We start from the raw sequence: 57,671 nt of genomic DNA, 5'->3' as shown, positions 1-57,671 counted from the left end.
GCTGAATTTAAGTGCCGATGCTCCTAATTTCTCTACTTTTCAGAAAGGTGAGTTGATTGCGACTCAGCAAGCAGGGAATTATGTCGCGCATGATCAGCAAGTCTGGATTTTATTCCCGAATCCTAATGTGAAAACAGGGCTTCGGGCTGGACTGATATTAAAAGAAATTAAGTAAGCGGTCGCCGATTTAACAGCTTAATTATCGGCAAGAAACGGATGAAATGGAGTTTGAATATGGATGTTCAATAGAACAAAACGTGTCAAAGAATATCGTTTAGATATTCGTTTTTATGAGTGCAATACAGCAAGGACAGGTTGTCATAAGAATACAGTTGGAGTGACCGTGTATGAGTAACAATAACGAAAAGACATTCCCACCAGGTGAAGGCTTGGGTGGGCAATATGTGCCACAGCAGGATGTTGCCAGTCTATCAGGAGTTTCTAGCTCTGAGATTGAAATCGGTAAACCATTGAAACGTGCCATGACCAAGCGTCATCTGGTGATGATTTCATTGGGTGGTGCAATTGGAACAGGGCTGTTTTTAGGTTCTGGTGATGTCATTTCTCAGGCTGGCCCAGTCGGAGCGATTCTCGCTTACCTATTGGGTGGTGTGATTGCCTACATGGTGATGTTGTGCTTGGGTGAATTGGCAGTACAGATGCCGGTTTCAGGTTCTTTTGGTGAATATGCCAGAACGTATATTGGACCAGGCACAGGTTATATGATCACTTGGTTGTATTGGCTGACATGGACTGCAACGCTAGGCACTGAATTTACTGCCGCTGCATTACTCATGCAAGAATGGTTTCCTTCTATTTCCATGTGGACCTGGACTTTATTATTTGCAGGTTTGGTCTTTAGTCTGAATGTCAGTTCGACACGGTTATTTGCCGAGTCTGAATTTTGGTTATCGTTGGTCAAAGTGTTGACCATTATCTGTTTTATTGGATTGGGCCTAGCGGCCATTTTTGGCATGATTTCTTATCATGGGCATGAGTCGGCACCGTTGTTTAGCAAGCTGACGGAACATGGTTGGTTTCCAAATGGTATTTTCCCAATTTTTGCGACCATGCTCATCGTGAATTTTGCATTTTCGGGTACAGAGTTGATTGGTGTGGCGGCAGGTGAAGCAGAAGAGCCTGCGAAAACGGTACCTAAAGCAATCAATGCTGCGATCTGGCGTTTATTGATTTTCTTTGTCGGTACCATTGTAGTGATTTGTGCATTACTGCCGTATGAGATGGCGGGTCTAAATGCTAACAGTGTCAGCAATAGCCCATTCGTGACCGTATTTAATTACATTGGTATTCCATACGCAGAAGACATTATTCGTTTTGTGATTATTACTGCACTTTTGTCTGCGGCAAACTCAGGTTTATTTGCTGCATCACGCATGATGTGGTCTTTGTCAGAGAAGAAGCAGTTACCCAAAGTGTTTTCAAAGTTGACCCGTTCAGGCACACCGATTATTGCGATTATTGTCACTATGTTTGGCGCAATTCCAGGATTATTATCTGAACATTTTGCCCCTGAAACGATTTTCAAAAACCTACTCGGTGTTGCTGCATTTACCATGGTGGTGGTGTGGATTTCGATTTGTGTTTCCCAATTCAACTTCCGCAGACAATGGATTAAATCAGGTAAAACAGTCAAAGATCTTAAATTTGCAGCACCTTTATTTCCACTGACCCCGATTTTAGGTGGGGTATTCTGTGTGATTACCTGTATTAGTATGGTGACCGATCCATCGATGCAAGTCGGTTTTATCTGCTGTGTATTATTTATTATTGCTTGTTATGTGAGTTATAACCTTTTCTATAAAGATAAGGCGATTTAAAACTTCAAAGAACAATAAACAGGGTGGATCAGTTATAGAGATGTACTGTAACTGATCCACTTTTTTTATGGGAAATGCTTAAACCTAATTTGTGTAGATAAAAGAAGCCGCTTTTCTATAGAGATAGGCCTGATTTTTGCTAAAGATTCTGACACAATTCCATGAATCAGGCTTTTAAACCCTGATTTGTTTATATATTGTGTAAGATTGGCAGTGATGCGTTGTGCTTATCAAAAATAACGGTATAACAGAAGCTAAGTCGATTATGTAAACGAAACAGAATTTTGATCATAGGCATGACTATATGGCGAATAAAAATAATCAGCCTTTAGCAATTGGTCAGCAAGTCAAGCTAAGCGAATTGGCTGGTTGTGAAGAATGTGACGCGATTTACCGTAAGGTCGAGTTGGTGTCGGGCGAACGCGCTTATTGTACCTGTTGTGGTGCTGAACTTTATCGTCGCAGCCATTCGTTTTCATCCTTATTGGCGTTGGTTATTACTGCATTGATTATCTTCGTGATTGCCAATAGTTTTCCCATTGTGATTGTCGAGCTTCAAGGTAACACCTCGCAAACCACCTTGATTGGTGCGGCATGGACCATGTTTCATATTGATCGTGCCTTGGTCGGGGTGCTGATTCTGATCACAACTTTTATCGTACCCTTGATTGAATTGTTATTACTCAGCTATGTACTTGTATGTATCAGTCTCTGGAAACGTAGACCTCCATATTTAATCCCTGCACTGCGGGCATTGTTTCTGTTTCGGACATGGGGAATGGTGGAAGTATTTTTAATTGGTGTACTGGTGACATTGGTTAAACTGGTTGGCATGGTTACCGTGATTCCAGGTGTTGCATTGTGGGCCTTTACCTTGCTTAGTGTCCTTTTGGTATATATTGCTTCACTCAAAATCAAAGATCTTTGGAATGAAGTGGATAGGAGTCTGGGATGAAGCAGGCTAAAGTTCAGAACGCCGAAACTTCTTCAATTATAGAACAGCTTTCTGATGTTGATTTACAGATTAAAAATTACGTCAGGGCAAAAGATGTCGGGTTAATTCAATGCCATTGTTGCGGATTACTCAACCAAGTTGGTGCTCAGGCTGATCAACATGGGCATGCACATTGCTCTCGATGTAAAAGCGCATTGCATTCGCGCAAGCCAGAAAGTTTAAATCGTACGCTAGCCTTGGTGGTTGCTGCTGCAATTTTATATATTCCTGCCAATGTCCTTCCGATGACCATTACCGATTCTTTATTGGGCCGTCAGCAAGACACCATTATTAGTGGCGTGATCTATTTTTGGCAAAATGGTGATTATCTGGTCTCTGTCGTGATTTTTATGGCCAGTATCTTTATCCCGATTTTAAAATTATTGATTCTGATTTTTTTATTGGTTTCAGTCTATATGCAGTCATCTTCCAAATGGCATTTTAGTCCTGAACAATGTGCGCTGATGTATCGTATTGTTGAGTTTATTGGACGGTGGTCCATGATTGACGTTTTTGTGGTTGCATTGCTCACTGCATTGATTCAGATTCAATCATTGGCAACCATATTGGCAGGGCCGGGAGCTGTGGCTTTTGGTGCCGTTGTGGTGTTGACCATGTTTGCTTCCTTGAGTTTTGATCCAAGGATTATTTGGGACAATTATTTCAAGGCACATCAAGCGGATGAGCAGCAATCAAATCATATGAAAGGAACGGCGATTCATCAATTAAAAAGTTAAGATTGAAGATTCGTCTTATTTTTGACCTATAAAAGAAAGATCACTATGTCAGAAAATACCCCGACTAACCAAGATTCTGCAGAGAACTCAACCGAGTTAACGCAGAATGATGCAATCCTCGCTGAACCTGAAAAGAAGAAAGGGCGTTGGCGACCTGCATTGATTTGGCTGGTACCATTCGTTGCGCTGCTGATTGGAATTTCACTGGCAGCCAAAGCGGTTCTTGATACAGGCCCAAGTATTGAAGTGTCTTTTCGTACTGCAGAAGGCTTAGTCGCAGGTAAGACTACAGTCCGTTATAAACAGGTGGATATCGGTTTGGTGCGTCAAATTGATCTGTCAGATGATCGTTCACACATTATTGCCAAAATCGAGCTACGTAAAGATGCCAGTAATTTTGCAGCCAAAGATTCACGATTTTGGGTGGTGAGACCGAGAGTGGGAACAGGGGGGATCTCGGGGATCGATACCTTACTCTCTGGGGCTTATATTGAAGTCGATGGTGGTAAGGCGGAGCAAAAGCAGGAAACCTTTACGGGGCTTGAAGTGCCGCCTGTGGTCTCTTCAGATATTCCCGGTAAAGTCTTTTTCCTCAAAGCACAAGATTTAGGTTCATTGGATATTGGTGTGCCGATTTACTATCGCAGAATTAATGTTGGGCAGATTACTGCCTATAAATTAGCCGCTGATGGAAAAAGTGTAGAACTTCAAACTTTTATTCAATCACCTTACGATAAATTCGTGACCACTGACGCCCGTTTCTGGCAAGCCAGTGGTGTGGATGTGACCTTAAATGCATCTGGCTTTAATTTAGATACTCAATCGCTTGCCAGTATTGTGGCAGGCGGGATTGCCTTTGGTTATCCTGAAAATTCGGCTGGTGCTATTGCGCCTGACAATAGCTATTTTATTTTGTCTGATTCCCGCAAAGAAGCAATGAAAGAGCCTGATGGTAAACCACGTCCAATTATTATGTATTTTGATCATTCGCTTCGTGGTTTAACTGCGGGTGCACCGATTGACTTTATGGGGATTGAGATTGGTAATGTTAAATCAATCAATGTCGAATTTGATCAGTCTTATACCCATTTAAGAATGCGTGTGGATGCAGTCATTTATCCATCGCGATTGGCTCACGGCAAAGAGCTTGATCCAGATGGCGAAATTTTTAAATACTTTATTGAGAAGGGCTGGCGTGCGCAGATGCGGACAGGTAATTTATTAACAGGTCAGAACTACATTGCCTTTGATAAGTTTCCAAAAGCCAAAGCTGCTTCTTTGATCACCAGACCAGATGGACGTGTTGAAGTACCGACCACTGCAACAGAGCTGAGTGGCTTACAGGCGCAAGTGTCACAAATTGCCGATAAAGTCAGTAAGTTCCCACTCGAAGAAATTGGAAAAGACGTTCGTAAAACACTGAATAATATGAATACCACCATTGAGTCGACAGATAAGTTGGTGAAACAGTTGGATGGCAAAGTGGCACCAGATTTGCAAGCGACATTGAATGATGTGCGTAAAACCATGCAATCTAGTGAGTCGATTCTATCCAGTGATGCGCCGATGCAGCAAGATGTGCGTAAAGCTTTACAACAAATGACCCGAGCAGCCGCGTCCTTGCAATTAATGGCGGACTATATTGAACAACATCCCGAATCATTGATTCGTGGTAAAAAAACAGAGGCAGACAAGAAATGATTAGCAGCACAGCCAAACCGCTATTAGCGGTTTCATTGAAACTCAGTCTCTTGTCCATGGTCTTATTGTTAGGGGCTTGTTCAAGTACGCCTACGCCAAACTATTATACCTTGGCAAGTAAAGCCACACCTTTGGCAAGCTCGAAAGTGCGTGTGATCGAGGTTCTTCCTGTGGGTTTGCCTGATCGTATCAATCGTGCGCCAATTGTGGTGCAGGATGCCGCAGGTAAATCGCGAATTTTAGAGAACGAACGCTGGACCTCAACACTGGGTGCGGAGTTAAGAGACAATTTGTCGGCAGGTTTGCAGCAAAAGCTTGGCGCGGTCGATCGTTATAATAGTGGTATGGCGGGAGGTAAGGTGTCTTACCGAGTTGCGACTGATTTTTCTCACTTCGATGTGGTTACTGCTGATGCTGCCAAGAAAAATGTAGAGGTTTCTGTGGCTTGGATTATCAAGCGGAATGATCCCACTATCACATTGGACCAAAATTCAAACCAAAATCAGCAGTTGGCATGTCGGATGAGCTTTAGCCAACCGATACAAGAGCACAATGATTCAATCCAAAATGTTGTGAGTGCCGCCAGTGGCTCATTGAGCCGAGTTGTTGATGCCATTGCACTGTCGATTGTGGCCTCAGACTCGAAAACTCAAATCAACATTAATGAGGTGGTTTGTTCTTAATCTCGATGAAATTGGGGTGTACTGATCATATTTGTTTAATTCAGGTTTTATTGTTTATGTGAACATCAAGCTTTAATGTTGTTTTAAGTTGCTCTCTTTAATTTACCAACCAATACGAATACCTCATTTCGTCTTTGGCTAAATCAAAACATTAAAGAGAGCATAAAAATGAATCAATGTGTGATGAGCGCAAAAAATATTATTCGTGGTAAGCACCACCCAGAATTTTTACAGCATGAAGTTCTTGCTGATATCTTTATTGAAACGGCACAAAAATTTCCTGAAAAAGTAGCCCTGATTGAAGCTGAACGAACGTTGAGCTACGGCGAGCTCTATCAACAAGCTTTATTGATGGCACAGCATTTGACCCTGAACGGAGTCAAAGCGGGTGACATTGTTGGTTTATGGCTGCCGCGTGGCATCGAACTATTAAAATCACAATTAGCAATTTGTTTAAGTGGTGCGGCTTGGCTACCGTTTGATATGGATACTCCAGCAGATCGAATCGCTGTTTGTCTGGAGGATGCGGCTGCAGTCGGGATGATTAGCAGTGATGAATGGTATGAACACCTGCACGAAGTTCCGCAAACAAAATGGACCAATACTGAATTACAGCGACCGCTACATGAAACGGTGGTATTGGCCAAAACCTCGCCTGAACAACCTGCCTATATTATTTATACTTCAGGTTCAACGGGTAAGCCGAAAGGGATTGTGATCACCCAGAAGAATATCTGTCATTTCCTGCGCAGTGAAAACAGTATTTTAGGTATTCAAGAACAGGATAAGGTCTATCAAGGGTTCTCGGTGGCTTTTGATATGTCCTTTGAGGAAATCTGGTTGTCTTATCTGGTGGGTGCAAGCTTGTGGATTGCACCAAAATCTTTAGTCAGTGATCCAGAGCGGCTTTGTCAAACACTGAAACAGCAACAGATTACGGTATTACATGCTGTGCCGACTTTACTGGCCTTATTTCCTGAAGATGTTCCAAATCTACGCATCATCAACTTGGGTGGCGAGATGTGTCCAGACTCTTTGGTGGAACGTTGGGCATTGCCGCACCATCAGATGTTTAATACCTATGGTCCGACTGAAACCACGGTATCTGCCAGTTTAGAGTTATTACAACAAGGTAAGCCTGTCACCATTGGTAAGCCCTTACCCAACTATGGCATGTTGGTGATCAATGCAGAAAGAGAATTATTGGCTCAAGGCGAAACAGGGGAACTGTGTATTTTTGGGCCGAGCGTAGCGCAAGGTTATTTAGGGCGGCCTGATTTAACCGCTGATAAATTTATTGAGAATCCTTGGGCAAATAATGAGGATGAAATCAGTTTGTATCGCACAGGAGACCTCGCCAAAATTGATGAATTTGGTCAGGTGCATTGTTTGGGCCGTGCTGATGATCAGGTCAAAATCCGTGGGTTTCGGGTTGAACTGGGTGAAATTGAAGCAGCACTGTGTGATCTGGATGGGATTGGAACCGCGGCGGTGATGCTACGTGCTGAAGATGGCATTGATCAGTTGGTTGCTTTTATTGCCCCTGAAATTGATGCCAAGCAAGCGATTGAAATCAAACAGCTACGGCATCATCTGAGTCAGCGTTTGCCACCTTATATGGTGCCCAATCGCTTTGAAATTATTGAGGAAGTACCACGTTTATTGTCAGGTAAAATTGACCGTAAGGCATTAAAGGCTCGTCCATTAACCAGCGTGATTGATCGGAGTGAATCAGACCAACCACAGAATACAGCCGAAGAGATTTTATTTGAGATTCTAGCTCGTTTATTTCCCAATATTCCGATTAAGTTAGACTCAGATTTCTTTGATGATTTGGGCGGTCATTCACTCTTGGCTGCTGTTTTAGTCTCAAATCTGCGTGAACACTCTGCATATAGCCATCTCACTATTCAAAGTTTATATCAGGCCAGAAAAGTAGGGGCGATTGCGGCCTTGATGCTTGAGCAACCCGAACCTTCAAGCTTTGACCGCCAAATCGGACAAGATAATCCACGTAATCAAGCTTATAAATGGCTTTGTGGGGTTGCACAGGCGGTCACCATTCCTGTTTTGATCTCGGTGAATATCTTGCAGTGGTTAGCACCATTCTTTACCTATCATTATTTTACAGGTGGAACACGAGATAGTATTCCTTATGCAATTTTGCTGTCTTTATTGGTATATATCAGTGTCATCATTGCTAGCTTTGCGGTTTCAATGAGTGTTAAACGCATCCTGATGTTGGGAATTGGTGCTGGTCGTTACCCGTTATGGGGCATGACCTATTTCCGTTGGTGGTTGGCAGATCGTATTAGTAGTATTTCACCAGTATATTTACTTTCTGGTTCAACCTTACTGAATTTATACCTTAAAGCACTTGGAGCGAAGATTGGGCATGATGTCACCATTAGCTCGGTGCATATTCGGATGCCGTCACTGTTAACGATTGAAGATGGCGTCAGTATTGGTTCAAATGTAAATCTGGAAAATGCCAAAGTCGAACATGGTCACTTGGTGTTGGGTTCAATTCAGCTCAAACAGGACAGTTATGTGGGATCTTATGCGGTATTGGAAGAAAATACGGTGTTAGAAGCAAAAGCTCATGTTAATGCTTTAAGCTCGATTGAATATGGGACTACGGTACCTGCAGGTGAAACTTGGGATGGAACACCCGCTAGAAAAATCGGCCATATTGATCAACTTGCGCCATTAGCGACACGTCCAAAATTATCTTTAGTGCGCAAATTTGCTGAATATGGTTATTACAGTGTTAGTGCTTTAATCATTGCTTGCTTGTTCTTTATTCCGATTTTCCCAAGCTTCTTGTTAGTGGATTGGTTGGATGTCAATGTCTTTAATATCGATCCGAATAACCATATTCAAACGGCGCTGTATTATTTCATCCTTGCGATTCCTGCCAGTGCCATGATGATGGTGATTACCGCATTGATTTCATCGGCTATTCGTAAAGTGGTGTTGCCACATTTAGAGACGGGCACTTATGCAGTACATGGTGGGGTCTATTATCGTAAATGGTTTGCAGCTCAAATTTTGGAAACCAGTTTGCAAACCTTACATGGCTTGTTCGCCACAATTTATGCTCCAACATGGTTCCGTATGTTGGGTGCCAAGGTGGGTAAAAATACAGAGATTTCGACCGCCACAGGTGTGATTCCTGAAATGTTGACCCTAGGTGAAGAAAGCTTTATTGCGGATGCAGTAATGTTAGGTGATGAAGAAATCAAAGGTGGTTGGATGTCGTTGAAATCCACTCAAATTGGTCATCGTAGCTTTGTTGGGAATAGTGCTTATATCGCGGATGGTACGGTATTACCTGACAATGTTTTGATTGGGGTACAGTCCAAAACACCAGATAACCGAGAAATGTATTCAGGTCAAACTTGGTTTGGTTCTCCAGCATTGTTGTTACCTGCACGTGAAGCTGCGGAACAGTATCCCGATCATCTTACCTTTAAACCAAGTATCAAGCGCCGTTTCATGCGTGGTTTGATTGAGGGTTTACGCATTGTATTACCGACAGCGCTCGCCATTGGAGTTGGCTATATGATCGTTCTCGAAGTGATTGATGTGATCAACGATTATAGTATTGCGATGGGCTTGCTGGCTTTAACCTTGGCGGGCTTATTGTACGGTATTGGTTGCTTTGTCATCGTGACATTCTTGAAATGGGCTTTAATTGGACGTTACCAACCACGTTCGGCACCGATGTGGACCATGTTCGTTTGGCTCAGTGAGGGGATTACCAGTCTGTATGAATCGGTTGCGATTCCGAACTTTTTAAACTATTTAAGAGGGACGCCGATGTTGCCATTCTTTTTACGCCTGTTAGGAGTAAACATTGGTAAAGATGTCTATCTGGATACTGCCGATATTACCGAGTTTGACTGCGTGAAGATTGGTGATCGTGCTGAGTTTAATAGTTTTTCTGGACCGCAAACCCATTTGTTTGAAGACCGGATTATGAAAATTGGTCAAGTGAATGTGGGCAGTGATGTGGTCGTGAATGCTCGCAGTATTATTTTATACAATGCCAATGTGAATAATCACGCGGTATTAGGGCCACTGACCTTGGTGATGAAAGGAGAGAATATTCCTGCAAAATCAGCATGGATTGGTTCACCTGCAGTACCTTGGAAGCATGCTTAAGTTTTGATAATTGATCAAGCAAAGAAAGGGATAAGAACATGATGTTTCTTATCCCTTTTCTATATGTGTAGTGAAGAGAATTGAAGAAAATACAACGCCTATTTATCAAGAATATATATAATTTAATTTTTATTTAAGATTGTTTTTATAATATTTTTTTATATAAAGTCATCATGGAATGATTGGCAATGTCAATTGAAAAGATAGATGTTAGTTTGTTTAATTGGATTAACTCAGTGGCAACGCAAAATCCGATTTTAGACAAAGCTGCTTTATTCGCATCACATAATTTAATTGCAGTGTTATTTATATTTTTAATTGCTTCATTGTTTTTTAAGGATAAAAAATACCGAGTGCAGTTTATCAAGATGCTTATCACGATCGTCGTTTCCTTATTGGTCACTCAGTTCATTCATGCTGTCTATTACCATCCACGTCCTTTTGACCTTGGAATCGGACACATCCTGACGGGACATGGTTCATCTTCTTCATTTCCAAGCCAACATACCTTGACAGTGGCAACCATTGCTTTTTCATATCTACTTTCGGGATATCGAAAAATAGGTAGCGCAGCTTTGTTATTGGGTTTAATTGTAGGATGGTCTAGAATTTATATTGGTGTTCATTTTCCCTTTGATGTACTTGGATCATTTGTGATTGCTTTAATACTTGTATTTGGGATGAATATCATCTTTAAAGAATTTATATTTAAAACTAAAAAAACAGTTGCTATATCCGTTATTGATTAAGGTTATTTTAATTTTAGGATGGTTTGTGTTTAATTAATATCTTTTAATCCGATGCTAAAATAAAACCTCCCTATATCGAGAGGTTTTATTTTATTTAACTAAGTTTTAGATGTATTTAAGATTCGTCTGTTCTTGCGGTTAACTGTCCTTCAGCAGTGAGTTGTTCTGCCATTTCCTTGGTTTTTCTTAGACCAGGCATACGGTATTCGGTATGGCCATAATCTTGAATAGATTTCCAACGACCACCCCAAGTTAAACCAACGGATTCAGCAACTTGTCCATAGAGTTGATAACCACGCATTGCCCAAGGGTCACGTTCTGAGATAACGACTTTACCGTTGCGTTTAAAAGCAACATCGGCAGCTAAACCAAATTGGTGATAGCTTTGATAACCTTTGGCACGGGTTGTATTTGGATTCCCTGCAAGCATATTTTGACGGCTTGGACTGCGGTAACCTTCAAGTAAGACCAGTTCATAACCATGTTGTTCTTTCATGATTTTGAATACCATTAGTAGGCGTTGCTTATAGCGAGGATTAATTTTGTCCCATTTACGATCGACCATGGATACATCAAAACTACCATGTGAATGTGTAAGTGGAATCTCAATTTGAGAGGCATTAATACTTGGATCGGTTGGATGCTGAGCTTGATAGGCTTGTTCAAGTCGAGTCGCTTCGACTATCGCATCTTCAATCAAGTTGGCATCGACTTCTGGTGGTGGACTTAGCATTTCACCATTCAGTAGCGTATAAATTTGAGGATCGGTCTCTTTTAAATATTCCGCCTCAATACGTGTGGAATTGATGGGGCGGGTGAATGCAAAAATCAGGATACTGGCAAATAAAAAGAAACCAGCGATTAAAATCCACCATTGTTGTAGGTGCCAATGCGATTGTAATTTTTCAGGCGAAGCAGCCTGATGCATATTCTCTGCAAACTGCATCGCATTGGCGATTTTCTTTTTGCTACTTGGAAGTAATGATTGCAACAACTGTTTGCATTTATAACGCAGCTCATAAGACATGAGCAGGGTTAATCCGATCGCGACAGCGACAAAGCAAAAGAAGATGATAAAAATCATTGTTTACTTGAGTTCATTCACTGCAAAGGGTTTTTGTGTCACTTTGATCTGTACCGTTGCCTCAGGTGCTTCTACTTCCGCCTCTGCAGTTTTTGCTGGTGCTGGCTTGGTCGCAGGAGGAACCGGTTTAGCCACTACTTTATTCGTTGGTGGAGCAATGGTTTCATTTTTGCTATGCGGCACTTTTACTGATGTTACTGTTGTTGGTTTCGTATTTGGCTCATTGGCAAATGGAGAAACATGCTGGCCATTCGGAGCGGGTGCAGCAGGCGGCGGTGTGCGTTGGAAAAATTTGTTTAAATCATTGCTCCCAGGTTGAGCAAAATTATTGTCTTCCACCGATTCAGTTGTTTCATGATGATTTGGAGTATTCACTTCCACTTCATTATTTTGTACGGTTGCTTTGGTGGCAGTTTGAACCGTTTCAGTTTCTTCAATCGTTTGTGGGACACTCGGCGCTGAGTTATTGACGTCACTTGCAAAGATGAAAAAAAACAATGCAGCAACGATGATTCCTGAAAGAAATCCGATCAGTAAATAAATTACAGGAGATAAGGTTTTTTTCTTATTGGTCTGTAATATGCGTAAAGAAGTTGTTCTTTCCTGAGTCATACGTTATCAACTAAGGCAAATGGATGGTGATATGTGCTTCTTCGGCAGGCGCTGAAATCACATTCTGATAAGGAGCTAATGCACTCTGATTTTGTTTGGAGAGCATGAACTTTAAACCTGCAAAAGTGAGCGCAGCAAACATCAGTAAGAAGATCAAAATCCAGAAAAAAGGTAATTCGTGATGAATAATGTGTTTAATGTGGTCTGGAATGGCAGCAAAAGGAGAAAATGCTGCTTTTTTCCCTTTGAGATAATCAATCTCATCTCCAACACGAGCCACGAGGTGATTTAAGCTTTCTACTGATTCTAGACGGTATTTACCTTGAAAACCGAGTAAGAGGCAGTAATGAAAAACCTCAAGCGATGCTAGGCGTTCTTTGCCACGACTCCGCAGTTGTTCTAAGATTTCAAAAAAACGATAACCAGCCAGTTGAGAGCCAAACAGGCTTAATTGCAATGGGCTGATCAGCCATGAATTCTGTAAATTAAAATAGGCTGCATCCTGTTGCGTTGCAATCGTTTCATCAATCAAGGCACAAAAGGCGTATTTGGCATCGTGAATATCATCAGCAGAAAACTGCAAACGTTTAGCTTGCTGTTCGAAGCGGTTCAATAAATCGACGATTTTTTCACGAAAATCAGTGGGATTTGCAGGTATATAGCGGTTGCGAAGTAAAAAAACCAAATAAAACCCATCATGTAATAGGTCAATTAAGTTGGTCGCTTGCGCTTTATTTTGTGGTTGATCAGACGCAGGTAAACCTGAACCAATTTTTCCATCATCAAATAAAGAGGGGATGCCTGTTGGTTGAGTCATTGTGATTCTCTTAACTATTCATTACAGCAATGAGTTCAATACTAATATCTTGGAAACCTGCGGGAACATAGACACAAATGGTTTCTGACTCAAGCATACGTTGATAGAGTTCATGATGTGGTTCAATTTCAAAATAGCTGACCCCAGAGCGCACTGGAATCGCTGTAGGAACTTGCATTAGATGATGGAGTGGAACAGCAGGAAGTGCTGCAATCACACGCTGTTCTACATCAATGGTACTGCCCACTTTGAAGCGCAAAGGTACGATTTGAATCAGCTCATGGGTTTGCATCATGCTGCTTGAAACAGCAATATAAAGACGTGTATCACGGGTAATTTTGTCTGACTCTAGACTACCCACCCAATAAGATGGTCGTGTTTCTTTCAAGGCAATACTGAAATAACGGCTCGAAATGATGGTATCCAGTAAATCTCTTAAAATCAGGTCTAGCTGTTGAAAACTGTCTTGTAATTGATGATGTTTATAGTGTGGTAAATGGTCAACATCATAAGCCGTAGAGAAGGTCAGTAATGAACCTGTTAAACGCAATAATTCTGAGAATAAACGTTCTGGGTGAATTAAAGGATATTGGAGTAAGTGATTTAATCCAGCATAGGCTGTATTTAAAGCATTAATTAACCAGAAGGAAACAATGTCTCCTGAGCGGAATTCGATCAACTTTTGTTCGTTTTCGCGGTTATTACTTTGAATGGTTTTAATTTTTGCCTTAATGACGTTGAGTGTACGCTTTAGATTGTTAATCAGCGATTCAGAGGCCGCAATATGTAAAATCGGTGGAATGAACTTATTGTCTAACTCAAAGTGACCCGAGCTTTGACGCTTAATTTTAGCGACAGGAATATATAAGAAACCATCTAAATTTTGGCTCGGCTGAATATGTTGCTCTAACAACTTAAATTCTGCACGGCGACGCAACAGATTCAGTTCAGCAGGACTCGCATCGGTAAACAGATCATGGGTTTCTGTCAAATAGTTATGGTAGCGACTAGAAACTGAGCGTGTTTCATCCGCGATATTCTTCTTATTGGCTTGTAAGATTGGCAGTGCCAAATAAACTGTCATTTCACCTTGTAGATTAAGATCATCCAGCAATAACGGCTCAGGCAATAAATCTTGTGCAGGAGCCTGATAAATCTCGCCATCTTGCCAAATGATTTCTACTTCTTGAAGTGCCAGAATATGAGTAGAAAGCTGAACTTCGTCAAACTTCAACTTTTGTACACCATAGGCATGTGGAATCATTGCCCGAATCGTATGATTCAAACGTTGTTCATGGTAGGTATCTTGGATCTGAAAATGCTGAGGACGTAAAAATAAGCCTTCACCCCAAAGAATCTTTTCTGCTTTAAACATATGTATTTACCAACAATTATTCATATTCATTCTTTGGCTGAACACCAAGAGTGTCCTGGAGCATTTGTAAAGGATGTTCATCCTTAATCACTTGAGTTAACCACTCATGCAGTGGCATTTGGCTCCACTTGATGGTTTTCTGCAACATATAGCTCACTGGGCTATGCGGTTCATTTTTCTGAAAATAAGTGGCAATTTCTTGCAGCACACGCATTGCCTGTTCGCGGTTTTCAACATGCGATTGAACTTGCGGCTGAAAAGACAGCTGATTTTGAGGTGCAGCAGATTGTGTCGTCACGTGTTGTACCATCGGTGTTGTCGATGTTTCAGTTTCTGTTATGACTGTTTGAGTCGTTTGCTCAAATAGATCAGTCTTGTATATCTTTTTCAGTGTGATATGAATGGTATCTAAGCTAGAGTCAATTGCCGCAAAACTTGGAGAGTCCAAACCAAGCAAGCCATCCAACACATTTTTCAGCGTTGTCCATTGTTGCAAGATGTCATTGAAACGTTGGTAATTTTGACGCTGAAAGTTTTTATCGGTATTGGATAGGGCTTGTTCGAACTGTTCTAATTCAGTTGAACCACTTGAATCTTCATAATCATCGCTTTGTTTACGACGGATATTTTCGTGATAAAGAAAGTTGTCGTAGTCGAGCAAATGATAATAAGGCGCATGGTTAATTAAAGAAACCTTTTTGATCAGTAAAGGGAGTTGATTAATTAAACCTTGTAATAAACCAATACGTTGGTCTAAATCATCATCTTCAACTTCTGGATGTAGGGTTAACCAATACTGTTCTAATAGGCGATGACTAAGTTCCAGACTTTTGCTAATGCCATCAAAGCCATACAGATTTGCCCAAGCTTCAGACAGCCATGTGAGCAAACGAATATCTTTACTTTTTGATTGTAGTAAATCTATAGACGTACTGGCAACAAAGTCCCAATCTGCCTGTTTGGGCTCAGTCACCCAATCCCCTTGATCAAGTAATACATCATCTTGGGTTTTTGCTTTTTTAATGGCGTGGAACTCATTTGAAAATGAATAATCCTCACCGCACGGTGACTGCTCATTAATTGGCGTTAGTAAAGATAAAATATCCATATGCATCACAAATTTAGCTCAATCTTTAAATTTTAAACTTCAGCTTTGACTTTTTTAGTTGAACGTTTCTTGGTTGCTTTTTCGACCGGATCTAATTGATAGGTAATTTCATCATCTTTGGTATCGATGACGATCAACTTCGGCAATTTATGATCAGCTAAAGCGACTAAAATTTCAGTTGCTAAAGCAGGCAAGACGGTAGAGTTAAGGATATTGTCCACATTTCGCGCGCCACTATCGACTTCAGTACAACGGTTTAAGAGTAATTCGATTAAGTCATCAGAGTACTGAACCTTGGTGGCATATTGTTTTTCAATACGGTCAACAATTTTCCCAAGTTTGTGCTTAATAATGCGAATAAGTAGCTCATCATGCAGTGGGAAGTAAGGCACGATCCGCATACGCCCAATAAATGCAGGCTTAAATTGTTTATATAAACTTGGTTTCAAATGCTCGATCAAATCCTCGGCATGTGGCCAGTCTTCGACAGGCTGATTTAAACAGGCCTGCATGATGGCACTTGACCCGGTATTCGATGTCAGCAAAATGGTGGTGTTTTTAAAGTCGATGACACGACCTTCACCATCTTCAAGCATCCCTTTATCGAAGACTTGATAGAATAATTCTTGTACATCACTATGGGCTTTTTCAACCTCGTCTAACAATACAACACTATACGGGTTGCGACGAACGGCTTCGGTGAGAACACCTCCTTGACCATATCCAACATAACCAGGAGGCGCACCTTTTAATGAGGAAACTGTATGTGCTTCCTGATATTCAGACATGTTGATGGTGATGAGATGTTGCTCACCGCCATATAGCTCGTTGGCAAGCGCAAGGGCAGTTTCTGTTTTACCCACCCCACTTGGACCAACCAATAGAAATACACCTTGTGGTTTATTCGGATCTTCTAATTTGGCCTTAGAGGTTTTAATGCCTTGAACCAGTTGGGTGAGGGCATAGTCTTGGCCCATTACACGTTCACCCAGTTTATCTTCAAGGCTTAGGATTTGTTTGATTTCATCGTTGACCATCTTGCCAACTGGGATACCAGTCCAATCAGAAATAATTTCATTGATGATCTGTGCATTGACACGTTCAAATACTAACGGTGTTTGGCCTTGCAATTGGGCTAAATCTGCTCTCAATGTCGCAATTTGTGCTTTATGGTCTTGCTCTGTTTGTGCATTCAGCGTTTGAATCTGTTTAACCAAAGCAAGTTCTTGTTGCCATTTGCTTTCAGTTGCTTGAATCTCATTTTCCAAGCTTGTCAGTTGTTGATTAAGCTCATCTAAACGTTGGTGATGCACAGGGAACTGCTGATGTTCGTTGTTGATAATTTGATGTTCTAACTGAAGGTTGTGCTGTTGTGCTTTGAGTTGATCCAGAACCACGGGTTGTGCATTGTGTGTCAAAGCAACACGTGCCGAAGCAGTATCGAGTACACTCACTGCTTTATCTGGAAGTTGACGACCACTGATATAGCGATGCGATGCTTGAACGGCAGTGATAATGGCCTGATCATCAATTTGTAAGTTAAAGTGACTTTGCATGACGGGGATCATGGCACGCAACATATCAATCGCCACTTCTTCGGTTGGTTCTTCAACTTTAACCACCTGAAAACGGCGGCTGAGTGCCGCATCTTTTTCAAAGTACTGTTTGTATTCAGCCCAAGTCGTTGCCGCAATGGTTCTTAATTCACCACGCGCTAATGCGGGTTTGAGTAAGTTTGCAGCATCGTTTTGTCCAGCCTGACCACCAGCACCAATCATGGTATGTGCTTCATCAATAAACAGAATAATTGGGTGAGCTGAAGCCTGAACTTCTTGAATCACTTGTTTCAAACGATTTTCAAATTCACCTTTGACGCTGGCACCTGCTTGTAACAAGCCCATGTCTAAGACATGCAGATGAACATTTTTGAGTGCTTCAGGGACTAAGCCTTGGGCAATTTTTAAGGCCAAGCCTTCAACAACAGCGGTTTTACCCACACCAGGTTCACCAGTCAAAATCGGATTGTTTTGACGACGACGCATCAAGATATCAAGCATGAGGCGAATTTCAAATTCGCGACCAATCACAGGATCAATGCCGCCTTGTTTAGCTTTTTCAGTCAGATTAATGGTGTATTGATCTAAGGCAGGCGTTTTTGCGGTTGTTACTGTCGATTCAGGATCTGTGGTTTGTTCAGTTGTTGTCGAGGTATTTTCTGCTTGCGGTTGTTCACTGCTTTTCCCACAAATATCGAGAAACTTATGTTTCATGGTATCGATCGGGAAGCGTTCGAATAAACTAGATGCTCTAAAAGCGATTTGTTGTAAATCGGGTGCCGTTAACAAAGCAATTAGTAAATGGCTACTACGGATTAAAGGGGTTTGTTCCGCAGAAGCCAGTAACCATGCTTGTTCAAATAACCGAACGATTGATTTTGCAAATATAGGGGTACGGGTATTACCTTTAGGCAAAGAGGCAATGGTTTCTTTTAAATCAATAATTAAGGCATCTGGAGAGATATTATTTTTTTTCAATAAAATATGTAAATCATTGACTATATTTTGATTTAGTAATTCAACAAAGAGGTGTTCAATCTCAATTTCATAATTCAATTGGTTAATACAGTAATTTGCAGACTTTTCTAATGCAGTACGAGTAGGAGGTGATAGTTTAGTAATTAAAACCTTTAAGTTACTCATTTATTACTCACAATAATTTTTAAATACCAAGTTCTATTGACTGAGTTCTAACTTGATATGGTTGTTTTTGCTAGAAATATTTTTTGAATAAAATCAAAAACTTAGTTAAACTCTGTACGAGTATACAGATTATTCTACAACAAAAAATGTCACTTTTAAACAAAAAATGCACCTGATTAAAGTTTTTTTTTACATGAATGTCTGTCATGAAAATTTAATAATGTTAATAAACGTAACTAGTATTGACTTTGTATGTGTTTTTTTTGTTAAATTCGCGGAAATGATGTAAATGTACAAAAATTGACGAGTAAGAGGGTTTTTTAACAATAATTGTCAGCTCTTCAATTATAAGTTAAATAATACGAGGCATATTTTGAAAAAAGGTATTGTAATATCAATTCTTTGTATAACAGCTGGTTTAATAGGTAATTCAGCTTATGCTGATGATAAAGAAATAAAACCAATTAAATTAAAAAGTAAATGTCTAAAACAGAATCCGTTGGCAGTAAACCAAACAGATCGTGCTTTATTAGATATTTATCAACAAGTTTGTGACAAAGATAATGCTTCGCGTGTAAACGATTTGTTGGCTCAGGCCGCGATGCGTATGTATGAATTAAAGCAACCGATGAATGCTTTAAAATTGGCGACGCAGCTACAAGAGCAAAATGTACGCGGTACAACTTTGACAGATGTCACTTTTTTAGCCAGTGTTCAGATTGCCAATGAAGCATTGCAGCATATGCGCTCAAATGAAATGCGCTATTTGAGTAATGAACTCACTTATCCACCAGCAAAACAGTTGAGTGACAGCATTCGTGTTGCCTTACCTGCTCCTGATACATCCACGAGCAAGGCGATTACAGATGAGTCGCTAAAAAAAGAGATACGAAATACGTCGACTAATAACACAACGCGACGGACAACGAACAGAAAAGTACGTACAACTCAACCAACACGTAGTAATGTAACTCAATCTGTTGCGCCGGTAAAACGTCAAACGGCTGTAACACCAACAGTTACCAAACAACCTACTGTTCAAAAAACAGGTTCGAATCCATTCGATTCGTTGAAATAATAATCAAGGGTGAAAAGTTATGGCAAAGAGAGAAAGCGTACAGAAGAAACTGCAACGCATACGTCCCCCTCGTGTACAGCTGACATATGATGTCGAAGTTGGTGATGGTAAAGAGTCAAAAGAACTCCCTTTTGTTGTGGGTGTGATGGGGGATTTCTCCGCTGCATCAGAGCTAGAAAAGACTAAGTTAAAAGACAAAAAATTTATCAATGTCGATTTAGATAATATTGATGAAGTGATGGAATCTTTAGCGCCACGTGCTGCTTTCCAAGTCGAAAATACTTTGACTGAAGAAGGCGGTCGCATGTCAGTGGACCTCACTTTTAACTCGATGGAAGACTTCCGTCCAGAACAAGTGGTCCAACAGGTTGATCCATTACGTAAGCTGGTTGCGGCGCGTGAACGTTTAACTGATTTACGCAATAAGATTTCAAACAGCGAACGTTTAGAAGACTTGCTAGATGAAGTACTGAAAAATACCGATCAAGTTCGTCAACTCAGTGCGGAGGCTGAAAATGAGTAATTTACAAGCAGCCACTGCAGCAAATGTAGAAACTGAATCGGTTCATTTGCTAGATTCAATTGTTGAGCAGAGCCGTATTGCACGTAATGATGATGAACATGTTCGTGCCAAGAGCTTAATTGGTGAGTTGGCCAAAGAAGTCATGGCAGGGACGATTACTGTTTCTGAGAACATGACCTTGTCGATTGACAAGCGTATTGCAGAAATTGATGCACTGATCTCAAATCAATTGAGCGAAATTATGCATCATGAGCAGTTCCAGAAAATCGAATCAACATGGCGTGGACTCTATTATTTCTGCCAAGAAACACCGTCTAACTCGATGATTAAAATTCGTATGTTAAATACGACCAAAAAAGAGTTAGTGAAAGACTTTCAAGGTGCAACAGACTTTGATCAAAGTACCTTGTTTAAAAAGATTTATGAAGAAGAATACGGTTCATTTGGTGGTGCGCCTTATGCAGCACTGATTGGTGATTTCGAGTTTGATCGTACACCATCAGATATGTATTTATTGGAACAAATTTCTCATGTTGCTGCAGCAGCACATGCGCCATTTGTTTCAGCAGCTAGCCCAAGCATTCTTGGTCTTGAGTCGTTCACCGATATTGATCGTCCTCGTGATGTTTCAAAAATCTTTGAAACAGCTGAATACGTACAATGGCGTTCTTTCCGTGACAGCGAAGATTCTCGTTATGTCGCATTGACCATGCCACACGTGTTAGGTCGTTTGCCATACCATCCGAAAGAAGGCACTGCAACTGAAGGCTTTAACTTCGTTGAAGATGTTTCTGGTGAAAACCATGATGATTATTTGTGGATGAATGCCGCTTATGCGTTCGGTACACGTTTAACCAATGCCTTTGATATGCATGGTTGGTGTGCGGCGATTCGTGGGGTTGAAGGCGGTGGCTTGGTTGAAGGCTTACCAGTTCATACTTTCAAAACTTCAGATGGTGAAGTGGTATTTAAATGTCCAACTGAAATCGCCATTACTGACCGTCGTGAAAAAGAACTTAGCGATCTTGGTTTTATTCCATTGGTTCACTGCAAGAACACTGATTATGCGGCTTTCTTTGGTGCACAGTCTGCTCAAAAACCAAAGAAATATGACAGCGATACGGCGAATGCAAACTCTGCACTTTCTAGCCAAATCCAATACATCATGGCGGTATCGCGTATTGCACATTACTTAAAAGCAATGATGCGTGACAAAGTGGGAAGTTTTGCATCTGCAGGCAACGTCGAAGCATTTTTAAATGAATGGCTCTCGCAATATGTCTTGCTAGATGATGGTGCATCTCAAGAAGCAAAAGCACAATATCCGCTTCGAGAGGCATCTGTAAAAGTTGTAGAAGATCCAGCTCAACCGGGTCACTACAAGTCTGTGGTTTTCTTAAGACCGCATTTCCAGCTGGACGAGTTATCTGTTTCTTTACGACTCGTGACTGAACTACCTCAGTCCTCAAATTAACAATGAGATCAGCTAGATAATAACTTTAAATAAAATAGAGGTAATTTTTAAATGAAAGATATATATGTTGAGTTTCGTGGTAAGTACAAGGTAGACGGAGAATCTCGCGATTCTGAACACAAAGGTTGGCTAGAAGTTAACTCTTGGTCTCATAACATTCGTCAACCTAAATCTGCGACTTCTAGTAGCGTAGGTGGCCATACAGCTGAACGTGTTGAGCACTCAGACATGATCTTCGTTAAAGATTTGGATGCAACTAGTCCTAAACTTTGGGAAGCGTGTTCTGCAGGTTATACATTTGATGAAGTACAGATCGATTACTACCGTGCAAATGGTGATAAACGCATCAAATACTTACAAATCAAATTGAAACACGTTCTTGTTTCTAGCGTAACACCGACTGTAAACGAAGAAGGTGTTCCAACAGAAACATTTGGTTTGAAATACGCTGCTGTTGAGTGGACTTATAACCAGCAAGACATTAACGGTACTGCGAAAGGTGCTGTTACTAAGAAATGGTCACTTTCTAATAACACAGCTTCATACGCTGCGTAATTAGTACCGTGATTTTCTAATAGAGGTTAATAGGTGCCTATTAGCCTCTATTTTTCCAAGATGTTGTTCTTATAAAAAATGAATTTAGATCATCTATATCCTTATGGATTCAGATCAACATTATTTGATCGTTTAGTACCAGAGCAAGAAGATTATTTAAGAGGAATGTCGATTCAGCAGTTGCGAGAGTCGGTTGCTCGTGATTTGGAAGACTTGTTGAATAGTCGGATCGCACAATTTGATCGAGATATGGATGAATTTCCACTGGCAAAAAAATCAATTTTGCAGTTTGGAATTATTGATTTCGTCGGCTTGTCGACGGCGAATCCCTTGGATCGAGATAAAATTTGTCAATCGATTGAGCAGTCTATTGCAGCACATGAGCCGAGATTGCGGCAGATCAAAGTTGAGATGCTATTAGATGGACATAATATGGGATCGCTGTGTTTAAGTATTCAGGCCTACTTAAATATTCACCCCTTATATGAACCTGTTTTTTTCGATGCTTTACTCAAACCAACAACACAACAATATGTTATTTCTGCCAGAACTTAGTGTGAGCGAACAGTGATAGAGCAACTTTTACCGTATTATGAAAAACAACTACAAGAATTCGGTCAACAATCTCGAGAGTTCGCGCAGAAATATCCGAAGATTGCGCAACGTCTATCGCTTAACCAAGAACAAATTGATGACCCGCATATTGAGCGCTTAATTCAGGCCTTTTCATTGATTGCAGCGCGTATTGATAAAAAGTTAGCTGATAGCTATGAGCTATTTACCCATTCTTTATTTGAGGTGATGTTTCCTCAATATTTACGCCATTTTCCTGCTTGTACTGTGGTTAGTTTTGAAGATAGCAATAAACTTAAACAATTAACTGCAGCACATTTGATTCCGCAAAAAACAGCCTTGAAGTCACGCAGTTTTAAAGGTGTGCAATGTGAGTTTAATACCAGCAATGAGGTTCGATTATTACCAATTGAATTGACGCATTTGGAGTTTCAAACCTCACCGAGCACGCATATGCATTTGAATCAAAATGCGACCTTAAGTTTGAAATTTGAAATCTTTAATGATGCCCAACAATGGATCTTGGACGAAAAATTACCGATCTATTTAGATGCAATTTCAAATTTTCCATTGCAAGTTCTGGATAGTATTTTTCGTAAAGATACAGGTTTTGCAATTCGGGTTGGGCAGCGCGTCATCGAGGTGAGTAATCCTTTTGATGTGATGGGTTTTAGTGAGCAAGAAAGTTTATTGCCGATTGATCAGCATACCCACCACGCTTATCGCTTATTGATGGAATATTTTTGCTTCCCTGAAAAGTTTAATTATCTGAATCTTGATTTAAGTGTGCTCAAGGGATTATTACATCAGCACAATAGCTTTGAAATTTTGATCCATCTCAAACTCAATTTGAATGATCAGGCAGTGGTTCGTAATTATTCAGAACTTAATATCGCCAATTTTAAATTATTTACCACACCTGCAATTAATTTGTTTGAAAAGCAGGCTGAACCGCAAAAAATTTCACATACGCAACTACAATATCCATTGGTCACGGATGCGCATCATCCTGAGTTGTATCAAGTCTATTCTATCCTTGAGATGAATATGGTACGTGAAAAGACCAATCAGGAACAAACCCATCTCCCTGTATTGCCATTTTTTGCAATGAGTCATTATCACAATGATAAGGTTCAATTTTTCTATTCTTTAAATTATCTGCCTTCGCAGACCAAAATCATGCAAATGGGTTATTCGATTGTTTCCAAACATTTGAAACCTTATGAAATCAAATCAGATTTTATTAGTACACGTTTACTCTGCTCCAATGGTGATTTGCCGCATGAAGCATTAAGCCAGAGCAATAATATTCTGAATTTAAATGACAGTAGTCTGGCAAGACGTGCCTTGATTTTAAAGCGTCCGACATCACCTTATCATTTTGATAAAAATAGCAACGAGCAATGGCGCATTATTTCTCATCTTTCGTTGAATACCTTGGCCTTAATGAAAGGGGATGCACTGAGTCATGTGAAGGAGCTTTTGGCTTTATATAACTTACCGCATTCTAAAGAAAATATTTTATTGATTGATGCTCTGAAACAGCTCAACTTCACAACCAGCAATAAATTGATGAATGCAAAACCTTTTCCAATGTTCATTCGTGGGGTTAAGGCTGAGCTTTCAGTGAATAAGAGTGTTTTCCGCGGACATAGTCTCTATATTTTCAGCCAGTTATTAAGCCACATTTTTAATTTAAAAGTTCAAATTAATAGTTTTGTTGATGTGGTCGTCAAAGACAGTCTTAACCAGCAGGAGATATACCAATGCGTGCAGAACGTTGGTGGCAAGACTCTTCTGTAGTCGACCAAGTTTTTAAAAAGTCAGGTTCCTTTGAGTTTATTCAATCTATACGCTTGTTACGCCATCATCCGCAGGCATCACAAGTAAAGCGTTGGTCTGAGGATTTTAAATTTGGCACCTCATTTAGTTTAAGCTTCCCTGCGACTGAGATTGAAGAACTCAGTTATCAAGATCAGCGTATTCATTTAACCAATCTGGTGGTCGGACTTACAGGGACACAAGGGGCACTGCCTTATACCTATACCAATAAATTAAAACAAAGTAGCCGACAGCAGCGACTCGAGATTAAAGAGTTTTTAGGTCTATTCAATCATAAGTTGACAGCCAAATATGTCGATGCCAGCTTGGCGTATAATTTGGCAGTGCGTTATGAGATTGAACAAGACAATCATTATCTGGATATTTTGCATGCTTTAAATGGTTATATTCGCGCCCAGCACGAACAACAAGATCTAGATGAGTATTTTGCAGAATTTTCTGGTTTGATGCAGGGGCAAAACAATACCGCACATGCTTTAAAAACAGTGCTGTCATGTGTGTTTAATCAACAGGTTCAGATTCAAGAATTTGTTAAAGAAACCTTTCATCTTGCTAATGAGCAGAAGACCAGTTTAGGTGGTAGTAACCCAAGTCTACTGGGTGTAAATACCTTTTGTGGCGATACGGTTCAGCAAATTGACGGCAAAATCGAGATTCAAATTGGGCCATTACCGCGAGAACAATATTTAGCTTTTCTGCCTGATCAGCCTTTAAATAAAAAGTTAAAACACCTGATTCAAACTTGGTGCAGTCCAACACTGTTTATTGATGTACGTTTGATTTTGGATAAATGTGACATCAATCCAATCTGTTTAAATTCTGAGCATCAGGTAGGTCTGGGCCAAGGGGCATTTTTAATGCCATCCGAACAATTACAACATAACACGGAAACACGTTATGCACTTTTAGGAGCCGCATAATGGTGAAGAAAATTTTAGCGACACTCATCAGTTGCTTTATCCTGGTCGGCTTGGTGGTGGTTTATTACTGGCGTGATATTCAATATCAGCCCGAATCTGCCGATTTAATTAATTATTTCCTGATCCTACCAGTCGTGATTACTTTGGTGTTACTGTCACCTTGGTTGATCTATAAAGCTTATCAACATTATAAAGAAAAAAAGCAACAAGCATTGCAAGCCCAACAAAATTCAGAGCAGAGTGCCACTGAGGCACAGCCAGTTGAGTTGGAGAGTAAATGGTTAAAGCTAAATCTCTATGCGGCAGGTGCATATAGTGCACTGGGTGAAAATGATGCGATTCTGGATGGAATCAAGCAGTTTACCAGTCCTCAGTTAGATCAGGATCTGGTGAATTTTCATGGTATTCCCATTCTTTCTTATCGCATTACAGACTTAGACCAACAAGTCCAAAGTGAGGATGATGAGGAGTTGCAGTTCTTGTCGGTTCGACAGCAACGTATCATGGCGCTAATCCACCATCAAATTGAACAGCACACAGAACTTTTAGCTTCGATTTCAGACCACTTAAAGCGGTCTAGTCTGTTTTATGAAAGCCAAAATTTGCATGAATACCGTATGCACCCTGCATGGATTGATCCAAGCTTTTCCGACGATGAAGCGCATGAATCCATTCAGGTCGAGCAGGTCTATCGTTTGGATAAGCTAAATCTGCACATTTTATTGTCTGAAGACGTGGTGCATATCTGGAATGATCTGAGTAGCAATGAAAGTATTCAGGCCATTTTTTATGACCTTGGCATCATTCCACAAAAGTTCCATATTGAATATCACTATCTTAGCGCGGCATCGACTGAGCAACATCTGCTTGAGTTGCTTGAGCGGATTCAAAACCAAGCCCATGAAATTTCATTGATCATTGCGGCAGATTCAGAAATTGAACAAGAAATTATTGATGAAAAGTCTTGGGGAGCAAGTGCGTATATCCCAGCAGAATTTGTGAGCAGTAGTTGTTTGGCCAATCCTGCGGTTCAGCTAGAACAGTTGCAACCTGAAAAGACCTTTAAGTTGGTCAGCAACCAAAATAATATCGATCAAATTTTCAAAGAGCTGGGGATTGATGATTTACCGCAGTATCAGGCTGAAGAACCTTTTGTATTGGTGGTTGAGGATGGTGCTGATGTCAAGGTGGCCAAGAAATTGGAACAGTTTTTTAAGCAAAGTCCAGTCGAGGCGCACCATTATTTGTACTGCAAACCTATTTTTGGACACACCCAAAACGTGGCAAAACTGTTTGGATTAATGTTGGGGGCACATTTTTCTGAGTCACAGGTTGCCTTTGTTTATGGACAAAATTTACAAGCATTTATTCAAGCTGTTCCTGAGATCTCACAAGATCAGGAAAGTGTAGCAATTGCTGATTAATTAACTTTATTAAGAATTCGAGAACTCAATGTATATCATTTTAGGTTATCTGTGGCAGTACATCACGAATCCTAAAGCTATTATTGCTTTATCCTTATTCGTGGCACTGATTTCTTCATACTCGTCTATTCCTCGGCATATCTTTTGGGCATTGGCAGCAACCTATGCATTGGGTTTAATCGTCTATGGTATCTATTGGCTGATTCAAAGAAAACGCCACGCTGAACAAGGTGAAGAACTGGCCAATGCGATTGAGAAAGACAGCCAAGCTGAATATGGTCAACACAAAGACAAAGCCGAGCTACAGTTAATTCAGCAGCAGATGAAAGAATCAATTCAATTGATTCGTAAATCTAAATTGGGTGATAAAAAGGGCAATGCCGCATTGTACGAATTGCCTTGGTATATGGTGATTGGTAATCCAGCTGCGGGTAAAAGTTCTGCGATCTATAATTCTGGTTTGAAGTTTCCCTTTGAAGAAACCCATCAGAAAATGGTTTCAGCGGGTTTGAGTGGAACACGGAACTGTGACTGGTTCTTTTCTACCGAAGGCATTTTGCTGGATACTGCAGGGCGGTATTCAGTTTATTCCGAAGATCATTCTGAATGGTTGGGCTTTTTAAATATTTTAAAGAAAAACCGTTCTAAAGCCCCTGTCAATGGTTTGGTATTGATTGTTAGTATTGCCGAATTGATCAGCCAGAGTCCTGAGAATTCAATAAAATTAGCCAAAAATCTACGCGCTCGAATTCAAGATCTAACTGAAAAACTTGAGGTCGTGGTTCCTGTTTATTTGGTCTTTTCTAAAATGGACTTGATTGCAGGTTTTACGGAGTTTTTTGATTGCTATGAGTCGCAAGAATATAATCAGGCGTGGGGTGCAACTTTACCTTATGAACAGAACTCGTCTCAGAATGCGGTAGAATTATTCGAAAAACATTACAGCATTCTTTATGACGGTTTAAAGAGTGTCAGTACCACGCATTTAAGTCGTCGCCATTCGCAAAATATTTCGCCGAGTGTCATGACTTTTCCATTGGAATTCAAAACGCTTAAACCCGCGTTAAAAAGTTTTGTCGGCACATTATTTGAAGATAATCCATACCAGTTCCAACCGATTTTCCGTGGTTTCTATTTTACCAGTGCCTTACAAGAAGGGACGATTGAAAGCCCAATGACGGAAAACATTGCGCAAGAGTTTCAACTGCAGCAAGTTCAGGGCAATGGTCAAGATGGTGTAAATGCTTCGCTTGCGCCAAATCATGGTTATTTTTTACAGGGTCTATTCTCTAATGTGATTTTACGAGATAAAGATCTGGTGAAACAGCACATTAATCCTGCAAAAAAACGCCAGCGTTATATCGGATTTATTGCGGCATTGGTTGGGGTTTCTTTAGTATTGGGTGTCTGGGTCTGGTCATATCGCAATAATCAGCAACTGATTGCGGATGTACAGGCTGACTTAGATAAAGTGGTGCACTTGGAAAAAACGTCTGGGCAGCAATTATCGACTCAACTTGAAGCCTTATTGATTCTGCAAGAACGCTTGCAACAGCTGGACGAGTTTGATGATCATCGTCCGCTTAAATTCAGTTTTGGTCTTTACCAAGGTAATCAATTACGTGAGAGCTTAAAAGCGGAGTATTTGAAAGGGATCAAGCAAATTGTTTTGACCCCAACACAGCAAAATATTGCGCAATATTTACAGCGTGTTAAAAATAACGAGGCGACTTTAAAAGCCAATCATGTCAATGTCGAAATCAAACAAGTTGCAAAAACACAGCAGTATTTAGAGCCTTCGGATAGTAATCCACAAGATGCTTATAATGCATTAAAAGCCTATTTGATGATGAGTAACCATGAATATATGGATACCAGTCATTTAAGTGACCAAGTATCTCGCTTCTGGCGCTCTTGGCTGGATGCCAATCGTGGACAAATGCCGCGTGGTGAAATGATTCAGGATGCAGAGAAGATCCTCTCTTACGCCATGACTTTGGCTAATCAAGAAGGCTTCCCAGTACTTGAAACAGATGCACAAGTGGTCGATCAAACCCGTCAAGTTTTATTGTCAGTGATTCGTGGGATGCCAGCACGTGACCGTGTCTATAACGAAATTAAGATGCGTGCAGCGGTACGCTTCCCAGCAGTCACGGTTGGGCAAATTGTGGGTGAACAAAACCGTGCCATTGTCCTGGGTAGCTATGCATTACCGGGTGTGTTTACGCAAAAGGCATGGGATGAGTATGTTGAAAAGGCAATTGATGAAGCTGCGAATAAGCCAACAGACAGCAAAGATTGGGTGTTAAATAGCCGTCAATCGGATGATTTAACCTTCTCTGGTAGTCCAGAACAAATCCGCAAACAATTGGTCGCGCTGTATAAGCAAGAATACGTAATGGAATGGAAAAAATTCCTGAACGGTATTTATTATGCCAAAGCAGATCAGTTTGCTCAGCAAGTAAAGAGTATCGATGTTTTAGGTGAGCCACAGAATTCACCAATTCGTACGTTGTTACAACGTATTGCAATTGAAACCAACTGGGATAATCCAATTGTACAGGCTGAACTTGCCGTTCCTGAAAAAGGTTTTGTTGCTTGGTTTAAGCGCAAAGTCTTGAACAATTCAGATGATAGAGCAGCGGCTCAAGCGATGGACCGTGCACAAGGTGCAATTTCGCAAGAATATCAAATGTTTTATCAGTTGGTACGTAAGCGTGATGATTTACAAGACAAGTCATTATTCGATGAGTACATGAACAATCTTGCGCAAGTACGTAGTAAGTTCAATGATCTGAAAACAGCTGGTGAAATTGGTCCAAGTGCAATGGCATTGGTGAAACAGACCATCAATGATCAAACGTCAGTCTTTAATACCACACAGAAATATGTGGATGAGAAGATGATGGTGGGGCTGAAAGACACCGATCAACAGCTATTACAAAAATTGCTGATGACGCCACTAACGCAATCATTTGCCAGCTTGATTGTGCCGACCCAAGATGAGTTGAATAAATTGTGGGGTATTCAAGCGTACCAGCCATTTAAAACCAATTTAAGTCAGAAATATCCATTTAATTCGGGCGTGACTTTACAAGCCACCAGTAATGAAATTGGTCAAATCTTTGGTGAGACGGGTAGTATTGCACGTTTTGTCAAAGAAGCATTAGATCCATTTGTGATCCGCCGTGGTTATGTCTTGACCTCGAAAACATGGAAAGACTTAGGCATTAGCCTAAATCCACAATTTGTGGTGGCGTTCCAGCAATATGTGGCACCGATCAATGGCATGGCGACAGGTAGCCTAGATCAACCTGCAGCAGCACCTGTATCGAATCAATCAAACTTCCAGTTCTATCCATTACCAAATCCGCAATACTTATCGTATACCATTGATATTGATGGTCAGCGAATGGTGTTTGAAAATGGAATTCAACAATGGGTGAACTTTGTTTGGCCAAATCAGGGAGCAGTCCCTGGTGCCCGAATCACTGCAGTTGATTTGGAAGGTAAAACCCATACGATTTTTGAAGAACCTGGTGAATATGGGATTAACCGTTTGATCGATGCGGCGCAGCGTAAAGAGCAAAATGGTAGTTTTGAAATGACATGGACCAGCAAAACTGAACCATCTTTAACGCTGAAAGTAAACTTCCGACTCATTAGCGGTAATAGCTCGGGCAGTATTGGCTCTAGCCGTGGTTATGCAGGCTTACAACTGGTGGATAAAGTAGTGACAGAGAAAGCGGTACGTGTGGTCTCTGCGCAAGCAACCCCTGCTGGGGCTGCCACAGCTGTCGCACCAAAGCCGCAAACCACAGCACCTGCCCAGTCAGGAGTAACGCCGTAATGTTAGGGATGATCAGGGAACAGCCGGAGGTGCTTGGATGCAACAAGTAAAAACAACAGCTTTGTACTACGGAAAGACACCCGCTCGTGGTGACTTTCTGAAATCCAAAGGACAATACGCATTAATCCAAGTGCTGGATCAGTGGATTACTGAAGCACTTGAACATGCCATGCGCGTCCCTGAGTTTAAGCAGCGTTACGAGTCTTTGCCTTCTTTGGATTTTTTTATTGCTAATCCTGCCGAGTCGATGTTTTTAGCTGCAAACTTGATTACTAGTCAAGACAGCTCGGGTCGTGCATTTCCGATGGTACTGAGTCAATTGCTTGAAGTTGAGCAGCCTTATCAAAATTTATTATTGGCGCCGTTTTACTACAAGTCAGTTTTGGTCGATTTATTCCAGCGCAATCGCGTATTACGCAGTATTCGTGATACCAATATTATGCTGGAGAAGCTCAACAACCTACCGAATGTGGTTCAGATTTTCACTGCTGAAGAATGCAATGGTTTTTATGAAAATCACACTATGCATTCCTTTGCCCAATTAATGAAAATCAATGTCTATGAATTGGCTCAGAGCATGATCGGATTGGGACTTTTACTGCAACCGATCTTAAAAAATGGTACCAGTCGTTTAAATAAGGTGCTGATCTTACCGATCAATAACGCGATGTACTGCTATGAAATCGCAGCGTTTTGGGTTGGGATGATTGGACGATTCTTAGGTATCAATAATACCGAAATCCTGATTGGCATCTTGCATCGTGAGGAGCCAATTTTATTCATTGGTTTCCAAGGTGCCGATATCATGGCGCTCAGCGATATTTTTACCCAAAACATGCAGAGCGAGCATTGGGTGTCCTTAATCCAAGCACAATGGATTGATGCCTATCTGGAGCAGAATGCAGGCCTTGCCACACTCGAACAATCACTTTGTCAGCGTCAGTTGAGCCTTAACCAAGGTTTGAAGCTGTTCAGACAAACTTTTTTAGATGAATGAATATGAGAAATAATCCGAAATCTATCTGGGCAAGTTTACTGTTTGGCTTATGTATTTTAGGTCAAAGCCATCTGCTCCATGCTGCACCGATTGTAGTGGAGGGTGTGGTTCCTAATGAGGAGAGTAAGCAGGCGATCTTGGTCAAGATGCAGTCTGTTTATGGTGCAGATCAAGTCGTGGACAAAATTCAGGTACGTCCAGTGTCTGCGCCGAGTGGTTGGAGTGATTCAGTGACTCGAGTCATCACTCCTGATCTAAAAAAGATTTCACAAGGTCAGTTACGAGTTAGAGGAACTCAGGTTGATTTAACTGGTAAAATGACCGACCCAAATCAAATTCAACCGACCACGAGCAGTTTTCAGGCCCTGGTTCAGCAACCGTATCGATTTAATGCACAACTTTCAGTGAATCAGGCCGAGCAAAAAATCATTGACGATGCCTTGAAGAACCGAATCATTGAATTTGAATCGGGGAGTGCAATCTTGACTGCGGCAGGACAACAGATTCTGGATGAAATGGCAGTGGCGTTAAATAAGGTTGGCGGCAAGAAAGTCAAAATTATTGGCCATACCGATAGCTCTGGTGATGCCAACAAGAATACGGTGTTAAGTCAGCAACGTGCTGCAGCGGTACAAAGTTATCTGGTGGGTAAAAGTATTGCGGCGGACCGTTTAAGCACTGAAGGTAAAGGTTCTAGTCAGCCAGTTGCTGATAATGCAACAGCAGATGGTCGTAAGAAAAATCGTCGTATTGAATTTGAAGTACTTTAATTATTCATAAATCCAAATGTGAGGGATGGGATTATGGCAACACCCTATATCGTTGTTGGTTGCCCAACCACAGGTGGTGGGCAGGTCATCAGTGGAAATAGCAGCTTTCTCATAGAAGGCATTCCGATTGCTTGTGTTGGGGATAAGGCAACTTGCCCAAAACATAAAACGGTGGCGACGATTGTCGCTGGTGATCCGAATATGCAGGTCATGGGTAAAGCGGCTGCTAGAGTGAATGACCCACTTTCTTGCGGTTGTAAATTATTGCCGAAACAGAATTTAGCCGTTAGAGGTTAAAGACTGTTAAAGCCCTTTGATTCAGCAAAGGGCTTGATTTTTTCTGATCACTGATTTCGAAAATTGGTTGAAGGAACAGATTTTTGATCAAATAATAGATAGAGCATGAATAGATCGAAGGATGTTCCGCATTTCATTTTGGGATGAGATTTTGGTGGTGTTAAAACAAATTTCTATGCTCTTAGTGCTTGTTTTTCTTTTAGGTTGTAAAGAGAAGCAGGTTGAAGATTTTAAGTATGAGGTTTCAGGTCATCAGCTTTGTGCTGTCAAAACAAATGACATTAACACCGCGAGTGAGTTTGGCTTATTTGATAGCTCATTTCACTCTCAAGGAAATTCATTTGATGAACAAATGTCTGTTGAAATCTATCACGAAAGTTTAGATAACTTATCCAATAAAGAGAGTCGGCATATTTTCTGTTTTGATACTTCAAAATTAAAAGATGGAGCTTTAGAGACACAAATTAGATTAGAAATTAAAAAAGGGAAATATCTTCGACAGTATGAATTTATCAATTATTCATGTCTATCAAGCTTTGGTTCAGAGCTAAACCTATCAAAAGATCAAGTTGTTCAAGTGTGTAGTTCAAAAGGAACAGTATTCACAAATAATAGAGGTTAATTTGCTTTAGTTATGAAGTGTTTTACAGGATTTTTAGGGTATATGCTTTATTTGCAAAGATTTTGTTTGGCTTAGATAGAGAATGAAGTCGTCATCGGCAGCGTCGCTAGTTCAGAGATGTATTTATGTAATTATTACGCACTAAAGGGATTTAAAAAATGGAAAAAAGCATTTTATTTTTTTCTCTCGTTGTTATCGTGCTAGTTACGCCAGCCTGTACAAAACATACCCTATATTTGACTCCTGAAGTTGTAGGTTATATCTATGATCGTAAGACTAAGCAGCCATTGGTCAAACAAGGTGGTGAAATGGGCTTTAATGGACAAACAAGTGACAAAGATGCACAAATAGAATTAAAAGCTGATGGCCATTTTACAATTCCTTCTGTTAGAAAAACATATTTTTTTATTAAACCGAATACGCGGAAATATAGTCTTCTCCCTGCTGAAATTTTTATAAGTTTTAAAGGTTATGATTCTAAAATTATTGATTATTCAAATGTATACGCAGAACAAGTTCCAGAATTGAAATCTAATTTTAGTTATTCCAAAAAGATTGATTTGGGTATTATCTATCTGGATCCGGAAATGATCTCAATGAAATAAGTTTGCTCAGACATTTACAACTGTCTATTAAAGATAACAAGACTAGCGAATTGTTATTTTTAGTGTATCTTTATTAAGCGATATATTTTTAAAAACATATCGAAATTTGAGGACAAAACAATGCCAACAACGATGAAAAGAACTTATCTCTGTGCTGCCGCTTTCGGGGCGAGTTTATTGATTCAGACCCATGCAGTAGCCGCAGATGCGATTACTGTTTACGCCGCTGCAAGCTTAACCAATGCAGTGAATGAACTCGATACAATCTATGAGCAGAAAAATAAAACAGAGGTTAAAACTTCCTATGCAGGGTCTTCAACCTTAGCCAAGCAAATTGAGGCAGGTGCACCCGCTGATGTGTTTATCTCGGCTGATGTACAATGGATGGACTATTTACAGAATAAACAGCTGGTTACAGCAGCAGATCGGATTAATTTATTGGGCAACCGCTTGGTTGTGATTACCCCCAAAGATCGCCCACTTAAATTAAAAATGGATAAAAGTTTTGATCCAAGTAAAGTCATCCAAGGCAAGCTATGTACAGGGGATACCAAAAGTGTGCCAGTCGGGAAATATGCTAAACAGGCGTTGACCTCACTAGGGTGGTGGGACAAAGTTCAACCACGATTGGTTGAAACAGAAGATGTTCGTGCCGCCTTAAACTTTGTAGCGCGTGGCGAATGTCAGGTCGGTATTGTCTATGCGACGGATGTTGCCATTAGCAAAGATGTAGTTGTGGCGGGTATCTTCCCAGAAAATACGCATCCACCAATTATTTATCCTGTAGGTTTAACCAAGAAGAATGCGGAATCGGTCAAATTCTATAAATTTCTACAAAGCGGACAGGCAAAAACGATATTTAAAAAATATGGGTTTAGCGTGTTGCAGTAACTAAATGATGATCTTAAGCCCTGAAGAAATTGAAGTCCTCAAGCTGTCCTGCAAAGTGGCAGCAGTGTGTCTGTTGTTTAGCTTAATTCCTGCAACTTTAGTGGCTTGGGTATTGGCCCGCAAAGAGTTTTGGGGAAAATCGCTGTTTGAGACTTTGGTATTTTTACCTTTGGTTTTACCACCTGTGGTGCCTGGTTACTTACTGCTGCAGTTGTTTGGTAATCGGGGGCTATTGGGGCAATATCTTGCACCGCTCGGTTTAGAGTTTGCTTTTAACTGGAAAGGCGCGGTATTGGCGTCTGCGGTGATGGGCTTTCCTTTATTGGTACAATCGATTCGGCTGGCGATTGAACTGGTCGATCAACGCTTGGAGCTAGCAGCGAAAACCTTGGGTGCATCTTCCTTTGGGGCGTTTATGCAGGTGACATTACCGCTTGCCAGTAGTGGTATTTTGGTCGGTGCTATTTTATGTTTTTGCCGAAGTTTAGGTGAGTTTGGAGCAACGATTACCTTTGTGGGCAATATTGCTGGCGAAACCCGCACTTTACCGTTGGCAATGTATAGTTTGATGCAGCAACCCGATACCGAAGCCGCGGTATGGCGATTGATTATCCTGTCTTTATCGGTGGCTTTCTTTGCACTATGGTTTGCGCAGTGGTTCAATCGTTATCAGAAAAATAAGCGTGGGTATTCAGCATGATTGATTGTCATATACAGCTACAACAAGGGCAATTTTATCTGGATCAACGCTTTCAATCTGATCAGTCGGTGATTGGTTTATTTGGGGCTTCAGGTTCAGGGAAAACTACGATTTTACATAGTATTGCGGGCTTAATTCGACCACAATCGGGATGGATTAAAATCCAGAACCAGACCTGGTTTGATCAAGGTCAGAAGATTTATCTTAGTACGCAACAGCGTCGTGTCGGTTTGGTGTTTCAGGACGCTCAACTGTTCCCCCATAAAAACGTCAAACAGAATTTAATGTTTGGTTTTAAGCATATTGCTCCACAACAACGTCAGTTTGAAGTGGACTATATTGTTGAATTGCTTAAATTGGGACATTTACTGGAACGTATGCCGATTAAGCTCTCTGGGGGAGAAAAACAACGGGTCGCCTTAGGACGAGCTTTGTTGTACTCGCCACAATTGTTACTTCTCGATGAGCCACTGTCTGCATTGGATATGGCGCATAAAGCTGAGATCATTCCTTTTTTTCAACGCGTTAAACAGGAAACCAAGATTCCAATGTTGTATGTGAGTCATGATCACGCTGAGATTGAACAACTCACGAATGAAATCTGGTATTTATAAATAAATCACAACCGTTTAAGCACCGATATATAAGATGAGGCCGCAAAAGGCCGATGCAAAAATCACATACAATACGTTGAGCTGAAATTTGAATAAAGCAATCAGTGCGGCAATGGTAATAAAAGCCGCTTCATAATTAAAAGCATGATCAAAGCCCTTTGGCCAGAGCACATGATAACTAAAGAACAACGCCAGATTTAAAATCACCCCGACGACGGCGGCTGTAATGGCAGTGAGGGGCGCCGTAAATTTTAGTTCATTGTGCGTAGATTCAATAATTGGTGCGCCGGCTAAAATAAATACAAAGGAAAATAAAAAGGTAAACCAAGTGACAATCACGGCACCCATTGCACCTGCTAAAAAGAGCTGATCAGCCCCCAATAACGCATGGTTATAAGCCCCCAAAAAACCCACGAAAGCCACCACCATGATTAACGGGCCAGGAGTACTTTCACCGAGTGCTAACCCATCAATCATTTGGGTTGGACTCAGCCACGCATAATGATTGACCGCACCTTGATACACATAGGGCAAAACTGCATAAGCACCGCCAAAGGTGAGTAAGGCGGCTTTGCTAAAGAACCATGCCATTTGGGTATAGCCATTTTGCCAACCGAGGCTTAGGGTTAACAGTGTGATTGGAATCAACCAGAGCAAGGCTGCAATGACCACGATTTTAATAAGAGTTGACCAATGGAAAATTGCATGGGCAGGTGTTGGCGTATCATCATCAATTAGGGCTGTGCCATAATTTTTTTGGCTATTGGGGTGAGTAGTTTGATGGGTAAATAAATCTGGTTTTTGCTTACTTAACGCATAGCCTAAAATAGCAGCTGCTAAAACAATGAAAGGAAAAGGGATGTTAAACACGAAGATGGCAATAAATGCAGTAGCAGCAATTCCCCATAGAAATGGATTTTTCAAGGAACGACTACCAATACGATAAGTGGCATGAAAGACAATCGCCGTGACCGCAGGTTTAATCCCATAAAACAGCCCAGCAATAATCGGCACATCCCCGAATTGCACGTAAATCCATGATAGCGCGATCAGGATAAATAGGGAGGGCAGAACAAACAGAATACCTGCCACAAGCCCGCCCATCGTTCGGTGCATGAGCCAACCAATATAGGTGGCGAGCTGTTGTGCCTCAGGACCGGGGAGTAGCATGCAGTAATTCAACGCATGTAAGAATCTTTTTTCAGAAATCCAACGTTTATTTTCTACCAGTTCTTGATGCATCACTGCAATTTGACCAGCAGGTCCGCCAAAGCTGATAAATCCCAATTTCAGCCAGAACAAAAAGGCTTGCCTGAACGGAATTGTTGGCGTTGGATTTGTAGGATCTGCTGATTGCATGATGTATTCCAAAGAGTTTTCTTTTTATTTCTAGATGATAAATAAAATTGAGTATTGAGTTTATAAATTTTAGTGAGTTAATAATTCAAAATGATGAAATTATTGAATTTAGATGAGTTAATCATTATTTTTTATTGGTGAGCTCTGTTGAACTAAAATCGGTTCTGCGGCTAATTTTTCTGCTAAATATTGAATGAATACACTCAATTTCGGTGGCACATGACGGGTAGGTGGATAGAGCAACCATGCGCCACCGCTATAGTGGGTTTTAAAATGCCAATCAGGTAAGACCTGAACAAGTGTGCCTTGCTCCAAAGCATGGCGTGCTACGAAGTACGGCAAACTGGCAATGCCTAAATGTTGTAAAGCGGCACTGAGGCGCACCCCAGTATGATTGGCAGCATAACGACCACGGACAAGCACCGTAATTGATTTCTGTTCTTGCTGGAATTTCCACTTCGAATCATTCGGTTGTTCACCCAAATAGATACACTGATGCTGCTTTAAGTCGTGTGGATGCTGTGGTGTGCCATTCTTGTGTAAATATTCAGGTGTGGCACAGATTAAATGATCAATATCAATCAGTTTTCGCCCCATCAATCCACCTGGAGGTTGTTCGGTAATGCGAATCGCCAAATCGACACCATCATCAATCAAGTCAATATAGCGGTCTTCCAACAGCAGTTGGATATCAATTTTTGGATATAGGGCCAAGAATTCGGGCAGATGGGGATGCAGCATAAAATGCCCAACGGCCTTGGGCACGCTGATCCGAATAATGCCCTGTGGCTCAATATGAAACTGTCCTGAACTTTCCATCACCGCTTGTGCGGCATTGACCATGTCGACACAGCGTTCGTACACTTGTTGACCACTTTCACTTAAGCGCAGTTTACGGGTAGTGCGATGTAATAAGCGTGTGCCTAAAGCCCGTTCTAAACGGGCAATCGCACGGCTTACGGCAGACGGGGTTGAACCGAGCTGACGTGCCGTTTCAGAAAAGCTTTCGGTTTCGACAACTTTGACAAAGGTTGCCATTTCATTTAACAGAACCAGACTTTGATTTGTGCTCATCAAGCAAAAGTTATTTGGAATTTGATTGGATTATCGCGCTTTAAAAAGCGCAATACAATCTTTTCCTGTAGTCATGATGGAGATAAATCAAATGTGGCAGTTGTATGGACATGAATTTCTGGCCTTGGCATTGATCCATTTTATGGCCGTTGTTTTACCGGGTCCTGATTTTATTATTACAGTACGACAGAGTGTTCGATATGGCTATCTAATTGGCTGTATCACTGCAATTGGTATTGGTGTCGGTATTTCGGTGCATGTGTTTTACACCTTGGTCGGGGTGGGCGTATTGATCCAGCAAAGCGTTTGGTTAATGTCGGTATTACGTGTAGCAGGGGCGGCTTATTTGATTTATTTGGGTTGGCAATGTTTACGTAGTCAACCGAATGCCAATCTGGATATTTTGGCTGGTGAGGTGATGGGTAAACCGAGCTTAATTCAAGCCTTTAATATGGGTTTTCTAACCAATGCTTTGAATCCGAAAGCGACGATTTTCTTTCTGGCGATTTTTACCACCATTGTCAGTCCGACCACACCGTTAAAGGTTCAAATTGGTTATGGCATTTGGATGTGTCTAGTCAATGCATTATGGTTTATTTTAGTCAGCATCATGTTTGCACAACCGATTGTGCGGAAACGCTTTTTGGAGTTCGGGGTGTATTTTGAACGGGTGATGGGGATTATCTTGAGTGCAGTTGCAATACGATTGATCTGGAGCGTTGCCTTTACTTGACATAAAAAAGACTGCACTGAGGCAGTCTTTTTTATTGGAGAGGGGTTAGGTGCTGCGCTTGTTTCTGGTCAGTTGATACAAGACCGACACCAACAAATCAATTTCTTCTGTGGTGTTATAAAAGGCCAAAGATGGACGCACGGTCTGTTCTACACCAAAACGACGTAGGATCGGTTGAGCACAATGATGCCCAGAACGCACTGCAATCCCATGTTGATTCAGTGCCTTACCCACTTGCTCTGTCGAATAACCTTCAAGAGTAAAGGACATTACACTGGCTTTATTTCTCGCCGTACCAATTGGTCTTAACCCCGTGACACTGCTTAACGCATGCTGGCCATATTCCAGCAAGTCATGTTCATAACGCGCAATATTATGAATGCCAAGGCGTTCAACATATTCCAATGCAGCGCCTAAACCTACTGCATCGGCAATATTGCCTGTGCCTGCTTCAAACTTATTGGGAGCAGGTTGGTAAACCACTTGTTCAAAGCTCACATCCTGAATCATATTGCCGCCGCCTTCCCAGACGGGCATGGTCTCTAGGATTTCAGGCTTGGTATAAACTGCACCAATCCCTGTTGGCCCAAACACTTTATGTCCTGAGAATACAAAGAAGTCGGCATCAATCGCTTGGACATCAGTTGGCATATGCGAAACAGATTGAGCACCGTCAACCAAGACCCGCACACCTTTGGCATGCGCGATTTTGATCACCTCAGAGACAGGCGTCACCGTACCTAAGGCGTTGGACACTTGGGTAATCGAGATCAGTTTGGTGCGCTCATTAATCAGTTTTGGCAGTTCTTCCAAAATGATTTGTCCCGTATCATCCACAGGAATGACACGCAGTTTGGCACCGACTTTTTTGGTCAACTGGAACCACGGTACGATATTGGCGTGATGTTCAAGATGCGAAACAATAATCTCATCACCCTCACCAATATTCTGCTCACCCCAGGTCTTGGCAATCAGGTTAATACCTTCGGTGGTGCCACGAACAAAAATGATCTCTTTGGATGATTTTGCCCCAATAAAACGGGCCACTACATTACGCGCATGTTCATAGGCATCGGTTGCACGTGCTGCCAGCTCATGTGCAGCACGATGAATATTGGAATTTTCGTGCTGATAAAAATAGGCAATACGATCAATCACGCTTTGTGGTTTCTGTGTCGTTGCAGCATTGTCAAACCAAACTAAGGGCCGTCCATTGACGCGTTCTTGCAGAATGGGGAAGTCACGACGGATCGCTTGAATATCCAAGGGCTGAGCGGCATTGGCAACAAACTGTGGCTGAGAAGCTTGATAATTGCCATAACCTGCATTGTGTTGCGGCAGATCTAAGAAATAAAAGCCTGAAGACGCATTATTTTTTGCTTGAGTAGAAGCTTGAGTATCTTGCTGCAACAGACTTTTTAATGCATCGCCATGAGGCAATTGAAATGATTGTGCCGTGGCAAAATTGGCAGCATCAAATTCAGAACTGGATGAACTCGGTGCTGTAAAATCATTCAAAAAATAAAAGGGTGACGCATCACTTGTTGAAGGACGAGAGGGTTCAACTAAAGGAACGTTTGGTGCACTATGAACCGCTTGCGGAAAATTAGGTTCAATCGGTGGACGTGGTAAATTGGCACCACCCACGACTGGCGCAGAGGCGATCGCACGACGTTCAGGATAGTCAGGATAGTTCGGAATATGCTCAGGATATTCAGGGTTTAAACTTTTTTCATAAGCAATATTGGGCGCACGACCACTGAGCGCAGCTAAAGGTTCAGCGGGCTGTGGTTGATGTGGGGGCGTACCAACATGAGGTAAGTCCAAATTCAAACCAGAGGAGTGACCACTGCCAGAATTTGGCAGGGCAGCAAAAAATTCAGAGGCAAGCCGTGAAAGTGTTGCTTCATCTGGGAAGTTGGACGGTGGGCTAACACCGACCACTTCAGAACCCGTTGGACTACCGTGTAAATTACTTGTAGTTAACTGGGTAGTCATGATACTTGTCCACCTCCACATCTTCGAGCACAGCCAATGCATCCTCAGTCAATACCGCCAATGAGCAGTACAGTGAGATCAGATAAGACGCAATCGCGTTGCGGTTGATGCCCATGAAACGTACAGAAAGGCCTGGAGATTGTTCGCCGGCCAAGCCCGGTTGGAATAATCCCACCACACCTTGGCGTTTTTCACCCACACGCAGTAACAAGATTTTGGTTTTACCATCTTCTACAGGAATCTTATTTGATGGAATCAGTGGAACACCGCGCCATGTGATGAACTGTGAACCGAATAAGCTCACAGTTGGTGGTGGAACACCACGTCGGGTACATTCACGACCGAAAGCAGCAATTGCATCTGGATGGGCAAGGAAGAAACCAGGTTCTTTCCAGACTTTACGCAGTAAATCGTCAAAGTCATCGGGTGTTGGGGGGCCATTCAAAGTAGAGATACGTTGGTCTTCTGCGACACTGGCCAATAAACCATATTCAGGGTTATTGATTAGCTCACTTTCCTGACGTTCTTTAATGGTTTCAATGGTTAAACGTAATTGTTCTTTAATCTGATCATGCGGGCTGCTGTAAAGATCAGCAACACGGGTATGGATATCTAAAACAGTCGAAACACCATTTAAGAAATATTCACGTGGTTGTGCATCATAATCCACAAAAGTTTGTGGCAAAGTGGCCTCATCACGTTGGGTGCACGCGACTTGGATATCATCAGTATTACTGACACGGTTAACGCGATAAATACCTGCTTCAACAGGAATCCATTGCAATAAATGCGTGAGCCAACGCGGGGTAATGGTCGATAGCTGTGGAACGGTCTTGGTGGCATTTGCAAGCTGTCTGGCTGCGTGATCACCAAGTGCAAGTTGGACTTTATCTGTGGTTTTTGCCATGAATCAATTTTCCTGTTGTTTTTGGCTTTGTTAATAAAATTGGTTTATTGCAATAATGTTGAATGATTTATTTAGTTAGACTAGAGACTATTTAGTATTTTTAAAAATATTATTATGAGATAAATAATCGTGAATTATTTACTTATTACTCATAAGAATATATTTATATGAAATAAATATAAGTATTGAATATACGTTTATTTATTCTAAGAACTATTTAAATAATTCATTCATTTAAACTTTACTATTGTGGAGTGACTCGCTGGGTGACTGTAAAATCTGACTGCCTGCAGTAACGCTATGGGTGAGCCAGACATTACCGCCAATAATTGAGCCTTTACCAATGGTGATACAACCCAAAATCGTTGCACCTGCATAAATCACCACATGATCTTCAACAATCGGATGACGGGCGTAATCTTTTTTCAAGGCACCATCTTCATTCAGTTCGAAGCGTTTTGCGCCAAGCGTCACGGCCTGATAAATACGTACATATTCACCAATCACTGAGGTTTCACCAATTACCACCCCTGTACCATGATCGATAAAGAAACCTTTCCCAATTTGTGCACCTGGGTGGATATCAATCCCTGTGGCTGAATGGGCCAATTCAGAAATAATTCGTGAAAGTAGCGGAACGCTGTGATAGAGCTGATGTGCCACACGATGATGGATGATTGCCAAAATACCTGGGTAGCAGAGCAGGACTTCATCGACGCTATGCGCAGCAGGATCACCTTCATATGCGGCACAGACATCTGCATCTAATACGCGACGGATATCAGGCAAGGTATTGGCAAAGTCCTGTACGATGGTCTGTGCCAAAGCGATTTGCTGTTCATAAAGCAGACGTTCATTGCTTGAAACAGGGATCGGTTTGACGCGACTTTTGGTTTCGTAATTTAAGGCCAGTTTTACCTGTGAAAATAATTCATTGAGTACGCGGTCTAGGGTATAGGCAATATAGTAATCCTCAGTTTCTTGACGCAGATCACTGGGGCCAAGTCGCATTGGAAACAGAATTCCACACAGACCATCTAAAATTGACTTCAGCGCATCCTTAGATGGGAGTTCGCGTCCACCAAATTCTTTGATGCGATGTTGACGCTCTCTCCATTCGTGTCTCGCTTGTTGCAAACCTTCAACGACAGGCTGTATTTTCCATTGGCTCACGAGAATTCCTTGCAAATCAAAGTCATGAATAAATCGTTAATTTTTTGCTTAAGAAAGCAGCATTAATCTTGTAACCAAGGTAATTGGTGGGTACGCCAGCCATTACTTTGATTGCGCTGCTGCTGTTCGTTTAAATCACCCTCAAAACCTTCCAGTACGTTATAGACTTGTGCAAAACCTGCACTAAAAGCTGCTGTTGCAGCTAAAGCAGAACGTTTACCGCTACGACACAGCAATAAAATTGTTTTGTCTTTGCCGACTTTGCTATCCAGTTCTTTTAAAAAACGAGGATTGCGGTTAAAAGATGTACCTGTTGCCCATGCGACGTGGATACTTTCAGGCACATAGCCGACAAATTTACGTTCTTCATTGGTTCTTACATCAACCAAGACAGCATGGCCTTGTTGAACCAAATACCAAGCTTCGCTAGGAGGGATGCTGCCCGTGAAATCAAGTTCATTTTCTTCAGCATATTGCTGAGCACGTTGTAGGATATCTTGTGGATCGTTGAAAGAACCGTGGGAAGTAATGTTGGATTCCACAGCTTGAGCAGAATCAAATTGAGCATTCATTTTTACAACCTTTATATACATCAGCGGGATGATGTTTTTATCTTAGGACGGTTTTTATATTCAGGAAAATAAGCAAAATTTATTTATATATCTATTTTTGATAAATAATGAGCATTTATCGGCTTATTCGGAATATGGTTTAAAACCTAGCTTTAAATTGAATGATCTTATTTAATTTAAAGATGAAATTATCGAGATTAAATATTTTACTTTTCAATTAAGTTGGATGATAAATATTTAAAAGCATGATTTGGAAAATTAAATGCAAACACATTAAAAATATCGCACTTGATGATAAAAGCAGCACAACATTGTCTAAGACTTATTCTTATCTCATAAAGGAATAAGCAAGTCACTTTTTCTTATTTTTAATCATAAAGCATGCCGCATACCATAAGCCTATATTGTTGAAAGATCATCTAATTATGGGCATCAAGAACACCAAGCCGTTAATCGTAACAGCGATCGTCCTTGTGGCGATTGTTGCTTTTATTGTCTATCAAAATCAAAAAGATGCTGCACCTGCTCAGTCTAAAAACAACAAAGCGGTGGTGATTGCCTACCAAACAGGTGTTGATCCAACCAAGGTTGCGCAAGCCAATGGTGATTATGAACGTAATAGTAATCAAGCGATTCAGTGGCGTAAGTTTGATGCAGGTTCAGATGTGGTCAATGCATTGGCTTCGGGCGATGTGGTGATTGGGAACATCGGTTCTAGTCCTTTGGCGGCAGCGGCAAGTCGAGATTTACCGATTGAAGTATTCCTTGTGACGGCTAAATTAGGTGGTTCTGAAGCCTTGGTGGTCAGCAATAAATCTGGCATTCAAACACCACAAGATTTGATTGGCAAAACCATTGCCGTACCCTTCGTTTCAACCACACATTACAGCTTATTGTCAGCTTTAAAGCATTGGAACATTGCGGATAACCAAGTCAAGATTATTAACTTACGTCCACCTGAAATCACTGCCGCTTGGGAGCGTGGTGATATTGATGCGACTTATGTTTGGGAACCTGCGTTAAGCAAAGTCAAAGCCAGCGGCCATGTCTTAACAGACTCAAAACAAGTCGGCGAGTGGGGCGCACCAACTTATGATTTATGGGTGGTTCGTAAAGATTTCGCCGAGAAAAATCCAGAGTTTTTAAAGGCCTTTGTGCAAACCAGCTTGAAACAAGTTGAGGCGTACCAGAAAGATCCAAAAGCATTTGAGCAGAATGCTGACCATATCCAGAAAATCGCGCAACTGACGGGTTCTGATGTAAAAGATATTCCATTGTTACTTTCAGGAAATATTTATTTAGATCGTCAGCAGCAACAAGCGACTTTATCAGGTGAGTTTGCCAAAAATATTTTCGACACCGCAACTTTCTTAAAGAGCCAAGGTAAGGTCGATCAAGTGAAGCCTGATTATCAAGATAATGTGACCACCAATTTCTTACAGCCATAGGAGATCGAAATGAGCGTATTAGCTGCCGAGCATCTTCATTTAACTTTTCCAAAGCAGACCGTACCTGTCTTGCAAGATATCAATCTCAAGATTGAAGAAGGTACGTTGACTGTGATTTTGGGCGAGTCGGGTTGTGGGAAAACAACATTGCTGAATATTTTGGCGGGTTTTCAAAAGCCAAGTTCAGGTCAGATTACACTGGACCATGAAGTGGTGACTGCACCTGATGCGCGCCGTGCGGTGGTGTTTCAGGATCATGCTTTACTACCTTGGTTAAATGTCTCTGAAAATATTGGTTTTGCTTTACAGCTTAAGGGTTTAAAAGCGCAAGAGATTCAGCAGCAAGTCGATGCAATCTTAAAAATCGTGGGTTTAAGCCATGTCGCTCAAGCCAATATTTGGGAATTGTCGGGTGGTATGAAGCAACGGGTGGGGATTGCACGTGCATTGGTGAGTCATGCAGCGTTTATTTTGTTGGATGAACCTTTTGCTGCGCTTGATGCCTTTACCCGTGAAACCATGCAGCAGTTGGTGCTGGATTTGTGGATTGAACAAAATAAGTCTTTCTTCTTGATCACGCATGATATTGAAGAAGCTTTGCTGCTGAGCAATCAATTGGTATTGATGACTGCTCGTCCTGGCAAAATTGTCGAAACCTTAAAATTAGATTTCGCGGAACGTTATAAGCAAGGTGAATCGATTCGTGCGATTAAATCGGACCCAAAATTTATTCAATTACGTGAGCAATTATTTGAACGCCTACGTGTGCAGAAACAAGCAAGACATGAGGTGGCTGTATGACAGGGCAAGCAAAGAATACAGCCTATGAGGTGAGTAAGGTCGAGGAACTACAATCGATAAACCAAGCACAGTCGGGTTCGTTTTTTAGTCTAATTGGTGCTTTTTTTACACGCCATCGTAGTTTAGCGCTGAGCCTTTCCAGTGTCTTGAGCGTATTGGTGATCTGGTATTTGATCACGGCATTAAAAATTGTCCCGAGTCTATTTTTGCCGAGCCCACAAGCAGTATGGCAAAAATTTCTAGAAGTCAGCCAACAAGGTTTTATGAAAGCCACTTTATGGCAGCATTTGGCCGCGAGTATTTCTCGTGTTTTGTTGGCTTTAGTGGCTGCGATTGCCATTGGTGTACCTTTGGGTTTATGGATGGGATTGAACAAATGGGTACGTGCTGTACTGGATCCTTTGGTTGAATTATTGCGCCCGATTCCACCGTTGGCTTATTTACCCTTATTGGTGATTTGGTTCGGCATTGGTGAAACCACCAAGGTACTTTTGATTTTCTTTTCGATCCTTGCACCTGTGATTATCAGCAGTACTCATGGTGTACTCAGTCACCAGCTCAATCGTGAACGTGCCGCCTTATCGTTAGGGGCAAGCCAATCACAAGTGTTTTGGCATGTGATTTTACCAACCGCTTTACCGCACATCTTGACGGGTATTCGTATTGGTCTTGGCGTGGGTTGGTCAACGTTGGTGGCTTCGGAATTGGTCGCAGCTGATCGCGGTATTGGTTTTATGGTGCAGTCAGCGGCACAATTCCTGATCACGGATACCGTAGTTCTTGGCATTATTGTGATTGCGATTGTCGCGGTTAGTTTTGAATTGTTTTTGCGTTGGTTACAGAAACAATTATCTCCTTGGTATGGCCAACAGTTATAAGTGTGAGTAGTAGAAGATGACCTTAAATATTGAAGTTATTAAACCAACAATCGGTGCAATTATTCATGATGTTGACTTAAACACGGCTGATGAACATACCGCGCAACAAATTCAACAGGCTTTGCTGGATCATCATGTGATCTTCTTCCGCAATCAGCAACTTGCACCTCAGGCGCAAGCGGAGTTGGCACGTAGTTTTGGTTCTTTGCATATTCATCCTATTTATCCATCCGTAGCAAATGTGCCTGAAATCATTGTATTGGATAGTTGGAAACAAGACTTACGTGACAATGAACTTTGGCATACCGATGTCACTTTTAGCCAGAAACCGCCATTGGGCTGTGTCTTACAAGCGATTAAGATTCCACCTGTTGGTGGTGATACACTTTGGTCGAGTGGGGCAGCGGCATTTGCTGCCTTGGATCAAGGTTTGCAGCAAAAGTTAAAAGGCTTAACTGCAACACATGACATTCGTCAGTCTTTCCCGATTGAGCGTTTTGCGCATAATGATGTTGAGCGTCAAAAGCTGGAAGACACATTTAAGCGTAATCCACCCGTTGTTCACCCTGTGGTGAGAACACATCCTGTAACGGGTCAGCCAATTTTGTTTGTGAGCGAAGGGTTTACCACGCGTATTAATGAGCTGGATGAGAATGAAAGTGCTGAATTGCTACAGTATTTATTTGCCCATGCAACTAATGAGCAGTTCCATTTGCGTTGGCAGTGGCAGGTAGGTGATGTGGCGATTTGGGATAATCGTTGTACACAGCACAAGGCTTTATTTGATTATGGGGAGGCGCATCGGATTATGCATCGTGCCACGATTAATGGTGATGTACCGTTTTATCAAGCAGCCAGTTAAAATTTAGTTTTAATTGTTTGCTTCGGTAGAGTCTTACAGAGATCTCATCTTATTTTGGATAAGCATCCGTTTTCTCTCTTACTTTTCAGGGATGAAAAGTAACAAAAATCCTTTGTTTGGCTGATGATACTTCCTTGTATCACAGCCAAACTGGCGGCATCCATGCCGCCGAGCGCGGTAGTGAATATTTGCGAGAATTTAAAATTACAAGAAAAAGCATTTACGGTTCGGTTTTATCTGCATCTGCGCTTGGAAATTTCTAGACCGTTTTATTCTTAGGCATTATGTAAAATGCTCTCTTGTTTATAAACCGAAGGCGCTTGCCCAGTCCAGCGTTTAAAGGCACGTCGGAATTCACGTAATTCGCTAAAGCCTAGTTGTAGGCTAATCTCACTCATGGATAGGTTCTGTTCCAGTAATTGTTTAGCTTTCCGCTCCAACACATTTTGCCGAATTTGTTGAAAACTTAAACCTTCTGCCAATAATTGTCGTCTTAAATGACGCTCGCTGAGGTGTAATTGTTCGGCAGCTTGTTGCATCTCAAAACGTTCAGGTAAATGCTGTTCAATCAAATGATCAAGTAAATGGACGTAGCCGACTTGATTGAGCTGGTCTATTTCTTTTAACGCCTGTTCACAAATGTGTAGTGCAGTTGCATAGTTGGCGGGGCTGTAATTTTTTAAGTTACGCTGCAATAGGCGACTATTAAAACGCATGATATTTTTATCACGGTTAAATTGGACAGGGCAGCCAAAGAGATCATTATATTGTTGTTGATATTCGCTTGGAAAATAGCTGAGTTCAAGACTCAACACATCATCATGATCGCCCAGCATTGCATTTAAACAGGTGATGATGCTGCTAAATAATTCATCATAGAAAAAAGCTTTGAGTTCATTGCAGGGAGAGGTTTCAGTGACTTCTAATTCACAGAGATCAGCGTGGATGGAAAAGTTGATATTTAAGACGCTGCCTGAAATACGATGATAACGCAACGCAATGTCTAAAGCATCTGCAACAGTCTTGCAGGATTGCATGGCGAAACCGAGAATCCCCATTGAAATCAGACCTTCACTACTGCCAAGCTTTAAACCGAGGTCGGGTTGTTGGTAGGCTGTCATGGCCTGACGTATCACATCACACAATTGAGAGAAGCGAACCACGCCTTGGGTTTGCTGTATTTGTGCAATGTCTAAACCTGAATGCTGAAACCATGCAGCATAATTCCATTGTTGCTGCTCTGCATAATGGATCAGGCTGGCCAGAATGGTGGGTGGAATATATTGCTGTGTTTCAGCGCTATTGATGAATTGTTTAGGCATAAGTCCGTTTTGCCCCCCAAAGAAAAGTGTCTTTAACCCTGTTGGGTATCGCATAATTTTGATTAACTTTCAACAGGCTTTAACACAGTTAGAAAAAGAACTGAGAAAGGGACGCGCCAATGTATCAAGTGGGCTGGGATAAACAACAAATCAAAGTTACACCGAAAGGCTATGCCATGTTTGGTTATGGGCAATGGTCACATCGGGCCTATGAACAGCGCACAGCTTTATTTGCACGTAGCGTGAGTATTGTCGATTCATCCGATCATCGACTGCTGCTTTGTTGTCTTGATTTAGGTTGTATTACCCATGCCATGCGCAGCCAAACGGTAGCGCGACTCACGCAAATTCTAGATTCACCATTTGATGAAAATCAACTGGTGTTAATGGCAACCCATACCCACTCTGGGCCTGGTGGTTGCGGTTATGAAGCTTTATATAATATGCCAACACCCGGTTTTGTGCCTGAGCATCTCAGTGCAATTGTCGATGCGATTGTACTGAGTATTCAAAATGCGATTGCGTCTGAACAAGACACCGAGATTCTCTTGGGAACACAACATTTTTCAGAACATACCGCTGTGGCGTGGAATCGTTCGATCAAAGCCTATAATCGTAATCCAGAGGTTTTGCCACGCACTGATGCCGAAACGCATTTGGCTTTGAATCGTGAAATGCAATTGCTTGGTTTTTATCGTGAACAAAAATTGCAGTCCTTTATTTCATTATTTGGGGTACATGCGACTTGTTTGGGAAATTCCTTAAAAGCCTATGATGGCGATAACAAGGGTTATGCAGCTGCATTTTCTGAGCAGGCTTTAATTGAGCAAGGAGTTGATAATCCAGTCACGATTTTTGCCCAAGCAACCGCTGGGGATGTATCACCGCATTTCCATGGTAAAGATCAGCTCAAGATTCGCAATCAAATTAAAGGTGAGCAGGAGTATCAATATGCGCAACAAAATGGGCGTTATCAGAGTGAATTGGCTTTAACTAGCTTACAGGGGAATATTGCTAAAAATTTGCAAAAAGTTGAAGGCAAGATCGATGCTGTTTTGTCCTATGTGGATCTGAGCAATATTGAGATTCCCGATGCATTTGCAGATGGTCAAAAGCATGCAAAGACCAGCCAGCCTTGTCATGGCACCGCATTTTTTGCAGGTACGCCTGTCGATGGTCGAGGTGCGCCTAAACCCTTAATGATGGGGATGCAATTTTTAGCCGATCAATTTCGCAAACAAAAAATCAAACATCCCAAAGCAGCAGACTTTGTAGCATATCAGCAGCTGGATGCATCTCAAGGGCCGAAACAGATTTTACTGGAAGCAGGCGCCAAAAAGATTCTAGGTCAACCGATTGGTTTTCCACCAAGTATTCTTGATCCGCTGATTGCAGAAATGAACCGACAAGTTAAAGCGGGTGCGATTCAGGACAGTCCTTTAGTGCCGAGTATTGTTCCCTTACAAATTGTGCGATTAGGGTCTTTGGCATTGATATGTTGTCCGGGAGAGTTTACGACTATTGCAGGGCAGCGTGTGGTTGATACGGTTAAAAAGACGCTTGCTGCACAGGCTTCGATTGAAAGAGTTTGGTTAGCATCGTACTGCAATGATTACATGGGTTATGTCACCACCTATGAAGAATACCAAGTGCAGGCATATGAAGGTGGGCATACCTTATTTGGTCAATGGACATTGGCAGCCTGTCAGAGCAAGTTCCAAGGCTTAGCAGAACAGTTATTATTAGAAAAAGATAAACGTCATTACGATGAAATGACACGACCACCGCATATTCCAATGCAGGAACTCGCAAAACGTACTAATCATGGCAATTTAAAAACTGCCGTTAGCCAAGGAGAGGCAGTATGAGTGATTTAACACAAGGCATTTGGTCAAACTGGTCTGGTTTTCAAAAATCTATGCCGCAACAGATTTTGCAACCTGCCAATATTCAAGAACTACAGTCGATTGTTCAGGCGCAGAAAAAAATACGGGTAGTCGGTGCTGGGCATTCTTTTACGCCGTTGGTGTGTACCGATGCAACCTTATTGTCTTTGGACCATATTGCGGGAATTGCATCGACGGATCTTGAGCGATGTCAGAGCAGTATTTATGCAGGCACACACTTATATGACCTAGACCAACATTTACAACAGCAATCCATCAATCAGGCTTTAATGAATCAAGGAGATATTGATCAGCAAAGTCTGGCGGGTGCAGTCTCTACAGGCACACATGGCACAGGTGCAGATTTACATTGTATTTCAGCCTATGTTGAAGCTTTTGAGCTATTGACGGCTTCGGGTGAAATCCTAAAATGTAGTCGCACAGAGCATCCTGAAATCTTTGCCGCAGGGCGAGTCTCTTTGGGGTGCTTAGGCATCTTGACCCAAATCACTATGCAAAATCGTCCGCGCTATAAACTCAAAGAACACATTCAACTTTGTCCTGTTGAAGACATGATGCAGCATATTCAGCAATGGAAGCATCAGCATCGGCATATCGAATGCTTTGTGTTTTCCCATGAAAAGCAGTTGATGCTGAAAACTTTGGATGAGACCGATGAAGCAGTTTTGCCTCGTAAGGAAAATTTTCCATCGGATGATACCTTACTGACCTTTTGTTCAGAGCTGACCAAAAACTTTCCTTCGCTGAATCCTTATTTACAGAAGCTACTCGGCATTTTTGTTAAACCCACGACTTATATCGATTGGTCGAGCAAGATATTTCCAACACCGCGTAATACAAAGTTCAATGAAATGGAGTATCAGATTCCTGTTGATCGCGGAATAGAGTGTTTGGATGAAGTGTTGCATGCCTTAAGAACGTATCAAGTGGCCACCTTTTTTCCGCTCGAATTTCGCTTTGTCAAAGGGGATGATATTTGGCTCAGTCCGTTTTATCAGCAGGATTCCATTTCGATCTCGGTGCATCAATATCATAAGCAAGACCCGCGTTTGATTTTTGATGTGGTTGAGCCAATCTTGCAAAAATATCAAGGGCGTCCGCATTGGGGTAAAATGCATCAAATGAACAAAACACAGCTTCGGACTTTATATCCCAAGTGGGATGATTTTATGGCTTTGCGTCAGCAGCTTGACCCAGAAGCTAAGTTTTTAAATCCCTATCTGGAAAAGCTGTTTTTAGGTTAAATCGAATTTTTATGAGTTGAAAGTACTTAACGGAATCATATCGAATTCCCATCCAATTAAGGGTGAAGCTTTCAGCTAGATTTACTTTGGTTTCATCCTAAGAAGCATAAGATGTATTTAAACTCTTGCGTTTTGCCAAAGCTTTAGTCGCTTTGGCTTGCTCAGGTTGTAGATGACATTCCCTCGTATCAGATGGTTTTTTTAGGATCACGATTAAATAAAAAAGGTATAGCCATGTTGGATCATTATTTTAAACAACTCAATCTCGATCTAAAAAAACAGGGGATTGCGACTCCGCAACTCATTATTGATGAAGCGGCTTTAAAACAAAATATCCAGCATGTTCAGATTCGTCTTGCTCATGCCAAACATTTACAAGCGCGCTTGGTGGTGAAGTCATTAGCGAGCCTAGACTTACTCAAATTATTATCTGAGCAGATCAATACTCAACGTTTTATGGTATTCCATCAACCACATATTATTTCAATCTTAGAAAATTTTGCTGAAGCCGATATCTTGTTGGGTAAGCCGATGCCCGCTCAAGTAGTCCATCAATTTTTTGATCAGCATGCGGAATGGTCAAATGCCAACATTCAGTGGCTGATTGATAGCAAGCAACGCTTGCAACAATATATCGAGATTGCCCAGACCTATTCGCTCTGTCTAAAGGTGAACATTGAAATTGATGTGGGTTTACACCGTGGTGGCGTGCAATCGGCAGCACAAATGGTCGAAATATTAAAGTTGATTCAACAGTATCCGCAGTATTTAAAGCTTTCTGGTTTGATGGGCTATGATGCACATGTCACTAAAATTCCAGCCATCATCAAAAAGCCTGAATTGGCTTATCAAAGCTCGCAGCAGATCTATGCCGATTACCAAAAGCTAATTAAGCAGCAGTTCCCAACGTTGTGGAGGGATGAGCTTTGTTTTAATGGTGGCGGCAGTCCAACCTTTAGCTTGCATACCACTGAAAGTGTCTGCAATGACTTGTCTTTTGGTTCAATGCTATTAAAACCAAGTGATTTTGACAGTGATTTTTTAAGGGCATTACAACCAGCATTCTGGATTGCTGCACCTGTATTAAAAATATTGCCATTTACTCAGCTTCCTTCAATGTCTTTATTGGATAAATTGCCACATAGATGTAAGGCGTTGTTTATTTATGGTGGCTATTGGCTGGCTAATTATGTCTATCCTGATCAAGCACATACCCACGCATTGTACGGGCGCAGCAGTAATCAGGAGTTGGTCAATGTACCCAAGGATTGTGATATTCAGGTCGATGATTTTGTATTTTTAAGACCCACACAGAGTGAAGCGATTATCCCTCAGTTCTCTGAGCTAAAGCTGTATCGCAACCATGCTTTTGAGACATGGCAAACCTTTAGTGAATAACAGTATTGCGATTACCAATATTCGAGCTAAAAGCTTGCCGTGTATTTTGAGCCTTAAAATAAATCGGCCAAATGGCAGCTTTTCGCTTCAGTCAGATTGTCAATGGAATCGACCAAGAGGATGTTAATATCTTTTTCGTTTTTATATGCTGCAATCACTTCTGCATAAATCGGCTGTTTGAGTGTCGTGGCTTTAGATAGAAAGCCTGATACCGCCTTTTCATTCGACCAGTCTGCATCTTTCAACACATATTCATTCTGTGCAATATCGCATCGTGTCAAAATGGCTTTGTTATCCTTTATCGTTAAGGTGCCCATAAAAATATCCATACTTTCTTTGGGATCAGTCGGATTGGCATAAGTGGTAAAAGGAAAAACGAAGCTAGATATAAATATTGAAAAGACAAGAGCGATTTTTTTCATTGGATTTTTCCGAGAGATGACATTCATTATTAAAATAATGCTTTGAGATTCTAAACTAATCCGTTGATTGAAAGCCAGAAAATAGCCAAGTAGGAGCAAGACCAGAAGCAGATCTGTTCCTATTTGGCTTGATGAGATGTCGTGATTAAAAGTGATAGCCTATTTTCAAACCATAAGCGATGGCACTGTTATCTTTAAAATCGGCCTGTTCAGCAATAGGTTTAATCCCTGGTACAGGAATATAATAGGTACCGTCTTCGGCAACCACATCGCCTAACCAGAAGTATTTAACTCCAGCCGCAATAAAATAGTTCGGGGCAGGATTAAACTGAGCGCCTAAGCCAACACCCCAAGACCCTTTGGTTGGATTCAACGTGGATGCAGGGTCACCTGTACCCGAGTCCCAACTGACTTCAGTTGATGCACTCCATTTTTCAGTAAACTGATGTCCAAGTCCGACATTGACCGTCCACTGATCCTTTTGGTAGCTATCCAGATCAAAACCACCCGTATAGCTTCCTTCACTGATCAAACCTGTTAGATACTCCGTAACTGCGCCAAATTGAGTCGGTCGAATATGAAAATCTTTCCAGTTGACCCAACGTAGATTGGTATAGAGCAGGGTGTCTTTATACACACCCGTTTGAAAATCAACATTCACCGATTGTGGTGTTGAAATTCTGGTTTTACTTGGCGTGGTGACTTGCAAAGGTTGACCAAACATTGTCTCCGTTGCCTGCATATCGTGGTCGATCTTGGAGCGATAGGTTAGCGCGGCTTTTAGGGCAATATCTGGAATTTGATAACTAAGACCTGCCAGCCAACCGACAGCATGATCTGCTTTAAATTTGGCATCATAGCCATTAAAGGCTTCACTGTATGAATTACCCCGCAGCGCGACATCACCTTTGACCGATTGATAGACGGCACCGCCATAGAGTTGAAAATTGCTAAAAGGATTGACACCCAAAATCATGCTAATACTTTCGGTGTCGACATTGACCGATGTGCCTTGCTGGGTAAATTCATTGTCCGAAAATGTATTATTCGATTGCATTGGATAAGTAATATCGGCGCCAAAAGGTTGGTCATAGAGCAGACCAAAGCTGATTCGATCAGTCAGTTGGAGTTTGAGTGCGGCACTATAATATTGAAAGCTATTGCCCATATTGCCTGAGTTAAGATTTTGCGGATCATTGACCAGTTCTGGACGATTACGAATTTTTCCTGAAATATCAGCATCAACAGCTGTGGCATTGACCTCGACATAATTGCCATTTTCCAGAAAAGGGAGAATGGATTGTCCCGATTGATCCAGTGCCGCAGCGTGGTTTAATGTACTGATGCACATCCCACAGAGGGCAATCACCATTGGATTGAGTTTCATATTGATCATCCTTGTAAAACTATGTCTTATTCTTAAATATGCTGTTTTTATTGACGGTCATCTTCTCGCTTTCATTGGAAAGTGAATACAATGCCTAGGTTTGAGTGAAACATCTTTTAGACGGCTGGAACAGGGTTGAAAATGATCAATATGGGGGGCGGAGCGGTCAAATCCCTAACTTTGAAACAATAAAAAAACCTTGTGCCGAGACACAAGGTTTTTTCACCTCAACCAAAGCGTTATTGCTTCACGATCAATACTGGAATGTGTGATTCGGTTAAAACGGCACGGGCCACGCTACCCAGCAATAAACGTTTTACCCCTGTGCGGCCATGTGAACCCATAATAATCAGATCAGCTCCGATTTCATCGGCAACAAAGATAATGCCTTCACTGGCTGTGCCATGATGAATTTTGGTATTCACCTGAATGCCATCACGGACAAAGGATTGAGAAATGTCTTGTAGTTGTGTTTTGGCTTGTGCCTCGGCTTGCATAAAATAGTCGGTCACTGCAGGGGCAACCTGATAAAAATCCACACCGACAAATGGGTCAACAGCAACCACACTCAGGATAGTGACTTTTGCCCCAGAGAGTTTTGCTAAAGAAAGCGCATGTTCGACTGCGGCATAGGAAATTGGAGAGTCATCAACAGGAACTAAAATATTTTGGTAAGACATATTTACTCCTTATCGTTTATCGTTGTAAAAATAGAAAACATAACAAGGTGATAACATATTGAGCCTACACTAGCAAATCAGAACGGCTTAAAAATATATGATAAAACTGAAAATAATGTAGAAAAACAGCATATTCCGCAGCAAAATAGCAGCATAAGAAAATCACTGTATTTTTGTAATTCAGTGGAAGATAAAGCTGAGAGTTAACCATGCAATTCAAGCACGATTTAAATCAGAAGGAAGCTTTGTGTTATTTAGTTTAGAGGCGTTTAAACAACAAAAATTTGACCAGATGGCAGCCAAAATTATGGCTGATCCAGCGTTTTATTTGGATTTTGATTCGGTTTCAGATTTCTACAAAGCGGCATGGTTAGATGAGTTTCCGCAAGGCACCACGTGGTCAGCGACAGGTTTGGATGATGGAGCAGAACATTTTTATGCGGTGATTGAATATGGCGATCATTATCTGTATATCAGCCGTATGGAACGGGTCACGGTCAAATTAGGCATACGGCATCATTACAATAAAAATAACTAATCCAAGCAGTCATCCTTTTTTGTCTGATCAGATTTAGAGATGCAAATGAGAATGCTATACTTTTGCGCAATGATGACATCCTAATAAAACGAAATGGACATTTAAAAATGGCACATCAATTTACGGTTAATGAAACAATTCATGGTGTTTCAATTGAGGACTTTTCAAGACTGGTGGCGGATACTTCATTGCATGAAGCAGTGTGTAAACGTATTCCGGGTGAGAACTTGGAAATTATCGAATCGAATATTAATGGTGATATTTATACCTTACGCCGTGAATATAATCTGGATGTCAATATTCCAGAAGTGGCGAAAAAATTATTAAAAAATGCGTTCCGCTTAAAACGTGCTGATATTACCCATTTGAAAAACTTAACCTCGACAGTTGAATTGGGTGCAAACCTGCCTTTGGAAGCAAAGGGCGAGCGCAGTGTTACGGGTGATAGTGAGAAGGTGAATATCTCTTTAACATGGACAGTGAAAGTTAAAGTACCTTTGATTGGTGGTATGCTAGAGAAGCATGCAGAAGGTGAAATCCGTAAATTCAGCACGCTTGAAATCGAGATCGTGGCCGATGAATTAAAGAAACACCTTTAATTTTGCAGGAAAGAAAGCTCTCCATGTGGGGAGTTTTTTTATTTAGAAGCGCAGGAAATAGGGAACAATC

52 protein-coding genes (2 of these 52 only partly in view) are annotated in these 57,671 nt (G+C 41.4%); 35 read left to right on the top strand and 17 right to left on the bottom strand.

The window, feature by feature from the left end; genetic code table 11:
• The 8 genes from astE to NG55_RS04865 all read left to right on the top strand — a co-directional run.
• Positions 1–175, top strand: the 3' portion of a protein-coding gene (astE, locus tag NG55_RS04900) for a succinylglutamate desuccinylase (protein ID WP_016541793.1). The gene continues 800 nt to the left of window position 1, outside the view; the window shows 175 of its 975 coding nt (coding positions 801–975); the start codon falls outside the window, past its left edge; its stop codon occupies positions 173–175.
• A gap of 172 nt (positions 176–347) precedes the next feature.
• On the top strand, positions 348–1,838 hold the full coding sequence (locus tag NG55_RS04895; protein ID WP_065342515.1) for an amino acid permease: 1,491 nt from the start codon (positions 348–350) through the stop codon (positions 1,836–1,838).
• Between the two features lie 304 nt (positions 1,839–2,142).
• Positions 2,143–2,793 carry a paraquat-inducible protein A gene (locus tag NG55_RS04890; RefSeq protein ID WP_016541791.1) on the top strand — a complete coding sequence of 217 codons (651 nt, stop codon included), beginning with the start codon at positions 2,143–2,145 and terminating at the stop codon, positions 2,791–2,793.
• Entirely contained in the window at positions 2,790–3,569 is a 780-nt protein-coding gene (locus tag NG55_RS04885) for a paraquat-inducible protein A (protein WP_065342514.1), read from the top strand. Before NG55_RS04890 ends, NG55_RS04885 begins: the two co-directional genes overlap by 4 nt.
• A gap of 39 nt (positions 3,570–3,608) precedes the next feature.
• Positions 3,609–5,270, top strand: coding sequence for a PqiB family protein (locus NG55_RS04880; protein WP_171257939.1), 1,662 nt, complete (start codon positions 3,609–3,611; stop codon positions 5,268–5,270).
• The gene (locus tag NG55_RS04875; protein WP_065342512.1) at positions 5,267–5,953 is read left to right on the top strand and encodes a PqiC family protein; all 687 of its coding nucleotides are present in this window, start codon (positions 5,267–5,269) and stop codon (positions 5,951–5,953) included. Before NG55_RS04880 ends, NG55_RS04875 begins: the two co-directional genes overlap by 4 nt.
• A gap of 168 nt (positions 5,954–6,121) precedes the next feature.
• On the top strand, positions 6,122–10,120 hold the full coding sequence (gene posA / locus NG55_RS04870) for a delta-poly-L-ornithine synthetase PosA (RefSeq protein WP_065342511.1): 3,999 nt from the start codon (positions 6,122–6,124) through the stop codon (positions 10,118–10,120).
• Positions 10,121–10,308: 188 nt separating this feature from the next.
• Positions 10,309–10,869, top strand: coding sequence for an undecaprenyl-diphosphatase (locus NG55_RS04865; RefSeq protein WP_065342510.1), 561 nt, complete (start codon positions 10,309–10,311; stop codon positions 10,867–10,869).
• A gap of 115 nt (positions 10,870–10,984) precedes the next feature.
• Here the strand turns inward: NG55_RS04865 and NG55_RS04860 are convergent, their stop codons facing one another.
• Genes NG55_RS04860 through tssH form a run of 6 tightly spaced genes read right to left on the bottom strand, consistent with a single transcriptional unit; the run spans position 10,985 to position 18,564 of the window.
• Positions 10,985–11,953, bottom strand: a complete 969-nt coding sequence (locus NG55_RS04860; RefSeq protein WP_171257919.1) for a M15 family metallopeptidase — start codon at positions 11,951–11,953, stop codon at positions 10,985–10,987.
• Positions 11,954–11,956: 3 nt separating this feature from the next.
• Positions 11,957–12,565 carry a hypothetical protein gene (locus NG55_RS04855; protein WP_016541783.1) on the bottom strand — a complete coding sequence of 203 codons (609 nt, stop codon included), beginning with the start codon at positions 12,563–12,565 and terminating at the stop codon, positions 11,957–11,959.
• 10 nt (positions 12,566–12,575) lie between these two features.
• Positions 12,576–13,382: a type IVB secretion system protein IcmH/DotU gene (icmH, locus tag NG55_RS04850; RefSeq protein WP_016541782.1), complete on the bottom strand. Its 807-nt coding sequence runs from the start codon at positions 13,380–13,382 to the stop codon at positions 12,576–12,578.
• Positions 13,383–13,392: 10 nt separating this feature from the next.
• On the bottom strand, positions 13,393–14,757 hold the full coding sequence (gene tssK / locus NG55_RS04845) for a type VI secretion system baseplate subunit TssK (RefSeq protein WP_016541781.1): 1,365 nt from the start codon (positions 14,755–14,757) through the stop codon (positions 13,393–13,395).
• Between the two features lie 16 nt (positions 14,758–14,773).
• A complete protein-coding gene (gene tssA / locus NG55_RS04840) occupies positions 14,774–15,871 on the bottom strand; it encodes a type VI secretion system protein TssA (protein ID WP_065342509.1) in 1,098 nt (365 codons plus the stop codon).
• Between the two features lie 26 nt (positions 15,872–15,897).
• Positions 15,898–18,564: a type VI secretion system ATPase TssH gene (tssH, locus tag NG55_RS04835; protein WP_065342508.1), complete on the bottom strand. Its 2,667-nt coding sequence runs from the start codon at positions 18,562–18,564 to the stop codon at positions 15,898–15,900.
• Positions 18,565–18,937: 373 nt separating this feature from the next.
• On the opposite strand from tssH, the gene NG55_RS04830 reads away from it, so the two are divergent.
• The 17 genes from NG55_RS04830 (at position 18,938) to NG55_RS04750 (ending at position 36,299) form a co-directional block, all read left to right on the top strand.
• Complete coding sequence (locus NG55_RS04830) at positions 18,938–19,642, top strand: hypothetical protein (protein WP_065342507.1); 705 nt, start codon at positions 18,938–18,940, stop codon at positions 19,640–19,642.
• Positions 19,643–19,661: 19 nt separating this feature from the next.
• Positions 19,662–20,165: a type VI secretion system contractile sheath small subunit gene (gene tssB / locus NG55_RS04825; protein WP_004805522.1), complete on the top strand. Its 504-nt coding sequence runs from the start codon at positions 19,662–19,664 to the stop codon at positions 20,163–20,165.
• Positions 20,158–21,639, top strand: a complete 1,482-nt coding sequence (tssC, locus tag NG55_RS04820) for a type VI secretion system contractile sheath large subunit (RefSeq protein ID WP_016541777.1) — start codon at positions 20,158–20,160, stop codon at positions 21,637–21,639. The genes tssB and tssC overlap by 8 nt, the downstream gene beginning before the upstream one ends.
• Positions 21,640–21,690: 51 nt before the next feature.
• Positions 21,691–22,194, top strand: coding sequence for an Hcp family type VI secretion system effector (locus NG55_RS04815; RefSeq protein ID WP_004654761.1), 504 nt, complete (start codon positions 21,691–21,693; stop codon positions 22,192–22,194).
• A 78-nt stretch (positions 22,195–22,272) separates the two neighbouring features.
• Entirely contained in the window at positions 22,273–22,749 is a 477-nt protein-coding gene (gene tssE / locus NG55_RS04810) for a type VI secretion system baseplate subunit TssE (protein WP_004654759.1), read from the top strand.
• A 12-nt stretch (positions 22,750–22,761) separates the two neighbouring features.
• Positions 22,762–24,570 (top strand): type VI secretion system baseplate subunit TssF, encoded by a 1,809-nt coding sequence (gene tssF / locus NG55_RS04805; RefSeq protein WP_065342506.1) that lies wholly within the window; start codon positions 22,762–22,764, stop codon positions 24,568–24,570.
• Positions 24,534–25,529, top strand: coding sequence for a type VI secretion system baseplate subunit TssG (gene tssG, locus NG55_RS04800; RefSeq protein WP_065342505.1), 996 nt, complete (start codon positions 24,534–24,536; stop codon positions 25,527–25,529). Before tssF ends, tssG begins: the two co-directional genes overlap by 37 nt.
• The gene (locus NG55_RS04795) at positions 25,529–26,953 is read left to right on the top strand and encodes a hypothetical protein (RefSeq protein WP_065342504.1); all 1,425 of its coding nucleotides are present in this window, start codon (positions 25,529–25,531) and stop codon (positions 26,951–26,953) included. The genes tssG and NG55_RS04795 overlap by 1 nt, the downstream gene beginning before the upstream one ends.
• Before the next feature lie 28 nt (positions 26,954–26,981).
• Positions 26,982–30,803: a type VI secretion system membrane subunit TssM gene (tssM, locus tag NG55_RS04790; protein ID WP_065342503.1), complete on the top strand. Its 3,822-nt coding sequence runs from the start codon at positions 26,982–26,984 to the stop codon at positions 30,801–30,803.
• A 37-nt stretch (positions 30,804–30,840) separates the two neighbouring features.
• Entirely contained in the window at positions 30,841–31,800 is a 960-nt protein-coding gene (tagF, locus tag NG55_RS04785) for a type VI secretion system-associated protein TagF (RefSeq protein WP_016541772.1), read from the top strand.
• The gene (locus tag NG55_RS04780) at positions 31,797–32,570 is read left to right on the top strand and encodes an OmpA family protein (protein WP_016541771.1); all 774 of its coding nucleotides are present in this window, start codon (positions 31,797–31,799) and stop codon (positions 32,568–32,570) included. Before tagF ends, NG55_RS04780 begins: the two co-directional genes overlap by 4 nt.
• Before the next feature lie 33 nt (positions 32,571–32,603).
• Complete coding sequence (locus NG55_RS04775) at positions 32,604–32,867, top strand: PAAR domain-containing protein (protein ID WP_004654745.1); 264 nt, start codon at positions 32,604–32,606, stop codon at positions 32,865–32,867.
• A gap of 121 nt (positions 32,868–32,988) precedes the next feature.
• Positions 32,989–33,489, top strand: coding sequence for a hypothetical protein (locus tag NG55_RS04770; protein ID WP_065342502.1), 501 nt, complete (start codon positions 32,989–32,991; stop codon positions 33,487–33,489).
• Positions 33,490–33,647: 158 nt separating this feature from the next.
• On the top strand, positions 33,648–34,094 hold the full coding sequence (locus tag NG55_RS04765; RefSeq protein WP_065342501.1) for a hypothetical protein: 447 nt from the start codon (positions 33,648–33,650) through the stop codon (positions 34,092–34,094).
• A gap of 120 nt (positions 34,095–34,214) precedes the next feature.
• Positions 34,215–34,985, top strand: coding sequence for a molybdate ABC transporter substrate-binding protein (modA, locus tag NG55_RS04760; RefSeq protein WP_065342500.1), 771 nt, complete (start codon positions 34,215–34,217; stop codon positions 34,983–34,985).
• 4 nt (positions 34,986–34,989) lie between these two features.
• Positions 34,990–35,685: a molybdate ABC transporter permease subunit gene (gene modB, locus NG55_RS04755; protein WP_065342499.1), complete on the top strand. Its 696-nt coding sequence runs from the start codon at positions 34,990–34,992 to the stop codon at positions 35,683–35,685.
• Positions 35,682–36,299: an ATP-binding cassette domain-containing protein gene (locus NG55_RS04750; RefSeq protein WP_065342498.1), complete on the top strand. Its 618-nt coding sequence runs from the start codon at positions 35,682–35,684 to the stop codon at positions 36,297–36,299. Before modB ends, NG55_RS04750 begins: the two co-directional genes overlap by 4 nt.
• A 15-nt stretch (positions 36,300–36,314) precedes the next feature.
• On the opposite strand, the gene chrA is transcribed toward NG55_RS04750, so the two are convergent.
• Both chrA and NG55_RS04740 read right to left on the bottom strand, forming a co-directional pair.
• Complete coding sequence (gene chrA, locus NG55_RS04745; protein WP_065342497.1) at positions 36,315–37,658, bottom strand: chromate efflux transporter; 1,344 nt, start codon at positions 37,656–37,658, stop codon at positions 36,315–36,317.
• A 117-nt stretch (positions 37,659–37,775) separates the two neighbouring features.
• The gene (locus tag NG55_RS04740; RefSeq protein ID WP_065342496.1) at positions 37,776–38,732 is read right to left on the bottom strand and encodes a LysR family transcriptional regulator; all 957 of its coding nucleotides are present in this window, start codon (positions 38,730–38,732) and stop codon (positions 37,776–37,778) included.
• A gap of 91 nt (positions 38,733–38,823) precedes the next feature.
• Here NG55_RS04740 and NG55_RS04735 point away from each other — a divergent pair, with 91 nt between their 5' ends.
• A complete protein-coding gene (locus tag NG55_RS04735) occupies positions 38,824–39,465 on the top strand; it encodes a LysE family translocator (RefSeq protein WP_065342495.1) in 642 nt (213 codons plus the stop codon).
• 45 nt (positions 39,466–39,510) lie between these two features.
• Here NG55_RS04735 and NG55_RS04730 read toward each other — a convergent pair whose 3' ends face one another.
• The 4 genes from NG55_RS04730 to NG55_RS04715 form a co-directional block, all read right to left on the bottom strand.
• On the bottom strand, positions 39,511–41,463 hold the full coding sequence (locus NG55_RS04730; RefSeq protein ID WP_065342494.1) for a family 2A encapsulin nanocompartment cargo protein cysteine desulfurase: 1,953 nt from the start codon (positions 41,461–41,463) through the stop codon (positions 39,511–39,513).
• Complete coding sequence (locus NG55_RS04725) at positions 41,438–42,370, bottom strand: family 2A encapsulin nanocompartment shell protein (protein WP_016541761.1); 933 nt, start codon at positions 42,368–42,370, stop codon at positions 41,438–41,440. Before NG55_RS04725 ends, NG55_RS04730 begins: the two co-directional genes overlap by 26 nt.
• A gap of 234 nt (positions 42,371–42,604) precedes the next feature.
• Entirely contained in the window at positions 42,605–43,543 is a 939-nt protein-coding gene (epsC, locus tag NG55_RS04720; protein ID WP_065342493.1) for a serine O-acetyltransferase EpsC, read from the bottom strand.
• Between the two features lie 62 nt (positions 43,544–43,605).
• The gene (locus NG55_RS04715; protein WP_065342492.1) at positions 43,606–44,115 is read right to left on the bottom strand and encodes a rhodanese-like domain-containing protein; all 510 of its coding nucleotides are present in this window, start codon (positions 44,113–44,115) and stop codon (positions 43,606–43,608) included.
• A 407-nt stretch (positions 44,116–44,522) separates the two neighbouring features.
• Here NG55_RS04715 and tauA point away from each other — a divergent pair, with 407 nt between their 5' ends.
• From tauA to tauD, 4 genes are read left to right on the top strand one after another with little or no spacing between them, the layout of a single operon-like run.
• Entirely contained in the window at positions 44,523–45,563 is a 1,041-nt protein-coding gene (tauA, locus tag NG55_RS04710; protein ID WP_171257918.1) for a taurine ABC transporter substrate-binding protein, read from the top strand.
• 9 nt (positions 45,564–45,572) lie between these two features.
• On the top strand, positions 45,573–46,364 hold the full coding sequence (locus NG55_RS04705; protein ID WP_065342490.1) for a taurine ABC transporter ATP-binding protein: 792 nt from the start codon (positions 45,573–45,575) through the stop codon (positions 46,362–46,364).
• Positions 46,361–47,242 (top strand): taurine ABC transporter permease TauC, encoded by an 882-nt coding sequence (gene tauC / locus NG55_RS04700; RefSeq protein WP_065342489.1) that lies wholly within the window; start codon positions 46,361–46,363, stop codon positions 47,240–47,242. The genes NG55_RS04705 and tauC overlap by 4 nt, the downstream gene beginning before the upstream one ends.
• Before the next feature lie 16 nt (positions 47,243–47,258).
• Complete coding sequence (gene tauD, locus NG55_RS04695) at positions 47,259–48,104, top strand: taurine dioxygenase (RefSeq protein WP_065342488.1); 846 nt, start codon at positions 47,259–47,261, stop codon at positions 48,102–48,104.
• 275 nt (positions 48,105–48,379) lie between these two features.
• Here the strand turns inward: tauD and NG55_RS04690 are convergent, their stop codons facing one another.
• The gene (locus tag NG55_RS04690) at positions 48,380–49,480 is read right to left on the bottom strand and encodes an AraC family transcriptional regulator (protein WP_065342487.1); all 1,101 of its coding nucleotides are present in this window, start codon (positions 49,478–49,480) and stop codon (positions 48,380–48,382) included.
• Between the two features lie 65 nt (positions 49,481–49,545).
• Between NG55_RS04690 and NG55_RS04685 the strand changes: the two genes are divergently transcribed.
• From NG55_RS04685 to NG55_RS04675, 3 genes are all read left to right on the top strand, one after another.
• Positions 49,546–51,294: a neutral/alkaline non-lysosomal ceramidase N-terminal domain-containing protein gene (locus NG55_RS04685; protein WP_065342486.1), complete on the top strand. Its 1,749-nt coding sequence runs from the start codon at positions 49,546–49,548 to the stop codon at positions 51,292–51,294.
• Positions 51,291–52,577: a D-arabinono-1,4-lactone oxidase gene (locus NG55_RS04680; RefSeq protein WP_065342485.1), complete on the top strand. Its 1,287-nt coding sequence runs from the start codon at positions 51,291–51,293 to the stop codon at positions 52,575–52,577. Before NG55_RS04685 ends, NG55_RS04680 begins: the two co-directional genes overlap by 4 nt.
• A 234-nt stretch (positions 52,578–52,811) precedes the next feature.
• Positions 52,812–53,975 carry an alanine racemase gene (locus tag NG55_RS04675; RefSeq protein WP_065342484.1) on the top strand — a complete coding sequence of 388 codons (1,164 nt, stop codon included), beginning with the start codon at positions 52,812–52,814 and terminating at the stop codon, positions 53,973–53,975.
• Between the two features lie 53 nt (positions 53,976–54,028).
• Here NG55_RS04675 and NG55_RS04670 read toward each other — a convergent pair whose 3' ends face one another.
• The 3 genes from NG55_RS04670 to NG55_RS04660 form a co-directional block, all read right to left on the bottom strand.
• The gene (locus NG55_RS04670) at positions 54,029–54,397 is read right to left on the bottom strand and encodes a hypothetical protein (RefSeq protein ID WP_065342483.1); all 369 of its coding nucleotides are present in this window, start codon (positions 54,395–54,397) and stop codon (positions 54,029–54,031) included.
• 145 nt (positions 54,398–54,542) lie between these two features.
• Positions 54,543–55,784 (bottom strand): OmpP1/FadL family transporter, encoded by a 1,242-nt coding sequence (locus NG55_RS04665; protein ID WP_065342482.1) that lies wholly within the window; start codon positions 55,782–55,784, stop codon positions 54,543–54,545.
• Between the two features lie 239 nt (positions 55,785–56,023).
• Positions 56,024–56,464, bottom strand: coding sequence for a universal stress protein (locus NG55_RS04660; protein ID WP_016541747.1), 441 nt, complete (start codon positions 56,462–56,464; stop codon positions 56,024–56,026).
• A 247-nt stretch (positions 56,465–56,711) separates the two neighbouring features.
• Here NG55_RS04660 and NG55_RS04655 point away from each other — a divergent pair, with 247 nt between their 5' ends.
• Positions 56,712–57,002 carry a hypothetical protein gene (locus NG55_RS04655; RefSeq protein ID WP_065342481.1) on the top strand — a complete coding sequence of 97 codons (291 nt, stop codon included), beginning with the start codon at positions 56,712–56,714 and terminating at the stop codon, positions 57,000–57,002.
• Between the two features lie 107 nt (positions 57,003–57,109).
• Positions 57,110–57,601 carry a DUF2505 family protein gene (locus tag NG55_RS04650; protein WP_016541745.1) on the top strand — a complete coding sequence of 164 codons (492 nt, stop codon included), beginning with the start codon at positions 57,110–57,112 and terminating at the stop codon, positions 57,599–57,601.
• Positions 57,602–57,643: 42 nt separating this feature from the next.
• On the opposite strand, the gene NG55_RS04645 is transcribed toward NG55_RS04650, so the two are convergent.
• Positions 57,644–57,671: the 3' end of a hypothetical protein gene (locus NG55_RS04645; RefSeq protein ID WP_016541744.1), read on the bottom strand. 176 nt of this gene lie beyond the right edge of the window; only the last 28 of its 204 coding nucleotides appear in the window; its start codon lies off the right edge, out of view; it ends in the stop codon at positions 57,644–57,646.

Source organism: Acinetobacter gyllenbergii (assembly GCF_001682515.1).
Lineage (GTDB): Bacteria > Pseudomonadota > Gammaproteobacteria > Pseudomonadales > Moraxellaceae > Acinetobacter > Acinetobacter gyllenbergii.
This window is presented reverse-complemented; position numbering and strand designations above follow the sequence as displayed.

What these genes read in the sequence shown, in the direction of transcription:
- NG55_RS04895 (WP_065342515.1), top strand. Translation starts at nt 348, where the DNA reads ATGAGTAACAATAACGAAAAGACATTCCCACCAGGTGAAGGCTTGGGT.
- NG55_RS04890 (WP_016541791.1), top strand. Translation starts at nt 2,143, where the DNA reads ATGGCGAATAAAAATAATCAGCCTTTAGCAATTGGTCAGCAAGTCAAG.
- NG55_RS04885 (WP_065342514.1), top strand. Translation starts at nt 2,790, where the DNA reads ATGAAGCAGGCTAAAGTTCAGAACGCCGAAACTTCTTCAATTATAGAA.
- NG55_RS04875 (WP_065342512.1), top strand. Translation starts at nt 5,267, where the DNA reads ATGATTAGCAGCACAGCCAAACCGCTATTAGCGGTTTCATTGAAACTC.
- posA (WP_065342511.1), top strand. Translation starts at nt 6,122, where the DNA reads ATGAATCAATGTGTGATGAGCGCAAAAAATATTATTCGTGGTAAGCAC.
- NG55_RS04865 (WP_065342510.1), top strand. Translation starts at nt 10,309, where the DNA reads ATGTCAATTGAAAAGATAGATGTTAGTTTGTTTAATTGGATTAACTCA.
- NG55_RS04860 (WP_171257919.1), bottom strand. Translation starts at nt 11,953, where the DNA reads ATGATTTTTATCATCTTCTTTTGCTTTGTCGCTGTCGCGATCGGATTA.
- NG55_RS04855 (WP_016541783.1), bottom strand. Translation starts at nt 12,565, where the DNA reads ATGACTCAGGAAAGAACAACTTCTTTACGCATATTACAGACCAATAAG.
- icmH (WP_016541782.1), bottom strand. Translation starts at nt 13,382, where the DNA reads ATGACTCAACCAACAGGCATCCCCTCTTTATTTGATGATGGAAAAATT.
- tssK (WP_016541781.1), bottom strand. Translation starts at nt 14,757, where the DNA reads ATGTTTAAAGCAGAAAAGATTCTTTGGGGTGAAGGCTTATTTTTACGT.
- tssA (WP_065342509.1), bottom strand. Translation starts at nt 15,871, where the DNA reads ATGCATATGGATATTTTATCTTTACTAACGCCAATTAATGAGCAGTCA.
- tssH (WP_065342508.1), bottom strand. Translation starts at nt 18,564, where the DNA reads ATGAGTAACTTAAAGGTTTTAATTACTAAACTATCACCTCCTACTCGT.
- tssB (WP_004805522.1), top strand. Translation starts at nt 19,662, where the DNA reads ATGGCAAAGAGAGAAAGCGTACAGAAGAAACTGCAACGCATACGTCCC.
- tssC (WP_016541777.1), top strand. Translation starts at nt 20,158, where the DNA reads ATGAGTAATTTACAAGCAGCCACTGCAGCAAATGTAGAAACTGAATCG.
- NG55_RS04815 (WP_004654761.1), top strand. Translation starts at nt 21,691, where the DNA reads ATGAAAGATATATATGTTGAGTTTCGTGGTAAGTACAAGGTAGACGGA.
- tssE (WP_004654759.1), top strand. Translation starts at nt 22,273, where the DNA reads ATGAATTTAGATCATCTATATCCTTATGGATTCAGATCAACATTATTT.
- tssG (WP_065342505.1), top strand. Translation starts at nt 24,534, where the DNA reads ATGCGTGCAGAACGTTGGTGGCAAGACTCTTCTGTAGTCGACCAAGTT.
- NG55_RS04795 (WP_065342504.1), top strand. Translation starts at nt 25,529, where the DNA reads ATGGTGAAGAAAATTTTAGCGACACTCATCAGTTGCTTTATCCTGGTC.
- tssM (WP_065342503.1), top strand. Translation starts at nt 26,982, where the DNA reads ATGTATATCATTTTAGGTTATCTGTGGCAGTACATCACGAATCCTAAA.
- tagF (WP_016541772.1), top strand. Translation starts at nt 30,841, where the DNA reads ATGCAACAAGTAAAAACAACAGCTTTGTACTACGGAAAGACACCCGCT.
- NG55_RS04780 (WP_016541771.1), top strand. Translation starts at nt 31,797, where the DNA reads ATGAATATGAGAAATAATCCGAAATCTATCTGGGCAAGTTTACTGTTT.
- NG55_RS04775 (WP_004654745.1), top strand. Translation starts at nt 32,604, where the DNA reads ATGGCAACACCCTATATCGTTGTTGGTTGCCCAACCACAGGTGGTGGG.
- NG55_RS04770 (WP_065342502.1), top strand. Translation starts at nt 32,989, where the DNA reads ATGTTCCGCATTTCATTTTGGGATGAGATTTTGGTGGTGTTAAAACAA.
- NG55_RS04765 (WP_065342501.1), top strand. Translation starts at nt 33,648, where the DNA reads ATGGAAAAAAGCATTTTATTTTTTTCTCTCGTTGTTATCGTGCTAGTT.
- modA (WP_065342500.1), top strand. Translation starts at nt 34,215, where the DNA reads ATGCCAACAACGATGAAAAGAACTTATCTCTGTGCTGCCGCTTTCGGG.
- modB (WP_065342499.1), top strand. Translation starts at nt 34,990, where the DNA reads ATGATGATCTTAAGCCCTGAAGAAATTGAAGTCCTCAAGCTGTCCTGC.
- NG55_RS04750 (WP_065342498.1), top strand. Translation starts at nt 35,682, where the DNA reads ATGATTGATTGTCATATACAGCTACAACAAGGGCAATTTTATCTGGAT.
- chrA (WP_065342497.1), bottom strand. Translation starts at nt 37,658, where the DNA reads ATGCAATCAGCAGATCCTACAAATCCAACGCCAACAATTCCGTTCAGG.
- NG55_RS04740 (WP_065342496.1), bottom strand. Translation starts at nt 38,732, where the DNA reads ATGAGCACAAATCAAAGTCTGGTTCTGTTAAATGAAATGGCAACCTTT.
- NG55_RS04735 (WP_065342495.1), top strand. Translation starts at nt 38,824, where the DNA reads ATGTGGCAGTTGTATGGACATGAATTTCTGGCCTTGGCATTGATCCAT.
- NG55_RS04730 (WP_065342494.1), bottom strand. Translation starts at nt 41,463, where the DNA reads ATGACTACCCAGTTAACTACAAGTAATTTACACGGTAGTCCAACGGGT.
- NG55_RS04725 (WP_016541761.1), bottom strand. Translation starts at nt 42,370, where the DNA reads ATGGCAAAAACCACAGATAAAGTCCAACTTGCACTTGGTGATCACGCA.
- NG55_RS04715 (WP_065342492.1), bottom strand. Translation starts at nt 44,115, where the DNA reads ATGAATGCTCAATTTGATTCTGCTCAAGCTGTGGAATCCAACATTACT.
- NG55_RS04705 (WP_065342490.1), top strand. Translation starts at nt 45,573, where the DNA reads ATGAGCGTATTAGCTGCCGAGCATCTTCATTTAACTTTTCCAAAGCAG.
- tauC (WP_065342489.1), top strand. Translation starts at nt 46,361, where the DNA reads ATGACAGGGCAAGCAAAGAATACAGCCTATGAGGTGAGTAAGGTCGAG.
- tauD (WP_065342488.1), top strand. Translation starts at nt 47,259, where the DNA reads ATGACCTTAAATATTGAAGTTATTAAACCAACAATCGGTGCAATTATT.
- NG55_RS04690 (WP_065342487.1), bottom strand. Translation starts at nt 49,480, where the DNA reads ATGCGATACCCAACAGGGTTAAAGACACTTTTCTTTGGGGGGCAAAAC.
- NG55_RS04685 (WP_065342486.1), top strand. Translation starts at nt 49,546, where the DNA reads ATGTATCAAGTGGGCTGGGATAAACAACAAATCAAAGTTACACCGAAA.
- NG55_RS04680 (WP_065342485.1), top strand. Translation starts at nt 51,291, where the DNA reads ATGAGTGATTTAACACAAGGCATTTGGTCAAACTGGTCTGGTTTTCAA.
- NG55_RS04675 (WP_065342484.1), top strand. Translation starts at nt 52,812, where the DNA reads ATGTTGGATCATTATTTTAAACAACTCAATCTCGATCTAAAAAAACAG.
- NG55_RS04670 (WP_065342483.1), bottom strand. Translation starts at nt 54,397, where the DNA reads ATGAAAAAAATCGCTCTTGTCTTTTCAATATTTATATCTAGCTTCGTT.
- NG55_RS04665 (WP_065342482.1), bottom strand. Translation starts at nt 55,784, where the DNA reads ATGAAACTCAATCCAATGGTGATTGCCCTCTGTGGGATGTGCATCAGT.
- NG55_RS04660 (WP_016541747.1), bottom strand. Translation starts at nt 56,464, where the DNA reads ATGTCTTACCAAAATATTTTAGTTCCTGTTGATGACTCTCCAATTTCC.
- NG55_RS04650 (WP_016541745.1), top strand. Translation starts at nt 57,110, where the DNA reads ATGGCACATCAATTTACGGTTAATGAAACAATTCATGGTGTTTCAATT.